Source organism: Nocardioides lentus (assembly GCF_039529515.1).
Lineage (GTDB): Bacteria > Actinomycetota > Actinomycetes > Propionibacteriales > Nocardioidaceae > Nocardioides > Nocardioides lentus.
The window spans coordinates 363319-420644 of sequence record NZ_BAAAMY010000001.1 but is presented as its reverse complement, the minus strand read 5'-3'; the positions used below and the strand labels follow the sequence as shown (position 1 = coordinate 420644).

General features: G+C 74.6%; 53 protein-coding genes and 1 pseudogene (1 of these 54 running past the window's edge). 23 read left to right on the top strand and 31 right to left on the bottom strand.

Annotation, left to right across the window (positions count from 1 at the left end):
* Both ABD158_RS01985 and ABD158_RS01980 read right to left on the bottom strand, forming a co-directional pair.
* Positions 1-405, bottom strand: the start of a protein-coding gene (locus ABD158_RS01985) for a glycoside hydrolase family 3 C-terminal domain-containing protein (RefSeq protein ID WP_344002934.1). Its footprint begins 1908 nt before the window's first position; 405 of the gene's 2313 nt are visible here — the first part of the coding sequence; the start codon lies at positions 403-405; the stop codon falls past the left edge of the window.
* A 5-nt stretch (positions 406-410) separates the two neighbouring features.
* Positions 411-614, bottom strand: a complete 204-nt coding sequence (locus ABD158_RS01980) for a zinc-ribbon domain-containing protein (RefSeq protein ID WP_344002931.1) — start codon at positions 612-614, stop codon at positions 411-413.
* A gap of 64 nt (positions 615-678) precedes the next feature.
* Between ABD158_RS01980 and ABD158_RS01975 the strand changes: the two genes are divergently transcribed.
* Positions 679-1719, top strand: a complete 1041-nt coding sequence (locus tag ABD158_RS01975) for a hypothetical protein (protein WP_344002928.1) — start codon at positions 679-681, stop codon at positions 1717-1719.
* The gene (locus ABD158_RS01970) at positions 1716-3395 is read left to right on the top strand and encodes a hypothetical protein (RefSeq protein ID WP_344002925.1); all 1680 of its coding nucleotides are present in this window, start codon (positions 1716-1718) and stop codon (positions 3393-3395) included. Before ABD158_RS01975 ends, ABD158_RS01970 begins: the two co-directional genes overlap by 4 nt.
* A 29-nt stretch (positions 3396-3424) precedes the next feature.
* Here ABD158_RS01970 and ABD158_RS01965 read toward each other — a convergent pair whose 3' ends face one another.
* Positions 3425-4039: a hypothetical protein gene (locus ABD158_RS01965; protein ID WP_344002922.1), complete on the bottom strand. Its 615-nt coding sequence runs from the start codon at positions 4037-4039 to the stop codon at positions 3425-3427.
* On the opposite strand from ABD158_RS01965, the pseudogene ABD158_RS19240 reads away from it, so the two are divergent.
* A pseudogene (locus ABD158_RS19240) lies at positions 4021-4443 on the top strand (LysE family translocator); the annotation flags it as partial. The gene ABD158_RS01965 and the pseudogene ABD158_RS19240 overlap by 19 nt on opposite strands.
* Before the next feature lie 165 nt (positions 4444-4608).
* Here ABD158_RS19240 and dnaB read toward each other — a convergent pair.
* Entirely contained in the window at positions 4609-7356 is a 2748-nt protein-coding gene (gene dnaB / locus ABD158_RS01960) for a replicative DNA helicase (protein ID WP_344003720.1), read from the bottom strand.
* A 595-nt stretch (positions 7357-7951) separates the two neighbouring features.
* On the opposite strand from dnaB, the gene ABD158_RS01955 reads away from it, so the two are divergent.
* A complete protein-coding gene (locus ABD158_RS01955) occupies positions 7952-9322 on the top strand; it encodes an MATE family efflux transporter (RefSeq protein ID WP_344002921.1) in 1371 nt (456 codons plus the stop codon).
* 354 nt (positions 9323-9676) lie between these two features.
* Positions 9677-10207, top strand: coding sequence for a hypothetical protein (locus ABD158_RS01950; RefSeq protein ID WP_344002918.1), 531 nt, complete (start codon positions 9677-9679; stop codon positions 10205-10207).
* Positions 10208-10237: 30 nt separating this feature from the next.
* Here the strand turns inward: ABD158_RS01950 and rplI are convergent, their stop codons facing one another.
* From rplI to rpsF, 4 genes are all read right to left on the bottom strand, one after another.
* On the bottom strand, positions 10238-10684 hold the full coding sequence (gene rplI / locus ABD158_RS01945; RefSeq protein ID WP_344002915.1) for a 50S ribosomal protein L9: 447 nt from the start codon (positions 10682-10684) through the stop codon (positions 10238-10240).
* Positions 10685-10706: 22 nt separating this feature from the next.
* A complete protein-coding gene (rpsR, locus tag ABD158_RS01940; RefSeq protein WP_240234826.1) occupies positions 10707-10943 on the bottom strand; it encodes a 30S ribosomal protein S18 in 237 nt (78 codons plus the stop codon).
* Between the two features lie 131 nt (positions 10944-11074).
* Positions 11075-11689, bottom strand: a complete 615-nt coding sequence (locus ABD158_RS01935) for a single-stranded DNA-binding protein (protein ID WP_344002909.1) — start codon at positions 11687-11689, stop codon at positions 11075-11077.
* A 108-nt stretch (positions 11690-11797) separates the two neighbouring features.
* On the bottom strand, positions 11798-12088 hold the full coding sequence (rpsF, locus tag ABD158_RS01930) for a 30S ribosomal protein S6 (protein ID WP_344002906.1): 291 nt from the start codon (positions 12086-12088) through the stop codon (positions 11798-11800).
* A 248-nt stretch (positions 12089-12336) separates the two neighbouring features.
* Between rpsF and ABD158_RS01925 the strand changes: the two genes are divergently transcribed.
* Positions 12337-13371, top strand: coding sequence for a serine/threonine-protein kinase (locus ABD158_RS01925; RefSeq protein WP_344002903.1), 1035 nt, complete (start codon positions 12337-12339; stop codon positions 13369-13371).
* Positions 13372-13525: 154 nt separating this feature from the next.
* Here the strand turns inward: ABD158_RS01925 and ABD158_RS01920 are convergent, their stop codons facing one another.
* From ABD158_RS01920 to ABD158_RS01900, 5 genes are all read right to left on the bottom strand, one after another.
* Entirely contained in the window at positions 13526-15430 is a 1905-nt protein-coding gene (locus tag ABD158_RS01920; protein ID WP_344002900.1) for a hypothetical protein, read from the bottom strand.
* Positions 15427-15579, bottom strand: coding sequence for a hypothetical protein (locus ABD158_RS01915; protein ID WP_344002897.1), 153 nt, complete (start codon positions 15577-15579; stop codon positions 15427-15429). Before ABD158_RS01915 ends, ABD158_RS01920 begins: the two co-directional genes overlap by 4 nt.
* A complete protein-coding gene (locus ABD158_RS01910; RefSeq protein ID WP_344002894.1) occupies positions 15576-16961 on the bottom strand; it encodes a hypothetical protein in 1386 nt (461 codons plus the stop codon). Before ABD158_RS01910 ends, ABD158_RS01915 begins: the two co-directional genes overlap by 4 nt.
* Before the next feature lie 207 nt (positions 16962-17168).
* Positions 17169-18923: a hypothetical protein gene (locus ABD158_RS01905; protein WP_344002891.1), complete on the bottom strand. Its 1755-nt coding sequence runs from the start codon at positions 18921-18923 to the stop codon at positions 17169-17171.
* Positions 18920-20281 carry a hypothetical protein gene (locus ABD158_RS01900; protein WP_344002889.1) on the bottom strand — a complete coding sequence of 454 codons (1362 nt, stop codon included), beginning with the start codon at positions 20279-20281 and terminating at the stop codon, positions 18920-18922. Before ABD158_RS01900 ends, ABD158_RS01905 begins: the two co-directional genes overlap by 4 nt.
* Before the next feature lie 132 nt (positions 20282-20413).
* Here ABD158_RS01900 and ABD158_RS01895 point away from each other — a divergent pair, with 132 nt between their 5' ends.
* Positions 20414-21832, top strand: a complete 1419-nt coding sequence (locus tag ABD158_RS01895) for a threonine dehydratase (RefSeq protein ID WP_344002887.1) — start codon at positions 20414-20416, stop codon at positions 21830-21832.
* 10 nt (positions 21833-21842) lie between these two features.
* Positions 21843-22643: a deoxyribonuclease IV gene (locus tag ABD158_RS01890; RefSeq protein WP_344002884.1), complete on the top strand. Its 801-nt coding sequence runs from the start codon at positions 21843-21845 to the stop codon at positions 22641-22643.
* A 31-nt stretch (positions 22644-22674) separates the two neighbouring features.
* Here ABD158_RS01890 and ABD158_RS01885 read toward each other — a convergent pair whose 3' ends face one another.
* From ABD158_RS01885 to ABD158_RS01870, 4 genes are read right to left on the bottom strand one after another with little or no spacing between them, the layout of a single operon-like run.
* A complete protein-coding gene (locus tag ABD158_RS01885; RefSeq protein WP_344002881.1) occupies positions 22675-23361 on the bottom strand; it encodes a hypothetical protein in 687 nt (228 codons plus the stop codon).
* The gene (locus tag ABD158_RS01880; RefSeq protein ID WP_344002878.1) at positions 23352-24542 is read right to left on the bottom strand and encodes a hypothetical protein; all 1191 of its coding nucleotides are present in this window, start codon (positions 24540-24542) and stop codon (positions 23352-23354) included. The genes ABD158_RS01885 and ABD158_RS01880 overlap by 10 nt, the downstream gene beginning before the upstream one ends.
* The gene (locus ABD158_RS01875; RefSeq protein WP_344002875.1) at positions 24539-24847 is read right to left on the bottom strand and encodes a hypothetical protein; all 309 of its coding nucleotides are present in this window, start codon (positions 24845-24847) and stop codon (positions 24539-24541) included. Before ABD158_RS01875 ends, ABD158_RS01880 begins: the two co-directional genes overlap by 4 nt.
* Entirely contained in the window at positions 24844-25194 is a 351-nt protein-coding gene (locus ABD158_RS01870) for an SAV_915 family protein (protein ID WP_344002872.1), read from the bottom strand. Before ABD158_RS01870 ends, ABD158_RS01875 begins: the two co-directional genes overlap by 4 nt.
* Before the next feature lie 113 nt (positions 25195-25307).
* On the opposite strand from ABD158_RS01870, the gene ABD158_RS01865 reads away from it, so the two are divergent.
* Both ABD158_RS01865 and ABD158_RS01860 read left to right on the top strand, forming a co-directional pair.
* Entirely contained in the window at positions 25308-26453 is a 1146-nt protein-coding gene (locus ABD158_RS01865) for a lipid II:glycine glycyltransferase FemX (protein ID WP_344002870.1), read from the top strand.
* Positions 26454-26457: 4 nt separating this feature from the next.
* Positions 26458-27543 (top strand): alanine racemase, encoded by a 1086-nt coding sequence (locus tag ABD158_RS01860; protein ID WP_344002868.1) that lies wholly within the window; start codon positions 26458-26460, stop codon positions 27541-27543.
* Here the strand turns inward: ABD158_RS01860 and ABD158_RS01855 are convergent.
* Together ABD158_RS01855 and ABD158_RS01850 are read right to left on the bottom strand one after the other, a co-directional pair.
* Positions 27504-28868 (bottom strand): glycosyltransferase family 87 protein, encoded by a 1365-nt coding sequence (locus ABD158_RS01855; protein WP_344002865.1) that lies wholly within the window; start codon positions 28866-28868, stop codon positions 27504-27506. The genes ABD158_RS01860 and ABD158_RS01855 overlap by 40 nt on opposite strands.
* Positions 28869-28919: 51 nt before the next feature.
* On the bottom strand, positions 28920-31178 hold the full coding sequence (locus ABD158_RS01850; protein WP_344002862.1) for a transglycosylase domain-containing protein: 2259 nt from the start codon (positions 31176-31178) through the stop codon (positions 28920-28922).
* A gap of 338 nt (positions 31179-31516) precedes the next feature.
* On the opposite strand from ABD158_RS01850, the gene ABD158_RS01845 reads away from it, so the two are divergent.
* Together ABD158_RS01845 and ABD158_RS01840 are read left to right on the top strand one after the other, a co-directional pair.
* Positions 31517-32185, top strand: a complete 669-nt coding sequence (locus ABD158_RS01845; protein WP_344002859.1) for a PadR family transcriptional regulator — start codon at positions 31517-31519, stop codon at positions 32183-32185.
* Between the two features lie 4 nt (positions 32186-32189).
* Positions 32190-33281 (top strand): inositol-3-phosphate synthase, encoded by a 1092-nt coding sequence (locus ABD158_RS01840; RefSeq protein WP_344002857.1) that lies wholly within the window; start codon positions 32190-32192, stop codon positions 33279-33281.
* Between the two features lie 67 nt (positions 33282-33348).
* On the opposite strand, the gene ABD158_RS01835 is transcribed toward ABD158_RS01840, so the two are convergent.
* From ABD158_RS01835 to ABD158_RS01820, 4 genes are all read right to left on the bottom strand, one after another.
* The gene (locus ABD158_RS01835) at positions 33349-34077 is read right to left on the bottom strand and encodes a tyrosine-protein phosphatase (RefSeq protein ID WP_344002854.1); all 729 of its coding nucleotides are present in this window, start codon (positions 34075-34077) and stop codon (positions 33349-33351) included.
* Between the two features lie 115 nt (positions 34078-34192).
* Positions 34193-34861 carry an AIM24 family protein gene (locus ABD158_RS01830; protein WP_344002851.1) on the bottom strand — a complete coding sequence of 223 codons (669 nt, stop codon included), beginning with the start codon at positions 34859-34861 and terminating at the stop codon, positions 34193-34195.
* A gap of 42 nt (positions 34862-34903) precedes the next feature.
* Positions 34904-35383: an SRPBCC family protein gene (locus tag ABD158_RS01825; RefSeq protein WP_344002848.1), complete on the bottom strand. Its 480-nt coding sequence runs from the start codon at positions 35381-35383 to the stop codon at positions 34904-34906.
* Positions 35384-35446: 63 nt separating this feature from the next.
* Positions 35447-36865: a CCA tRNA nucleotidyltransferase gene (locus ABD158_RS01820; protein ID WP_344003717.1), complete on the bottom strand. Its 1419-nt coding sequence runs from the start codon at positions 36863-36865 to the stop codon at positions 35447-35449.
* 188 nt (positions 36866-37053) lie between these two features.
* Here ABD158_RS01820 and ABD158_RS01815 point away from each other — a divergent pair, with 188 nt between their 5' ends.
* The 10 genes from ABD158_RS01815 (at position 37054) to ABD158_RS01770 (ending at position 49816) form a co-directional block, all read left to right on the top strand.
* Positions 37054-39450, top strand: a complete 2397-nt coding sequence (locus tag ABD158_RS01815) for a DUF6049 family protein (RefSeq protein ID WP_344002845.1) — start codon at positions 37054-37056, stop codon at positions 39448-39450.
* Complete coding sequence (gene murJ / locus ABD158_RS01810; protein ID WP_344002842.1) at positions 39447-41291, top strand: murein biosynthesis integral membrane protein MurJ; 1845 nt, start codon at positions 39447-39449, stop codon at positions 41289-41291. Before ABD158_RS01815 ends, murJ begins: the two co-directional genes overlap by 4 nt.
* 102 nt (positions 41292-41393) lie before the next feature.
* Positions 41394-43538 carry a protein kinase family protein gene (locus ABD158_RS01805; protein ID WP_344002839.1) on the top strand — a complete coding sequence of 715 codons (2145 nt, stop codon included), beginning with the start codon at positions 41394-41396 and terminating at the stop codon, positions 43536-43538.
* A complete protein-coding gene (gene sigM, locus ABD158_RS01800) occupies positions 43535-44239 on the top strand; it encodes an RNA polymerase sigma factor SigM (RefSeq protein ID WP_344002837.1) in 705 nt (234 codons plus the stop codon). The genes ABD158_RS01805 and sigM overlap by 4 nt, the downstream gene beginning before the upstream one ends.
* Positions 44236-44973, top strand: a complete 738-nt coding sequence (locus ABD158_RS01795; RefSeq protein ID WP_344002834.1) for a hypothetical protein — start codon at positions 44236-44238, stop codon at positions 44971-44973. The genes sigM and ABD158_RS01795 overlap by 4 nt, the downstream gene beginning before the upstream one ends.
* Positions 44974-45096: 123 nt before the next feature.
* Complete coding sequence (trxB, locus tag ABD158_RS01790; protein WP_344002831.1) at positions 45097-46092, top strand: thioredoxin-disulfide reductase; 996 nt, start codon at positions 45097-45099, stop codon at positions 46090-46092.
* 99 nt (positions 46093-46191) lie between these two features.
* Complete coding sequence (trxA, locus tag ABD158_RS01785) at positions 46192-46518, top strand: thioredoxin (RefSeq protein WP_344002828.1); 327 nt, start codon at positions 46192-46194, stop codon at positions 46516-46518.
* A 185-nt stretch (positions 46519-46703) separates the two neighbouring features.
* The gene (locus ABD158_RS01780; RefSeq protein WP_344002825.1) at positions 46704-48026 is read left to right on the top strand and encodes an aminotransferase-like domain-containing protein; all 1323 of its coding nucleotides are present in this window, start codon (positions 46704-46706) and stop codon (positions 48024-48026) included.
* Between the two features lie 16 nt (positions 48027-48042).
* Positions 48043-49053 (top strand): D-alanine--D-alanine ligase family protein, encoded by a 1011-nt coding sequence (locus ABD158_RS01775; RefSeq protein WP_344002822.1) that lies wholly within the window; start codon positions 48043-48045, stop codon positions 49051-49053.
* The gene (locus ABD158_RS01770) at positions 49046-49816 is read left to right on the top strand and encodes a lysophospholipid acyltransferase family protein (protein WP_344002820.1); all 771 of its coding nucleotides are present in this window, start codon (positions 49046-49048) and stop codon (positions 49814-49816) included. The genes ABD158_RS01775 and ABD158_RS01770 overlap by 8 nt, the downstream gene beginning before the upstream one ends.
* Before the next feature lie 240 nt (positions 49817-50056).
* Here ABD158_RS01770 and ABD158_RS01765 read toward each other — a convergent pair whose 3' ends face one another.
* The 8 genes from ABD158_RS01765 to rpmH all read right to left on the bottom strand — a co-directional run bounded on the left by ABD158_RS01765 (position 50057) and on the right by rpmH (position 55345).
* Entirely contained in the window at positions 50057-51106 is a 1050-nt protein-coding gene (locus ABD158_RS01765) for a ParB/RepB/Spo0J family partition protein (RefSeq protein ID WP_425573121.1), read from the bottom strand.
* Positions 51103-52041: a ParA family protein gene (locus ABD158_RS01760; protein WP_344002816.1), complete on the bottom strand. Its 939-nt coding sequence runs from the start codon at positions 52039-52041 to the stop codon at positions 51103-51105. The genes ABD158_RS01765 and ABD158_RS01760 overlap by 4 nt, the downstream gene beginning before the upstream one ends.
* Before the next feature lie 77 nt (positions 52042-52118).
* Positions 52119-52856, bottom strand: coding sequence for a 16S rRNA (guanine(527)-N(7))-methyltransferase RsmG (gene rsmG / locus ABD158_RS01755; RefSeq protein ID WP_344002813.1), 738 nt, complete (start codon positions 52854-52856; stop codon positions 52119-52121).
* Positions 52857-52888: 32 nt separating this feature from the next.
* Positions 52889-53440, bottom strand: coding sequence for a Jag family protein (locus ABD158_RS01750; RefSeq protein WP_344002810.1), 552 nt, complete (start codon positions 53438-53440; stop codon positions 52889-52891).
* Between the two features lie 90 nt (positions 53441-53530).
* Positions 53531-54592: a membrane protein insertase YidC gene (gene yidC / locus ABD158_RS01745; protein WP_344002808.1), complete on the bottom strand. Its 1062-nt coding sequence runs from the start codon at positions 54590-54592 to the stop codon at positions 53531-53533.
* 1 nt (position 54593) lies between these two features.
* On the bottom strand, positions 54594-54845 hold the full coding sequence (gene yidD, locus ABD158_RS01740) for a membrane protein insertion efficiency factor YidD (protein ID WP_344002806.1): 252 nt from the start codon (positions 54843-54845) through the stop codon (positions 54594-54596).
* Positions 54842-55207 (bottom strand): ribonuclease P protein component, encoded by a 366-nt coding sequence (rnpA, locus tag ABD158_RS01735; protein WP_344002803.1) that lies wholly within the window; start codon positions 55205-55207, stop codon positions 54842-54844. The genes yidD and rnpA overlap by 4 nt, the downstream gene beginning before the upstream one ends.
* Complete coding sequence (gene rpmH / locus ABD158_RS01730) at positions 55208-55345, bottom strand: 50S ribosomal protein L34 (RefSeq protein ID WP_299053066.1); 138 nt, start codon at positions 55343-55345, stop codon at positions 55208-55210.
* A gap of 424 nt (positions 55346-55769) precedes the next feature.
* On the opposite strand from rpmH, the gene dnaA reads away from it, so the two are divergent.
* Positions 55770-57326 (top strand): chromosomal replication initiator protein DnaA (gene dnaA, locus ABD158_RS01725; protein WP_425573120.1); only part of this gene is annotated, 1557 nt, incomplete at its 3' end.

Sequence of the window (57326 nt, the reverse complement as noted above, 5' to 3'; positions counted from 1 at the left end):
CCAGGCGGCGCCCAGGACCCCGGCGAGGAGCGGGTCCTCGGAGAGGTACTCGAAGTTGCGACCGCACAGCGGCGAGCGCTTGATGTTGATGCCCGGGCCGAGCAGGACGTCGACCCCGAGGGCCCGCGCCTCACGGCCGAGGGCCTCGCCGACCTCGCGGAGCAGGTCCGGGTCCCACGTGGACCCCGTGGCCGACGCGGTGGGGAAGGCCGTGGCCGGCTCGCTGTCGTGGAGCCCGAGGTGGTCGCCGGCGCCCGTCTGCAGCCGTACGCCGTGGGGGCCGTCGGTGAGCACGGCCGCCTCGACGTCGGCGGCCTCGACGGCGCGGGTGCGCCAGAAGGAGGCGCCCGAGAGCAGTCCCGCCTTCTCCTCGAGGGTGAGTCGGGCGACGGCGGGGTGGGCCACGGGGCTCAGAGCTCCACGGCCGCGCTGCAGATGCCGCAGACCTCCAGGTCCCGGCGCTTCCAGCGCAGCACCGGGACGAAGAACAGGGTGAACTGCCGGTACTCCTTCACCCGCGCCCACGTGGTGGAGTTGTGGCAGCGCGGGCAGGTGCGGGTCGACCCGGGCCCGAGCTGCTTCTGCTTGGTGCCGAAGCCGAAGAGGAAGAACACCTCCTCAGCGTAGGCGCCGCCGGGTCGGGGTTTGCCTGCTCACGGTCGGGGCACCATGCCGGGCGTGACCGCTCCGCTCCGCTCCGCGCCCGCCGCGCTGCTGCTCGCCCTGGTGGCGTCGGCGTGCGGCCCGGACGCCGCACCCGGGAGCGACCCGGGCGGGAACGGCGGGGACAGTGCCGGCTGGCGCACGAGCACCGATCCGGTCGACCCCGGCGGCCTGGTCCGGCTGACCGGGACGACGGTGCACCTCGCGGACGACAGCACCGTCGAGCTCGCCGAGCCGACCGAGACCTACGTCGTCGCCGGCGACGGCGTGTTCTCGACCGCCGAGCCCGACGGGGACGACCCCGGCTCGCCGGTGCTGTTCACCGCGCCCGGGGAGTCGTCGGTCGACACCGGGCTCGACGTCCTCCCCGAGTCGCTCCAGGCGTCCCCGGACGGCCGCTACCTGGCCGCGGTCGAGGTCGCCTCGAGCGAGGAGGAGGACGCCTACGGCACCCCGCTCGCCACGGTCGTCGTGCTGGACCTGAGCACCGGGGAGCAGGTCGTCGACTCGACCGACGGCATGGGTGACACCGGCAGCGACGACCTCGCCGACCTCTACAGCGAGTCCGAGATCGGCCCGCTCGCCCTCACCGACGACGCGGTCGTCGCGAGGACCACCGAGGGCGAGCTCGCCTGGGACCTCGCCACCGGCGACTCCCGCGCACCCGCGCCCGACGAGGAGGTCCCGGCCGCGCCGACCGCGGACTCCCCCGAGGCCCTGAGGAGCCCCGACGGCCGCTGGCGGATCGTGCAGGGGCGGCGGCTCACCGACACGATCGAGCCCGTCGAGGGCGGCCGGACCCTCACGCCGGACCCCGGCACCGACCGGTGGACCCTCCGGTTCTGGGTCGACGACACCACGGCCGTCGGCGCGGCGGTCGACGGGCCGGGGAGCCCAACCCGGGTCGGCCCCGACGACAGCCAGACCCTGATGGCGTGCACGGTCCCGTCCGGCGACTGCCGCGTGTACGACGACACCACCGACGCCGAGGTCGTCTTCCCGCAGCGTGCCGGGTCGGCCGCGACGTCCCTCCTGCTGGGCGGGCCGACGTCGTGACCGACCCCGAGGTGACCTACCGCCGCCTGGTGTCGGGCGACGTCGGCGCCGTGCGCGATCGGATCCAGGCCCTGCGGGGCGTCGTCCGGCGCCTCCGCGACGCGCGCGACGACATCGAGGACGCCGCGCGGGTGCCGGTGTGGACCGGGCTGGCCGCGCTGGCGTTCTCGGCGCGCGCCACCGGGCTCACCACCGGCACCGGGACGGCGTCCACGGTCGTCACCCGCGCCCTCGGCGCGCTCGACGTCGCGGCCGACGCGTACGACGACTGCGCGGACCGGGCCGACTACTGCATCGGCTTCTGGCGCGACCGTCCCGACGGCATGCCCGCCTTCGTGGAGGAGGTCTTCGCCCGGGTCGTCGACGCCGCCCTCGTGCAGGCCGGCGACTCCTACGGCACCCAGCTCGCCGGCGTCACCGCCGTGCTGAAGGGCGAGGACCTCGACCTCGACGCGCTGGACTCCGACACCCGCGCGTGGGTCGAGCGCGGCCTGGAGCAGAACGAGGACTGGCTCGAGGGCAACGGCAGCAGCCTCGGCCCGCTGATCCCCAACACCGCGGCCACCGGGGACGACCGGGGCCTGACCCCGCAGGGCCTCGGCTACGACAGGCGGAGCAACCTGCTGCTCCAGGGCTACTACCACGCCGACGAGCAGGGATCCGGTCTCGCGATGATCGACGAGCGCACGGGCGCCGAGCGCGGCGAGGTCACCCTCGGCGGCGGCTACTACGGGCCCCGCGGCTTCGTCAGTGACGCGAGCCCGCACCACGCGGGCGGCGTCACCGTCGCCGGCGACGACGTGCTGGTCAGCGACGACGGTCGGCTCTACACCTACTCGCTGTCCGAGATGCGGCAGAACCCGGGCGGGACGGTCTACCAGAAGGGCCCCTCGCAGGCGATCGACGGCGGCGCCTACTCGACGTACAAGGACGGCAAGCTGTACGTCGGGGAGTGGCAGAAGAACGAGGCTGTCCCCGGGGTGATGAACGTCTACGAGAAGGACGCGACCGGGACGTGGGTCAAGACCGACAGCGTCCCCACCCCGGGCCAGACCCAGGGCGTCGTCGTCCGCGACGACGAGTACGTCTTCAGCTCGTCGTACGGCCGTCACTCCCAAGGCTCGCTCATCGTCCACGACCGTCACACCGGTGAGCCGATCGGCGACCCGAGCGGCTACCCCCTGCCGACCATGTCCCAGGGCGTGGTGGAGACCCGGGGCGGCGACCTGCTGACGTCCTACGAGTCCGGCGCGTCGAAGTTCTCGGACCCCAGTCATGGCGTCGGCGGGTGGTGGTGGGGCGTCCCCGACTCGGTCGGGCTGTGGGCCAACCCGTACATGACCCGGACGCCGCTGGACGAGCTCGGCATCGGCGACGACGTCACGATGGAGCCCGCGACCCTCGACCGGGCGGCGTCCGACCTCGCGCCGTCGGCGTCCGTGCTCTCCGACGCCGCCTCCGAGCTCGACGGCGCGTCCGTGCCCTCCTCGGCGCTCGGACCCGTGCCCGAGGCGGGTGACCTGACGGCGGCCGTGGAGGACCTGCTCACCGGCTGCGCCGACAGCCTCCGCACCGGATCACGCGCGGTGCGCCGCACCGCCGAGGAGCTGCGGGCCGCGCGCGGCGACCTCCAGGACACCGACGGCGACGTCGCGAGGCGGATGGGCCCGCGGTGACCCCGGGCCGGGTCGTGGCGGTCCTCCCGTCAGCCGGCACCCAGCGCCCGCGCGCGGGAGCGCCTGAGCGTCTGCGGCGAGCGGATCGGCTCGGCCGGGTCGAAGCCGTAGGCCCCGCCGTCGACCACGCGGGTCAGGACGAGTCGGTCCGGATCGACCCCGCCGCCGAGGACGACCAGGTCGGCGCCGTCGAGGTCGCGGGCGAAGCCCGCCCACCCGCCCTCGGACTCGAGGACCGGCACCCGCACCTCGGTCCCGGCCACGGTCCACGTCCGCCGGGGCCACTCCGCGTGGCGCGCGCCCTCGCGGTCGGCGAGGTCCACGACGCGGTCCGGCTCGCCGTCGGGCGACGACCCGGTCCGCTCCGCGATCACGTCGAGCAGGCGCAGGACGGCGTCGGCGGCGACGTCCTCCGTGGGGATCGGGACGTCGCCGCGCACGTCGACGGAGCGGTCGCCCCGCAGCGTGCCGACGAGGAGCCAGGGCTCACCGGCCGGGTGCGGCGGGAGCGACCCGTGCCGCAGCCACACCCCGGTAGCCGGGTGGCCCAACCGGCCCTCGACGGCCGCGAGCCACCGCGGACGGACCGCCGGCGTGTCCACTCCGTAGAACGGGAAGTGCAGAGGTGGGTGCCCGAGGTCCATGCCCCATCGTCGCACCGCGGCCGGTCCGGGGGTCGCCGCCAGGGCCGACCGCGGGCCCTGGCGTCGCACGCGGCCGCCGCGGCGCGCTGAGCGCGATCGTGGGCATCGGGACCGGCATGACGGCCCACGCCGCCGCGGTGGTGGTCGGCGGGGGCGCGATCGCCACGTCGTACCCGCTCGTGATCGAGGCGGTGAAGGTCGGCGGGGCGACCTCCCTCCTCTGGCTGGGGTCGCAGACGACCCGTCACGCGCGGAGCCACCCGGGGGGCGGGGGCGACCAGGTGCCGGGCGCACGGCCCTACCGACGCGGCGTGGTGGTGAGCCTGACCGACCCGAAGGTCCTGCTGTTCTTCCTGGCGGTGCTGCCGAAGTTCGTCGGCGACGCCAGGAGCACGGCGGCGCAGCTGGCTCTGCTGGGCTCGGTGAACGTCGCGACCGAGGTCGTGCTCGACGGGCACCGTCCCGAGCCTCGTCTCGGGCGCGGTGTACGTGCTCCTGGCGCTGGTGATCCTGGCGGAGGTCGCGACCGGAGCGATGTCCGCATGAGGCCGTCGCCGCGACGGGGACGCTCAGTGCGCCATGTCCACGAAGCGCGAGTAGTGGCCCTGGAAGGCCACGACGAGGTCGCGGGTCGGGCCGTTGCGGTGCTTCGCGACGATGATGTCGGCCTCGCCGGGGCGGGCCGACTCCTTCTCGTAGACGTCCTCGCGGTGCAGCAGGATGACCATGTCGGCGTCCTGCTCCAGGCTGTTGTGGGCCGAGAGGCCGTTGACGACGAAGTTGTGCAGACCCATCACGGTGGCGTCGTAGACGTCGGCCTCGCCGACCGGCACGACCGAGACGATCTCGTCCCAGCGGACGTCGTTGGTGGCGACGACCTCGAGCTCGTCGGCGTCGAGCAGGTCGACCAGGCGGCCGTGGGTGCCGTCCGGGGCGGGGCCGCCGTCGCCGGCGAGCAGACCGCGGACCCGGTCCCACACCTCGCCGGAGGTGCCGGCGGCGGGCGTGTCGTCGGCGGCCGCGCCGCGCAGCAGCTCGGCGAGACGGTCAGCCTCGTCACCGCGGGGCCCGTCGACACCGACCTTCTCGAGGAAGCGCAGCTGGTCCTCGCCGCCGAGGACCCGCAGGTGCCAGGCGTCGCGCAGCCCGTGGCGGCGCACCCGGACCACCGCCGCCGTGACGTTGAAGCGCAGCAGCAACCGGGCCAGGTCGTCGACGAGCGCGCGGCTCACCGCGCCGTACGACGTGAGCGGGCGCAGCTCGTGGGTGAAGCCGGCCGTGCCGGGGGTCGCCCAGAGCCGGCGCAGGAACAGCGCGAGCTGCTCGGACGGCAGGCCGTGGACCCAGTCCGGGACGCGACGCTGGTGGTTGCGGACGGCCCGGAGACCCCCGGGCAGGCGCGTGCGCTTGCGCAGCGCGCCCTCTCCCAGCACCTGGGCGACCTCCGCGACCTCCGCGTCGGAGCGGGGGGTGACCATCATCGGCGACGGCACGTGCCGCACCACCCCGATGCGGCTGCCGACCGTCAGCTCCGAGAGCGGCACCCAGCCGGCGTCGGAGAGGAACTTGTGGTTGGCCGTCGCCCGGATCGTGCGCCCGGAGCGGGTGGTGAGCTCGTGGACCGGCTTGGTGCCGGACGGGAACGCGTGGGTCAGGGTGCGGGGCACCAGCTTGAGCCGGTCGTCCAGCGCCCACACCGGCACGTCGCGGGCGCCGGTCGCCATCAGCTCGCCGAGGCTGACCTCGGCGCCGGTGTCGGCGCGCAGCAGCCGGGTGTCGGCGGTCAGGCAACCCGACTCGCGCAGGTCGCTCATCATCGGCCGCTTGTCGCTGCGCTGCTCCGCGCCACGGTTGAGCTGGCTCAGCGCGATGATCGGCAGCTCCAGCTCCTTGGCCAGCAGCTTGATCTGGCGGGAGAACTCCGAGACCTCCAGCTGGCGCGACTCGACCTTCTTGCCGGAGCTCATCAGCTGCATGTAGTCGATGACGATCAGCTTGAGGTCGTGGCGCTGCTTCAGCCGTCGGGCCTTCGCGCGGATCTCCATCATCGTCATGTTGGGGCTGTCGTCGATGAAGATCGGCGCCGACGACACCTCGCCCATCTTGCGGGCCAGCTTGGCCCAGTCGTCGTCGGTGAGCTGCCCGGTGCGGATGTGGTTCAGCGGCACCTTCGCCTCGGCCGAGAGCAGGCGCATCGTGATCTCGGAGCGGTTCATCTCGAGGGAGAAGAAGACGCTCGTCATGTTGTTGGCGATCGACGCCGCCCGGCACAGGTCGAGCGCGAGGGTGGAGTTGTGCGTCGGCACCATCGTCGGGCCCGCGAGGTAGAGGCTGTCGGCGGCGTCGACCTGCACGCAGCGCACCGGCACCGACGGCACCCGGTGGATGGCCTCCACCTTCACCTCCGAGCCGTCGGGCAGCTCGATGACGTGCACCATGTCGAGCGTGCGCCGCAGCCGGTCGGTGGTGCGCACCCGCGCCTGCACCGCGCCCTGCGCGGTGGTCACCCACTGGTGCTCGGCGTCGGCCACGACGCGCGCGCCGTCGGAGAAGCGCAGCTCGTAGCAGGGGCGGCGCTCCATCACCTCGGTCGCCGCGACCACCGTGATGGGCTGGCCCGCGGAGCCCACGAGCCGGTCGCCGACGGCGACCTCCCCCATCGTCGTCCAGCCCTCGGGGGTCGGCAGCGGGGTGTCGAGCGCCAGCGCCTTGCCCATCGCGGGACGCGCCGCGACGATGATCATCTGGCCGGAGTGCAGACCGTTGGTCAGCTCGTCGAGCTCGGCGAAGCCGGTCGGCACGCCGTACAGGCCCGCCTCGCGGTTGCCGATCGCCTCGATCTCGTCGAGGACGCCCTCCATGATCGCCGAGAGCGGCGCGTAGTCCTCCGAGGCCCGCTTCTCCGTGACCTGGTAGATCTCGGCCTGCGCCTCGTCGACGACGTCGTCGACCTGACCCTCCCCGGCGTAGCCGATCTGCACGATCTTGGTGCCGGCGGCGACCAGCCGCCGCAGGATCGCCTTCTCGCGGACGATCTCGGCGTAGTAGCCGGCGTTCAGCGCGATCGGCACCTGCGCCGACAGCGTGTGGAGGTACGGCGCACCCCCGACGCGCTGCAGCTCGCCGCGGCGCTGGAGCTCGGCGGCCACCGTGATCGGGTCGGCCGGGTCGCCACGGCCGTAGACGTCGATGATCGCGTCGTGGATGATCTCGTGGCTCGGACGGTAGTAGTCGGTGCCCTTGATCGCCTCGACGACGTCGGCGATCGCGTCCTTGCTCAGCAGCATCGAGCCGAGCACGCTCTGCTCGGCCGCCATGTCCTGCGGCGGGGTGCGGTCGCCGCTGCCGCCCCCGGGGCCCTCGCCCGGCGCGTACGGCGCGGGACCGTCGCCCCAGGCGTCCTCCGGCGGGCCGTAGCTCGGGTGGTCCTGATCGGTGAGGCTCATGCTGCGCGTCTCCACCCTTCACCCGTCTGCTGCGGCCACCGCACGGCCTGCTCCGACCGCGCTCCGGACGCTAGGCCCGGCCACCGACACCGCCGCCGACCGGGGACGTCTGAGACCCGACGGTACGGGTCGGAGCCACCCCCGCGACACGACCTTGTCCACAGGCCCCTGGGGACAACCGGGGTGGCCCGTGGACAACGCGGCGCGTCGGTGTGCGCAGACTGTTGACGACCCTGTGGACAAATCCGACGTTGGCACGTTCCAAACCTCGCTGACCTGCAGGAACGTCGATCCCCAGGTGTGCATCGAAAACAGTTGGCGACGGGTTCCGTTCACGGGTCGTCCACCGGCCCGAAAGTTGTCCGTTCCGCTCTTGCGGTCGCCCGGAACCCTCGGGTAGTGAGGTTTTCCACCGGCTGTCCACCGGCCGCGGGGCACCGGGGGCGACGGCCTAGGGTCGGGGCCCGTGAGCAGCGAGAGCGGTGGCCCCGCGCCCCGCAGCCACGACCGCGAGATCCTCCGGCTGGCCTTCCCCGCGTTCCTCACGCTCGTCGCCGAGCCGCTCTACCTCCTCGCCGACGCGGCCATCGTCGGCAACCTCGGCACCGCCGAGCTCGCCGGACTGGGCCTCGCGGGCGTGGTGCTGCAGACCGCCGTCGGGCTCTGCGTCTTCCTCGCCTACGGCACCACGGCCACCGTCGCCCGCCGCCTCGGCGCCGGCGAGCTCGGGCGCGCCATGGCCGGGGGCATCGACGGCATCTGGCTCGCCGTCGGCCTCGGCGTCCTGCTCACCACCGTCGGGGTGCCGCTGGCCGGACCCCTCATCGGGGTGTTCGGCGCCGACGCCGAGGTGACCGGCTTCGGCGTCGACTACCTCGTCGTCGCCCTGTTCGGCGTGACCCCGCTGCTCGTCATGCTGGCCGCCACCGGTGTCCTGCGCGGACTGCAGGACACCACGACCCCGCTCGTCGTGGCCGTGCTCGGCAACGTGCTCAACGTCGTCCTGAACGTCGTCCTCGTCTACGGCGCCGGCCCGGTGCCGGCCCTCGGCATCGCCGGGTCCGCGCTCGGGTCGGTCGTCGCCCAGCTGCTGAGCGCGGTCGTCCTCCTGGCCGTCGTGGTGCGGGGGGCGCGCCGCCACGGCGCGTCACTGCGACCCCGGCCGACCGGCGTCCGGGCCGCCGCGCGGGCCTCCGTCCCGCTCGTCGTGCGCACCCTGACCCTGCGGGCCTCGCTCCTGGTCACGACGTACGCCGTCGCGGTCGGCGGGACGGTCGGCGCCGCGGGCGGCCGCAGCCAGCAGGTGGACCTGGCCACCCACCAGCTCGCGATGACCTGGTGGAACTTCCTCGCGCTCGCCCTCGACGCCGTCGCCATCGCCGCGCAGGCGATCACCGGGCGCTACCTCGGCGCCGGCGACGTCGCCGGCACGCGCGCGGTCACCCGGCGGATGGTCACCTGGGGCATCTGGTCGGGCGTCGTCACCGGCGTGATGCTCGCGGCGGCCGCGCCCGTGCTGGGCCCCCTGTTCACCGCCGACCCCGAGGTGCGCTCCCTGCTGGTGCCCGTGCTGCTCGTCGCCGCGCTCGCCCAGCCCGTCGCGGGCGTGGTGTTCGTGCTCGACGGCGTCCTGATCGGCGCCGGTGACGGCTCCTACCTCGCCCGCAGCGGCCTGCTCGTGCTGCTCCTCCACGCGCCCGTCACGCTCGCGCTCGCCGCCACCGTCGGCGGCCTGGTGACCGTCTGGGTCGCCTTCGTCGTCGTCTTCATGGGCGGGCGCCTCGTCGTGCTGCTCCACCGCGCCCGCGGCACCGCCTGGATGGTCACCGGCGCCTGATCATCACGCCCGAGCCGCACCCGAGGTGGTCGAGCAGCTCGCGAGCCCCGGCGCGGTGTCCTGAGCCTGTCGACGGGAGCGCGCGGCGTCGAGACCACCGAGATCGGTCCGGTTCGGGGGGTGTGGAGGGTGGTCTCGCTGCTGGGTTCCGGTGTCGGTGGTCGCGTCCAGGTTCGGGCCCATGGGCACCAGTGCGGCAGCCGAGGCGAGGTGGAGCGAGGGACCGGCTGCGCCGCGACGTCGACCAGGACGGTCTCGCGACCACCACCACCGGCGTCGACCTCGGCCACCAGCGGGGTGCGGGCCACCTCGACCTGCGGGGGACCCTTCCCGGGGGTGGCCTAGGGTCGGCGGGTGCCGCTGGTGAGCATCGCGCTGGGTCTGGTCGTCGTGCTGGCCAGCGTGCCGACGGCCGGGGGGTACGACGTGCTCGCCGACCCCCTGGGCTGGGCCCTGGTGGTCGCGGGCGTGGCCGGGCTGACCGGCTCCACGCGGCGCGGCCTGCTGATCGCGCTGGCGGTCGTCGCCGGCGCCGTGTCCGTCGTCCTGTGGCTGCCGGGGCTGCGCGCGCAGGTGGTCTCCGCCGACCCGGCGGTCACCTGGTCGATCAACCTGCCACAGGTCGCATTCATCGCGCTGCTGCTGTGGGACCTGCGCGACCACGCCCGGGCCTCCGACCCGCCGGCCGGGCGCACGCTGACCGGCACCACCGTGCTGGTCGTCGCGGTCGGGCTCGCGCCCGCCGTCGTCCTCGGCGGGGGGCTCGACACCCTCGCCGCCGGGCTCTACGTGCTCGCGGGGTTCGTGCTGCTCACCGTGGTCGTCCTGCTCTTCGCCTACAGCCGCCGCGACTGGGTCCCGGGACGACACCAGCCCACCGCCTAGGCAGGCGATGGGCTGGTGGTGGTGTGCGGCTCAGGCCGGGACGACGTTCACGGTGAGCTTGGCGCTCACCTCGTCGTGCAGCCGCACGGACACCTCGTGGGTGCCGAGCGAGCGGATCGGCTGCTCGACGGCGATCGAGCGCTTGTCGATGGCCTGGCCGGTCGTGGCCTGGACCGCGTCGGCGATCTCGGTCACCGACACGGCGCCGAACAGACGGCCACCCTCGGCGGAGCGGACGGACACGTTGACCGTCTGGCCCTCGAGCTTGGTCCGCACCTCCTCGGCGTGGTCGTGGTCGCGCAGGGCGCGACCCGCACGGGCGGCCTTGATGGACTCGACGGTCTTCTCGCCGCCACGGGTCCAGCGGATGCCGAGGTCGCGCGGGATGAGGTAGTTGCGGCCGTAGCCGTCCTTCACCTCGACGACGTCGCCGGGGCTGCCGAGGCCGGAGACCTCCTGGGTCAGGATGAGCTTCATCGGATGTTCTCCTTCTCCGCGCTCAGCGGCCGGTGGCCGTGTAGGGCAGCAGGGCGACCTCGCGGGCGTTCTTGACCGCGATGGCCACGTCACGCTGGTGCTGGACGCAGTTGCCGGTCACCCGACGCGCGCGGATCTTGCCGCGGTCGGAGATGAACTTGCGCAGCAGGGTGGTGTCCTTGTAGTCGACACCGTCCGCCTTCTCCTTGCAGAACTGGCAGACCTTCTTCTTGGGCTTCCGGACGATTGCCTTCGCCATTGTGGTGCTCCTTCATGCGAGCCCGGCCGCCGCACCCCGAGGGGCGCGCGCACCGGAATGGTGGCTGGATGAGATGGATCTGGTGGCCGTGGAGGCCGGGGTCCGAGGACCTGACGGGTCGGACAAGACGATCAGAACGGCGGGTCGTCGTTGCCACCGACACCCGGGGCGCCCCAGGGGTCGTTGCCGGCCGGCGGGCGTCCGCCGCCCTGCTGGCCGGACGGCGCGGGCGAGGCCCACGGGTCGTTGGCCGGGGCGCCGCCCTGGCCGCCGCCCTGCTGGCCGCCGCCGTAACCGCCGCCACCGCCGCCGCCCTGCTGGCCGCCGTAGCCGCCACCGCCGCCGCCCTGGTCGCCGCCGTACCCGCCGCCACCGCCGGAGCGCTGGGTGCGGGTGACCTTGGCGGTCGAGTAGCGCAGCGCGGGGCCGACCTCCTCGACGTCGAGCTCGTACACGGTGCGCTTCTCACCCTGCTGGGTGTCGTACGAGCGCTGCTTGAGGCGGCCCTGCACGATGACGCGGGCGCCCTTGGTCAGCGACTCCGCGACGTTCTCGGCGTACTGGCGCCAGACGGCGCAGGACAGGAAGAGGGCCTCCCCGTCCTTCCACTCGTTGCTCTGACGGTCGAAGGTCCGCGGCGTCGAGGCGATCCGGAAGTTGGCCACCGCGGCACCCGACGGGGTGAAGCGGAGCTCCGGGTCGTCGACGAGGTTGCCGACCACGGTGATGACGGTGTCGCCTGCCATGTCGTACTCCTAGGTCCTCTGGGTTGGTGGTCCCCATGCTCGTGCCTGGCACCGACGGTGGATACCCGTGTCTCCACAGGCACCGGCCGGCGGCTCAGCGCGCGAGCGTCAGGAGGCCACCGGGCGGATGACCTTGGTCCGCAGGATCGACTCGTTCAGCGTGAGCTGACGGTCGAGCTCGGCGACGGTGGCCGGCTCGGCCTGCAGGGTCAGCACGGCGTAGATGCCCTCGGCGTGCTTGGCGATCTCGTACGCCAGGCGCCGACGGCCCCACACGTCGACCTTCTCCACGGTGCCGCCGTCGTTGCGGACGACGGTCAGGTAGCGGTCCAGCGACGGCTCGATGGTCCGCTCGTCGAGGGACGGGTCGAGGATGATCATGACTTCGTAGGCACGCACGCGGGTCCCCACCTCCTGTGGTCTCGGCGGCCGCGGAACTTCCGCGGCAGGAGGGCGTTGCGTCCGCCGGGGGCCGCGAGGCCCTTCTCCGGCGGTCCGCCGCACACGGACGCCCCTCCTGCGGGGCACGTGCACGGCGACAGGCCACAGTAGCCCAGCCGCGCCCCCGCACCGAAATCGCGCGACGGGCCGGCGCTGGGGACGAAAGGGGGTTCACGGCGCCGGGCGTGGGTAGGGTGTCGCTCGCCATGAGTCTGCCTGCCAACCACCCGCTCGCGGGCCGCTACGTGCTGATCGACCAGATCGGCGCCGGCGGCATGGGCTCCGTCTGGCGTGCGTGGGACCTGCGCACCGAGACCTTCCGGGCCGCGAAGGTCCTCGGCCAGCACGACGGCGGGATGCTGCTGCGCTTCGTGCGCGAGCAGTCGGTGCGGATCCAGCACCCCCACGTGGTCGCGCCCAGCGGCTGGGCGGCCGAGGACAACCTCGTCGTCTTCACCATGGACCTCTGCCACGGCGGCTCGGTGCAGACGCTGGTCGGCGACCACGGCCCGCTGCCCGAGGCCTACGTGACGGTCCTGATGGACCAGCTGCTGCAGGCCCTCGACGCGGTGCACGGCGCCGGCGTCGTGCACCGCGACGTGAAGCCCGCCAACCTGCTCCTCGAGGCGACCGGCACCGGGCGTCCCCACCTGCGGCTGTCCGACTTCGGCATCGCCGCCCTCGTCGAGGACGTGCGCCTGACCCGCTTCCCCGGTGCGATCGGCACCGAGGGCTACATGTCGCCCGAGCAGAACGAGGGCGCCCCGCCCGACCCTCAGCAGGACCTGTACGCCGCGGGGGTCGTCGGTGTCTACATGCTCACCGGCCTCGAGCCCCGCCAGCAGGACGGCGTGCCCGAGAGCCGCCTGAAGCCCCTCCTCGAGGCGATGGTGGCCACCGACCCCGCCCAGCGCCCGCCGTCCGCCGCGGCGGCGCTGGACTACCTGCGCCGCGTCGGCGTGCCGCCCGGCGCCCCCTGGCAGGCCGACCCCGAGCCGCCGGAGGTCTTCGACCAGCTCGGTGACGCCCAGGTGCCCGCCTGGGCCGGCACCCAGGGTCCCGCCTCGGGCGGCTTCGGTGGCGGCACCAACCCCGTCACCCCCGGGCGTGCCGGCACGCCCGCCCTCGGCGCGGGCGCCGTCGACGAGGGCTCCCCCGGCTCGGCGCTGACCATCGCGATCGTCTGCTTCGTGCTCGCGCTCGTCCTCGCCGGCGTCGCGCTCTTCCTCACCCTGGGCTGACCCCCACCGCGACGGCCCCGCACGTCCGGGGCGCTCGGGGTCGCTCGGGGTCGCTCGGGCTCATCGACGCACGACGGGGCGGCGGACTCCTCGTCCGCCGCCCCGTCGAGTGTCGTGGCGCGTCGTGGTGCGTCGTGGTGCGCGCGGTCGCGCCCTAGCGCTGCGGTGGCTCCCACGGGGCCTGCGGAGGCCCCTGCGGCGGAGGCCCCTGCGGCGGAGGCCCCTGCGGCGGAGGCCCCTGCGGGGGGCGACCCGGGCCGGGGCCGCCCTGCCACGGCGTCGGCCCCGGCCCGGACTGGCCCGGGTGCGGACCGGGCCGCACCTGGGTCGGCGGGGTGTCGGGACCTCGGCCGGGCCACGGCTGCTGGGGCCCACCCGGGCCCCACCCCGGACCGCCCGGGCCTCCCGGGCCGCCCGGGCCGTTCCAGCCACCCGGGCCCGGCGGCGTCGAGGACCCACGCCGGCGGCCCGAGCGACGACCGCGGGCGAGGAGGAAGCCGCCCACGCCGATCACGACGACGAGCAGGGCGCCCATCGCGTAGACCCACCACGGCACCGACTCGTCCTCGACGGCCTCGGTCGCGGCCGGGTCCTCCTCCGCGGCGAGCTGCTCGAGCTCCGCCGCCGCCGCGGCCCCGTCGTACGACGAGGGCTCGGCGTCCGTCTCGGGGCCGGGCAGCGGCTGCGGGCCCTCCCCGTCATAGACCGGCGCCGGGTTGAACTCCTCGCTCGGCTCGTTGGCCGCGGTCTGGACGCTCAGCGTCAGGGGGAGCGTCGCGTCCTCCTCCCCCGTGAGGTTCTGGGCCCACACGGCGACGTAGTAGGTGCCCGCCTCCCCGATCGAGGGCAGCGACGGCGGCAGGCCGCCGGAGTAGCTGGACGCGGTGAGGTTGCGGTAGGCGCCGGCGCCCACGCTGTAGGTCTGCGCCTGCACCCGGGAGGTGCCGGTCCCCACCACGCTGGACTGGCCGTAGAGCGGGTCGAAGGCGCCCGCGGGGTCGGTGGTGCCGCGGACGGTCTCGCCGACGAACCCGCCCTCGGGCGCGACCAGGCGCATCTCCAGCGCCCCGCCCTGGTTGACCTCGGCGGCGTCGACCACGGCGGCCTGGACGGCGAGGAGCTGGCCGTACTCCACGGGCACCGCGAACCACGACACGCGCCCGAGCGGGAGGTCGACGTGGGTCCCCCCGGAGGGCTCGACCGGGCTGGCCTCGGGCTTGCTCGGCCCGGGGGCGACCTGCGTCTCGACCTGGTCGAGCGGGGTCTCCTCGAACTCCGAGCCCGGGATCGACTGGGCGGTGAACCCCAGGTCGGCGTCGTTGGTCGGGACCGGCGCCTCCCAGATGCTCAGCTCGTACGGCGTGCCCGGCGGCGGGGCGTTGCTGCCCGGCGCGAGACCGATGCGCAGCACGTCCGCGGCCGCGCAGGCGTCGTTGTTGGGGAAGCTCGTGCCGCCGTAGGTGACCATCGGCATCACGTTGGCGAACTGGTCCCGGTCGCGGACCACCTGGCCGCAGGCCCGGGAGTCGCCGTCGGGCCGCGCCTCGGGCTCGATGACGACGAAGCGCAGGCGGTTGGACGGGTTGACCTCGTCGAGGAAGGTCACGCCGAACCGGACCACGGAGCCGGGGATCGTGCGCCGGTACTCGTAGGCCCGCAGGGTCGGCGCGGCCTCGGGGTCCTCCGGCTGCTCCGGCAGCACGTCGACGTAGCGGCCGGCGGTGACGACGGCCGCCGAGGATCCGTCCGGACCGCCCTCGACGGGCTCGAGGCCAGGGACCTCCGGTCGCTCGGCGCCCTCCTCGCCGGCGTCCGGCGACTGCTCGTCACTCGCCGGCAGGGCCGCGACACGGGCCTGCTCCGCCGCGGTCAGGGACGGCGCCAGCTCTCGCGCCGTCCGGGCGGCCGGGGCGGACGAGGTGGAGGGGGTGGACGCGACGGCCGGGGCGGGCGCGGCGGCAGCGCCCGGGACGGCGCCCGGGACGGCGCCGGCCAGCAGCACCGAGGCGAGGCCGGCGGCCAGCAGGGCGGCCGACCGGGGGCGGGGACGGGTGGTCATCGGTGGCCTCCCGGCGTACGACGGCGTGAGCGGGCGAGCAGGACGAGACCGACGACGGTGAGCAGCGCGGCGACGCCGACGAGTCCGAAGACCAGGGCCCAGGACCCGGTGACCCCGACCGCGACGCCGGGCAGCGGGAGCGCGCTCACGAGCGGCTCCGACGGACCCGGCCGACGGCGACGCCGCCGACGGCGGCGAGGAGCGCGGCGCCGGCGAAGAGGCCCAGCACCAGCAGCCAGGGGGCCTCGTCGGCCGACTGCTCGCGGGCGGCCTGCTCCTCCTCCTCGGTGGCCACGTAGCCCGAGCCGTCGAGCGCCGAGAGCGGTGCGGCGTCGGTGGTGTACTCCGGCGGGCTGGCCGCGTAGTCGGTGATGGTGGCGACCGTCATCTCGATCTCGGTCTCCTCGCGGTAGTTGTCCTGGTCGAACTCCCCGCCGGGGATCTCGAGCGCGAGGAAGTAGGTGCCGGCGAAGGCGGCCGGGGCGGCCGCGGTGGAGCCGAAGCCGCCGCCGCTGAGCCCGCCGACGCCGCCGGTGCGCAGCCGGTTGGTGTAGGTCACGATCGGCGTGGACCAGCCGGCGGGTGCCTCGCCGTTGACGGGCAGCGCCGGACCGGGGCCTCCGCTGGGGTCGACCTCGCGCAGCAGACCGCCGAGCGGGGAGACCCAGGCCGGGGTGATGTCGCTGAAGCCGTTGAAGGTGCTGCCGTCCGCGATGGACGCCTCGACCTGCGCGTGCTGCCCGAAGGTCAGGGGGAAGGCGAAGATCGTCGGCTCGCCGCGCCGGATCGTGGTCCGGTAGGTGCCGTCGGCCAGGGGCTCGGCCTCGGTGAAGCTGGTCGCGCCGTCGACCTCCTGGGGCTCGGCGGGGTTCATCTGCACCCAGGGGCTGTCCTCGTTGGGCGCCGGCAGCGCGCCGGTGTCCTCGACCGCGGGCTCGCGCCAGATCACGAGCTGGTAGAAGGCGTCGGAGGGCAGGGACTCGTCGGCGATCTCCTCGTTGGCGACCGAGATGACGATGGACTCGGCGTCGCGGCAGTCGGGCGATCGGTTCGAGCTGGCCAGCTGGGTCAGGAACGACCGCGAGTCGAGGTCGCTGCCGACGCCGGCGTTGCACTCGCGGGTCGAGTCGCCGTCGGCCACCCCGGTCAGGTTGAGGCCGGCGTAGTCGTAGCCCCGGTCGACCTGCGTCGTCACGCCGTACCAGATGACCTCCTCGGGGTCGCCGCGGCTGACCTCGAAGAAGTGCTCCGCGCCGGCCTCCGGCACGTTCATCGTGTAGGTGCCGGTCGTGACCTCGGCAGCGGCGCCGATCGAGGTGCCCGGCTCGATCCGGTCCCCGAACGGTGCCTCGAACGTCGCGGTGTCGCCCTGGTCGCTCTGGTCGTCCTGGCCGCCCTCCTCGCTCGCCAGCGAGGGCGGGGTCACCGCGAGGGTGGTCGCGGCCAGCACCGCGGCGAGACCGACGCCGGCGGGACGCCGGAGGCGGTGCCGCGGCGGGCGCGGGGGGTACGGCGGGCGGGGCTGTCGCACCTGGGCCTCCGGGGTGGTGGTCCGCGCGGGGTCGGCGGGCGCGGGGTGACGGGTGGTCGACCGGGGTCCTGCCCCGGTGGTGGTCGGATGAAACCACATCCGTCACGTGGGTTCCGCCCGATCACGCCGGCCCGCCGCGGCCGCCGCCCCCCGTCGAGCCCCGTCGAGCCCCCGTCGAGCCACCGTCGAGCCCCCGTCACGCCACCGTCACCCTCCGGGGGGCGGGTCCCAGCGTCCGGGGGCACGGGGCGGGCGGGCCTCGCCCGGGCGGCCGCTCCACGGGGTCGGTCCCTCGCCGGACAGACCGGGGTGCGGTCCCGACCGGATCCGCGTCGGCGGGGTGTCCGGGCCGGGGTGCGGTGGCCGGCCTCCCGGGCCGCCGGGACCGGCGCCGCCGGGACCCCCGGACCAGGGCGGGCCGGGCGGGCCGGGCGGGCCGGGCGGGCGGCCGGGTCCCTGCCCGTCCCACGCCCGTCGGCGGTCGCGGATCCGCCGGGCCCGGGCCAGCGCGAAGCCGCCGACGGCGAGGAGCAGGACCGCCGCAGCCCCGAGGAGGTAGGTCCACCACGGCACGGTCCCGTCCGCGGCGGCCTCGTCGTCACGCTGCTCCCGCGCCGCGACCCGTCGGTCGAGGTCGGCGGTCGCCGCGGCCCCGTCGTACGGCTCGGGCTCGACGTCGCCCGCCGGACCGGGCAGCGGCTCGGGCCCCGCCCCGTCGTACTCGGGCTCGGCGCCGAAGGCGCCCGGCAGGTCCCAGGTCCGCGTGGTCAGCGTCATCGGGAGGGTCGCGCCGTCCTCCCCGACGAGGTCCTGGGCGTGGACGGCGACGTAGTAGACGCCCGCGGTGGCGATCAGGGGGCCGGCGTCGAACGAGGCGCCGTTGGTGAAGTCGGGGGCCGCCAGCAGCCGCAGCGCCCCGGGGCCGGTGGAGTAGGTCTGGAGCTGGGTGCGCGTGGTGCCGGTGCCGACGACGCCGGCGGGGCCGTACGCCGGGTCGAAGACGCCCACGCCCGGGGTGAGCACCTCGCCGGCGAAGCCACCGACCGGCGAGAGGATGCGGGTCTCGAAGGTGGCCCCCTGGTCGACCAGGTCCGCGTCGCGGACCGCCGCGTCGACGGCCAGGATCTCGCCCACCGCGAGCGGGACCGCGAACCACGCCACCTCCCCCAGGGGCAGGTCGACGTGCACGGCGCCGTCCGGCTCGACCGGCGTCGCCTCCGGCTTGCTCGGGCCGGGGTCGACGGCGCTGGTCACCTCGGCCGGGTCCGCCGGCTCGAACGTCTCGGACCCCGGGCTGAACGCCGGCAGGGGCAGCCGGTCGAGGTTGGTCGGGGGCGGTTCCTCCCAGATGCTCAGCTCGTACGGCGTGCCCGGCGGGACGGCGCGCTCGCCGGTCGCGGCGACGCCCACCCGCAGCGTCTCGGCCTCGGCGCAGGCCCGCTTGCGGGGGAAGGAGGAGCCGCCGTAGCTGACGAGCGGCATGCTCGTCGCGCTCGTGCCGGGGACCCGGACGACCGCGCCGCAGACCGTCGAGTCCCGCTCGCCCTCGCTGGGCCGGATCATCGCCAGGCTCGCCCGGCTGGAGGCCGGGACCGGCTCGAGGAACGTGACCCCGAAGTGGACCGTCGAGCCGGGGATCGTGCGGGTGAACTCGTAGCCGCGGAGGTTGGTCTCCTGGTCCTCGGGGTCCTCCGGCAGCACGTCCACGTAGCGCCCGGCCTCGATCGGGGCGACCGGCGTCGCCCCGGCACCGCCCTCCACCGGCCCCAGGCCGGGCAGCTCCGGACGCTCGCCCGCGGCGCCGCCGACCTCGTCGGCGACCCCGACCACGGTGGGCCCGGTGGGGCCGGTGGGGCCGGTGGGCCCGGCGGCCGACGCTCCCGCGGGGCCGGGGGCCGCGAGCAGCAGCCCCAGGGCGAGCAGCACCGCGCGGGGCACGGCCCGCCGGGCCGGCGCCCTCACCGCGGATCCCCCGCCCGCGACCCGAGGACCCGACCGACGGCGATCCCGCCGACGACGGCCAGCAGCGCGGCGAGCGCGAACAGGCCGCCCACGAGCAGCCAGGGCGCGGGCCTGGCCGCGGCCTCCCGGGCCGCCTGCTCCTCGGCCGCGGTCGCGACGTAGCCCGACCCGTCGAGCGTCGGCAGCGGTGGCGGCTCGGCGACGTAGGCGGGCGCGGAGCCCCGGTAGTCCGTGATCGTGGCGACGGTCAGGTCGAGCACCATCTTGTCGGTGTAGGACTCGGCCTTGGCGCCCGCTCCCGGCAGCTCGAGGACCAGGAAGTAGGTGCCGGCGAACGCGGCGGGCGCGGCGGCCTGGGAGTCGCGCCCGTCCAGGTTGCCGACACCGCCGGTGCGCTGCCGGTTGGCGTAGGTGACGATCGGCGTCGACCACCCGGCGGTGCTCGCCCCGTCGAGCCCGAGCAGCGGGTCCGGCCCCCCGGCCGGGGTCACGCGCCGCAGCTGTCCGCCGAGCGGCGAGATCCAGGCGGCGTCGACGTAGTCGAGGCTGTCCTCCGGGCGTGCACCCTCCACGATCCTGGCCTCGACCTGGGCGTGCTGGCCGAAGGTCAGGGGGAAGGCGAAGACGGCGGCGCGGCCCTGGCGGACCGTGGTCCGGTAGGTGCCGTCGGCCAGCGGCTCGGCGTCGACGAACGTCGAGGCCCCCTCCACCGCTCGCGGCGGGTCGGTGGCCTGGACGGGGGTCCAGCGGCTGTTCTCGTTGGCCCCGGGGGCCAGGTCGTCGGGATCGGTCGGCGGCTCGGTCCACACGACGAGCTGGTAGGAGCCGTCGGTCGGGACCACCTCGTCGGCGATCTCGTAGCTCTCGACCACGACGACGACCGACTCGGCGTCGCGGCAGTCGGGCGAGCGGTTGCCGCTCGCGAGCATGGTCAGGTACGACAGCCCGTCGAGGTTGCTGATCTGCCCCTCGTTGCAGGTGCGGGTCTCGTCGCCGTCGGCGATGCCGGTGGCCGCGAGGGTCCCGTAGAAGATCGGCTCCTCGAGGTCCGCGGTGATGCCGTACCAGAGGACCTGGCCGGGCTGGGTGCGCCTGATCTCGAAGAAGTGGTCCTGGCCCGGCTCGGGGACCGGCACGACGTAGGTGCCTGTCGTGACCTCGGTGGCCCCGGCGATCGAGGTGCCCGGCTCCACGGGGTCGCCGAAGGGCTCCTCCACGCCGGCCGGGACGCTCGCCGCGGGGCCCGTGCCCAGCGCCAGCGACGTCGCCGCGAGCAGCGCGGCGAGACCGGCGGCGAGGGAGCGCCGGGCCGACGGGCGGCGCCGGCCGCGGGGCGACGTACGGGTCGGGTGGCGCACCGGGCCTCCAGGCGTGGGGTCCGGGAGGACCGGACGTCGACGGGCTGAGGCCGGGGTCATGCCCGGGGACGGGTCCGGGCAAACCACCGCCGAGCCGTGCGGGGCGCGGCGTCGCGCGGGTACCGTGCGCCGGTGAGCCACCACCAGCCGCCGCCTCCACCCGACGGCCCCGCGGCCGACGGGGCCCAGGCGGCGGACGACGCCGCGCGACGGGCGGAGCAGGCCCGGCTGTACGGCGCGCCCGTCGACGACCTGGCCCGCGAGATGGAGCAGCTGCTCGGCATCGACGCGCGCGAGCTCGCCTCCACCCTGGGGATCTCCGCGCCGATGCTCGCCCGGGTGCGCGAGGGCCGCCGCGCCCGGATCGGCAACCCCACCGCCACCGCGCGGCTGGTGATGCTCCGCGACTTCTGCGGCCACCTGCGCGCCGGTCGGGCGAGCGCCGCCGACGTCCCGCTCACGCTCAGCCAGGTGCGGGCCGCCTCCGGACCCCCGCCGAGTCACTACCCGACCCCGCAGGCCCCCCTCCTCCCCCGCTCCGCCGCGGCGCCGGAGGACCCCTTCGCGCTCACCGACGAGACGCTGCGCGCCGCCACGGCCGTCGTGCGCCGCCACGTGCGCGCCACCCCCACCCGGCGCTGGCCGCTGCTCGAGCAGGTCACGGGCGTCGAGACCTGGGTCAAGCACGAGAACCACTGCCCGACCGGCGCCTTCAAGGTCCGCGGCGGGCTGGTGCTGCTCGACCGGCTGCTCGCCGAGCGCGGTCGCGAGGGTCTCCCGGGCCTGGTCAGCGCCACCCGGGGCAACCACGGCCAGAGCCTCGCGTACGCCGGGGCCGCCGCGGGCGTCCCGGTGACGATCGTCGTGCCGGAGGGCAACAGCCCCGACAAGAACCGCGCGATGGAGGGCTACGGGGCGCGCCTCGTCGTCCACGGCGACGACTTCCAGACGGCCCGCGAGCACGCCGACCACCTCGCCCGGACCGAGGGCCTGGTGGGGGTGTCGGCCTTCCACCCGGCGCTCGTCGCCGGCGTCGCGACGTACGCCGCGGAGCTGCACGCGTCCGTGCCCGACCTCGACGTCGTCTACGTGCCGGTCGGCATGGGCTCGGGCGCCGCGGCCAACGTCGCGGTGCGCGACCTGCTCGGCCTGCGGACCGAGGTGGTGGGCGTCGTCGCCGACCGCGCCCCGGCGTACGCGCTGTCGCACGCGGCGGGCGAGCCGGTGTCCACCGAGACCGCCGACACCGTCGTCGACGGCGTGGCCTGCCGGGTCCCCGACCCGGACGCGGTGCGGATCCTCGCCGCCGGCGTCTCCCGCGTCGTCCGGGTGGGCGACGACGCCGCCCGCGACGCGATGGCCCTCATGTACCGCGCCACCCACAACCTCGCCGAGCCCGCGGGGGCGCTGTCCCTGGCCGGCCTGCTCGCCGACACCGCGCGACCCGCGTCCCACACCCGGGTCGCCGTGGTCCACTGCGGCGGCAACTGCGACGCCGACGTGCTCCTCGCCGCCCTCGCCGGGGCGCCCGGCGTCGGCGACGGTTCCTAGACTCGGGGCCATGACCCTGAGGATCGGTGCCCACGTCGCCCGCGAGGACCCGGTCGCGGAGGCGCAGGCCCGCGACACGACGGTGGTGCAGTTCTTCCTCGCCGACCCGCAGGACTTCAAGGCCTCCCCCGAGGTGCTGCGCGAGGGCGGCGCCGAGCAGCTGCGGGCCGACGCCGAGGCGGCCGGCATCGACCTCTACGTGCACGCGCCGTACGTCATCAACGTGGCGACGCTCAACAACCGGCTGCGGATCCCGTCGCGCAAGCTGCTGCAGAAGCACGTCGACGCCGCGACCGCGATCGGCGCCAAGGGCCTGATCGTGCACGGCGGCCACGTCGGCAAGGACGACGACCCCACCACCGGCTTCGACAACTGGCGCAAGGCCGTCGAGGCCACCGACCTCACCCTGCCGCTGCTGATCGAGAACACCGCGGGGGGCGACAACGCGATGACCCGCTACCTCGACCGGATCGCGCGCGTGTGGGAGGCGGTGTCGGCGGCCGAGGGGTTCGAGCAGGTCGGGTTCTGCCTCGACACCTGCCACGCCCACGCCGGCGGCAACCCGATGGAGACCGTCGTCGAGGACGTCCTGGCCATCACCGGTCGCATCGACCTGGTCCACGCCAACGACAGCCGCGACGACTTCGACTCCGGCGCCGACCGCCACGCCAACTTCGGCTCCGGTCGCATCGACGCCCAGCTGCTGGCGCAGGTCGTCGCCGACGCAGGCGCGCCCGTGATCTGCGAGACCCCCGGTGGCGCCGCCGAGCACCGCGCCGACTTCGCCTGGCTGCGCGAGCGCACGAGCTGAGCGCCGCGTCCCCGGCCACGGCCGCAGCGGTTCAGCGCCAGGGGACGGGCCCGGGGCCGCGCGGTCGGCGTCGGCCCCGCGCCGCCTCGATCCTCTCGACGACACGACCGGCCGGCACGTCGAAGCACAGGGCCGAGAACCTGAGCGGGGGCTCCCCGTCCGCACGGGGACGCACGACGACCTGCGTGCCGACCTCGTTGAGGGCCACGCTGCCGATCGCGTCCCACGCGATCGTCCGGTCGGTCCGGCCCCCGCGGTAGCGCAGCCCGTCGCTGTCGGTGGACACGCACCAGAGGTGGAGCCGACCGGTCCCGGCGCGGACGAGGGTCGGGACGGATGCCAGGACGGCGACCGCCAGCACCAGACCGGCCCCCTGGCCCCGACGCCCGAGGCCCGACGCCGGCTCCGACAGCAGGAACCACGACGTGACCCCGGCGCCGACGAGGCCGAGCACCGTGCCCACCCCCACCAGGACCGCGAGCGTGACGGACCCGCGGAGCGGTTCCGTCTCGGGCGGCATCACGCCGTGGGCGGGCCGGGCCGCCCAGGCGAAGGCCAGACCCAGGATCGCCAGGCCCACCGCCGCGAGGCCGACGCCCGACCCGGTCCAGCCCCCCGCCTCGCGGGCCATCAGCAGGAGCCCCACCGTGCCCACGACCACGATCGCGAGCACCACGAGCACGGACCAGCCCGGCACCCTCAGCCTCGTCACAGCCATGACGTCACCTTGTCCCACCCGTCCGAGACCGCGTCACCGACCGCGTCCGCGGCGTCCGACACCGCGTCGTCGACGCCGTCGGTGAACCCGTCCGGCAGGGCGTCCCAGCCGAACTTGACGGCGGCCCCGACCGCGATCCCTGCGCCGACGGCCAGGGCGGCCGTCCCCCACGCGGGTGCGGTGATGACCCCGGCGGCACCGAGGGCCAGCACACCCGCCGTGGCCGCGGCCCCGCCGAGGGTGCTGAGCACCACCCCGGTGGGCGACTCCCCGTCCTGGATGTCCTGCCAGGCGAAGTAGCCGTCGACCGCCAGGCCGAACGGTCCGAGGAGCTTGGCGCCGCGTCGCAGCCACTTCGCCTGGTCGCCCAGCTGGCGGGCGTCGCGGTGGTGCGCGTCGCGCCGTTCGGTCGCCTCCGGGGTCCTGGCCCGGTCCCTCCGAGCCCCAGCCCGGCGTGAGCGGGCGGCCTCGGCGATCTTGCGCGCCTCGCGTCGATGAGCGGCTGCCTGGTTCACCACGTCCTGCGCGCGGCGGGTCAGGAGGAGCTCACCGATCTCGAACCCGGCCCCCCGCAGGAGCGGACCCCACTGCGAGCTGAGCTCCACCGTCAGGGCACCGACCCCGCCGTCCTCCTCCGCGTCGTCACGGGCGGGCCCGAGGGTTGCCTCGATCCAGTCGCTGTGCCGCTGGTACTCACGTCCGACGTCCTCGCTCAGCCGGTTGTACAGCTCGAGCTTGTCGACTCCGGCGTCGTGCAGGGCCTTGTCCTCCTCCCAGGCGTCGCGGTCCGCCGCGCTGCTCCCCGGGAGCAGGCCCGCGAGGGGAGGGACCGCCGGGGGCTCGGCGATGACCTGCCCGTCCACCTCCAGCCCCCCGGCCCTCGCCGCCCCCCGGACCCTGGCCATCTCGCCCTTGACTCCCCGCAGGTGAGCGGCGTAGTCGTCGAGGGCGTCGGCGGCTCGACCGATGCGTTTCTCGTGGTCGTCGGTGTGCTCGAGCAACGTCCGCGCGAAGGCGGCGTAGGCGTTCCCGGCGTGCCCGTCCCACTCGCTCTCGGCGGTGCGCCGGGCCCGGGCCGTCGAGTCGCCGGCGCCCTCCACCCCGGACCGGAGGGTCTCCCTCAGCCAGGTGGCGGCGGCCCGCACCGCGGGGACCGAACCGCGCACCTCCGTGTCGATCACCGGGACCCGTCGCTCTCGAGGTCGTCGCCCATGTCGCGCATCACCCGCGCGACCTCGGCCTCCGTCTCGCCGAACTCGCCGTCGGTGTCCCTCACCACGACAGCCGTCGCGGAGCCGATGTCGGCGAGACCGGCCGCCGTCTCCGCCACGCCCGCGATGATCCGTCCGACGTGCACCGACCCGAGACCGGCATCTACGCCCTCCGGCATCGAGCGGGCCGTGTCGGCGATCTCGCGGGCCCCATCGTCGTGCTGACGAGCGATGTCCTCCCCCGTCGTGGCGCCGAGCCTGATGTCGCGGGTCACGAGGTGCTCAACCGCATCGCCCTCGGGAGCGCGACGTCGAGGTAGGCCGCGTCGAAGTGCTTCAGGTCCTTGATCTCGTCGAGGCGCTCGGTCTCCCACAGCACCCACGGGTGCGCGTCACCGCACGCCCGGCCCAGGCGGTCGAGGGCGGAGTAGGCCATGAGGGCAGCTCGCCCGTCGTCGAGCCTGACCATCATGATCTCGCTCAGCGCGCCGTCCGCGTCCAGCCGGCAGGGCAGGTAGACGACGGGCGGGGACACCACCCGGACCGACCCGTCCGGCAGGGTGTCGCCGACCGCGGGCGTGGGGGACGGCCGGTCCGGCGCAGGAGGGACGTCGTCGGTCACCGTGGGATCCTCTCGTGGCGGTGGGCCGCTCCGTCCCGGACCCGTGGCCACCTCCGCCTACCCGGCTGCCGTCGCCGCAAACCCGGGCACCGGCGACCGATACCGTGGGGACGATGAGCACCAGCGACCTGACCGTGCGGACGGCGAGCCCCGCCGAGCACCTGGCCTTCCTCGCGTCGCGGCGCTCCGCGAGCTTCCTGCAGACCCCCGCGTGGGCGGCGGTGAAGAATGAGTGGCGCCACGAGTCGCTGCTGTGGGAGCGCGACGGCGAGCCGGTCGGTGCGGGGCTCGTGCTGTACCGCGACCTGCCGAGGCTCCGGCGCTCCCTGGCCTACCTGCCCGAGGGTCCGGTGCTCGACTGGGGCGGCGACCTGCGCGCGCACCTCGACCCGATGGTGGCCCACCTGCGGCGGAAGGGCGCCTTCGGCATCCGCATCGGCCCGCCCGTCGTCGTCCGCCGCTGGGACGCGGCGACGGTCAAGGCCGGCGTGGCGGATCCCGAGGTGCACCGCCTCGGCGACCTGGCCCCCACCGCCCGCGAGACCACCGGCGCCCGCGTCGTCTCGGGCCTGCACGAGCTGGGCTGGCGACCGCAGGGCACCGACGGCGGGTTCGCCGCGGGCCAGCCGCGTCACGTCTTCTGGATCCCCCTCACCGACGCCGCCGGCGAGCAGCGCACGCCCGAGGACGTCCTGAAGGGGATGAACCAGCTCTGGCGCCGCAACATCAAGAAGGCCGACAAGGCCGGCGTCGTGGTGACCAAGGCCCCCGCCGGCGACGTGTCCGACCTGGCCGCGTTCCACGAGCTGTACGTGCACACCGCGGAGCGGGACGGCTTCACCCCGCGCCCCGCGTCGTACTTCACCCGGATGTTCGCCGCGCTCGGCGCCGAGGACCCGGACCGCATCTCGCTGTGGACCGCGCACCACGAGGGCGACCTGGTGGCCGCGACGATCGCGGTGCGGGTCGGCGAGCACGCCTGGTACTCCTACGGCGCGTCGTCGACCGAGAAGCGCGAGGTCCGCGGCTCCAACGCGGTGCAGTGGGCGATGGTGCAGGACGCCCTCGCGGCCGGCGCCGCGGTCTACGACCTGCGCGGCATCACCGAGACCCTCGACGCCGACGACCCCCACGTGGGGCTGATCCAGTTCAAGGCGGGCACCGGGGGTGAGGCCGTCGAGTACGCCGGCGAGTGGGACCTGCCGGTCAACCGGGTGCTCTACTCGGCCTTCCAGACCTACCTGAAGCGACGGAGGTGACCCCGTGAGCCTCTCCCTCGTCGTCGACGGCGAGCGCTGGCGCAGCCACCTGCGCGCCTGCGCCGACGCCAACCCCGGCCTCGTGCCGGTCCTGAAGGGCAACGGCTACGGCTTCGGCCTGGGTCGCCTGGCCCGCAAGAGCGACTGGCTCGGTGTGGACACCGTCGCGGTCGGCACGTACGCCGAGCTCGGCGAGGTCGAGAAGCGCTTCGGCGGGTCGCTGCTCGTGCTGACGCCGTGGCGGCCCTTCGGCCACTCGCTGGCCGCGGTGGCCGATCGCACCCCCGACCCCCGCCTGATCCACACCGTGAGCCGCGTCGAGGACCTCGTCGCCCTGCTCGGGCATGACCCGTCGGCGCGCTTCGTGCTCGAACGCATGACCAGCATGCTGCGCCACGGGCTCGACGCGAGCGGGCTGCGCGAGGCGGTCGAGCTGCTGCGCGAGCACCCCCGGGCCCGCCTGGAGGGCGTCGCGCTGCACCTCCCCCTGGCGCAGGGCTCGCACATCGGGCAGTTCGAGCGGCTCATGAACGACGTCGTCGCGGCCGGCCTCGCTCCCCAGGGCGCGAGCGACCCCGCCCGTCGCACGGTCTGGGTCAGCCACCTGACCCCCGAGGAGCTCACGACGCTGCGCGCCCGGTACGCCGACTTCCGGATCCGGCCCCGCGTCGGCACCGCGCTGTGGCTCGGTGACCGCGGCGCGCTCCGGGTCGAGGCCACCGTCCTCGACGCCCACCCCGTCGAGCGCGGCACGCTGTTCGGCTACCGCGGTCGCTCCACCCCGCGCGCCGGCACGCTGCTGGTCGTCAGCGGCGGCACCGCCCACGGCATCGGCCTCGAGGCGCCCCCCGGCGACCAGTCGCTGAAGGCCCGCGCGGTCACCGTCGCCCGCGGCGGTCTCGACGCGGCCGGCCTGACGCGCTCGCCGTTCTCGATCGACGGCAAGCAGCGGCTGTTCGCCGAGCCGCCCCACATGCAGGCGTCGATGCTCTTCCTGCCGTCGGGATCCCGCGTCCCCGCCGTGGGCGAGCGCGTCTCGGTGCGGGTCCGCTACACGACGACGTCGTTCGACGACGTCACCCTCGACTGACCCGGGCGCCCCACCGGGTCGCGCTCCGGGCGCAGGACGTCGCGGACCACGACCGCGACCAGCCACAGCTCCGCGGCCACCCGCAGCACGATCGCCACCCAGTAGAACGGGCTGTCGCCGCCGCTGCCCGCCTCGAGCGTGCCCGCGAGGTACCACCAGACGCAGGCGAAGTAGAGGACCTCCCCCGCCTGCCACACCAGCAGGTCGCGCCAGCGCGGGCGCGCGATGACGGCCAGCGGCAGCAGCCACAGCACGTACTGCGGTGAGTAGACCTTGTTGACGAGCAGGAACCCGGCGACGACGAGGAACGCCAGCTGGGCCAGCCGCGGCTCGGACGGTCCCCGCAGGCCCACCACGAGCACGCCCACGCACCACAGCGCGAAGAGCACCAGCGAGACCCGGTTGACCACGTCGGCCGAGGTCGCCGACCCGGTCACCTGGTCCCACACCAGCCACAGCGAGCCCAGGTCCGGGCCACGCTCGGAGTTGAACGACCAGAACACCTCCCACGAGCTCCGGGAGGACCACACCGCGGGCAGGTTGAGCGCGAGCCACGCGACCAGGGCGGCCAGCGAGGCGCCCGCCAGGTCCGACCACGCCCGCCGCCGCAGGCAGACCACGAGGACGGCCCCCAGCAGGAACAGCGGGTACAGCTTGGCGGCGACCCCCAGGCCGATCAGGGCCCCCGTCAGGAGGGGCCGCTCGCGCGCCCAGGCCCACAGCGCGCCGGCGACGAGCAGCACGGCCAGGAGGTCCCAGTTGACCAGGCCGGTGAGGGCCAGCGCCGGGGAGACCGCGAAGGCCACCGCGTCCCAGGGCCGCCCCGGGTTGACCCGGACCAGCAGCGCCGCGGCCCCGAGCGTCATCGCCGCCAGGGCGAGGGCGCTCAGGATCACGAACCAGCGGACCTCGGCGTCGAGCCGCTCCGGGTCCGCGAGCGCGTCGACGGGGCGCTGCGACCGCTCGGCGAGGTCGTCGGTGCCGAGCAGGAGGTGGGTGGCGGCCGCGGTGCCGTAGGCCAGGTAGGAGATCGCGACCGGGTACTCCATGACCTGGTAGCGCTCGGCCGTCGCCTCGGCGTACGGCCAGGCGAGCTCGGCGAACCCCCGCCCCGTGTACAGGTAGGGCAGGTCGGAGTAGCACATCGCGGCGTAGCGCTGGTCGGCGTCGTTCCAGGTGTCGTCGAAGCACGGCGCCTTCTGCACCATGCCGAGCGCGAAGCAGACCGCGGTGAGCAGCAGCACCACGCGCATCGGCGTGAACCAGCGGTGCCGGCCGGCGCGCGAGCCGAGCGGGCCGCCCACCGCCTCCGCGAGGCCCGCCACCACCGTGTCGTCGCGGGTCGGGTGGACCCGCTGCTCGCTCGTCAGGGTCCGCTACCGCTCGCGCCCGGGCCCGCGGCCCGACCCACCGCCCGACCCACCGCCCGCAGCGCCGCCCGCGCCGGCGCCGGTGCCGCCGCCACCGCCGCCACCGCCCGTGCCACCCGTGCCGCCGCCGGTGCCACCGCCGGCCGGCGGTGTGGTGCCCGGGTCGTCGGGCGTGGGCTCGGGCACCACGGGCGGGGTCGTCGGGTCCTCGGTCGGCTCGTCCGGGGTCGGCGGCGGCTCGGGGTCGGGCTGCTCGCTGACGCTCGGCTCATCCGAGGGCTGCGGCTGCGGCTGCGGCTCGGGCTGGGGCTCCTGGGACGGCGGCGGCGCGGGCGCCTCGGTCTCCGGCGGCGCGGTCGGCGCCGGCACGGAGCCGTCGGGGGCCTCGCCGTCGAGGAAGACCGGCTCGGGGAACTCGAGCACGTCCGTGCCCTCCAGGGCCCGGCCCATCACGTCGGTCCAGGTGCGGGCCGGGTAGGAGCCGCCGAAGAACTCCGGCAGCCAGCCGTCGAGCTGCTCGTTGCCCTGGCCGCGGACGTACATCACCGCGGTCGAGAGCTGCGGGGTGTAGCCCACGAACCAGGACGAGGACACCTCGTCGTCGCCGTTGGTCGCCGTGCCGGTCTTGCCCGCGGCGGGGCGGCCCAGGTCCAGGGCGGCCGAGCCGGACCCGGAGGTCACGACCTGCTGCAGGGCGTAGCTCACGTCGGCGGCCACGTCCTCGCTGATCGCCTGCTCGGTACCGCCGTCCTCGCCGGCGTCCCGGGCGTACAGCTCGTTGCCCTCGCGGTCCGTCACGCGCTCGACGACGTGGACCTCCGCGGCGCGACCCTCCGCGGCGATGGTCGCGTAGCCGTTGGCCATGTTGATCGGGCTGACCGTCGCGTTGCCGAGGGCGACGCCGAGCACCGGCTCCAGCCCGGGGCTGTCGGTCGGGATGCCGTACGGGTCGCGCTCGGGGGTCTGCGCCGGGGGGACGCCCATCGCGTTGGCCCGGTCGATGATCGACTCCGGGCCGTCGCTCATCCGCTCCGTCATGTCGATGAACGCCGTGTTGACCGAGTTCTCGGCGGCGGTCAGCATCGTGATCGCCGAGCCGTAGTCGGTGTCGCCCTGGTTGCCGATCTCCGAGCCGTCGGGCAGCACGAGGGGCGAGTTGCCCTCGAAGGTGTCGTTGAGCGAGAAGCCCTGCTCGATGGCCTCGGCCATCGCGTACGCCTTCATCGTCGAGCCGGCCTGCCCGCCCTCGCGCGCCCAGTTGAGCTGGGAGTCGAGGTAGTCCTGCCCGCCGTAGAACCCCCGCAGGGCACCGGTGCCGGGCTCGACGCTCGCGACGCCGATGTGGAGGTCGGCGCCGAAGCCCTCGGGCCGCTGGGCCGCGACCCCGGCCTCCGCGGCCTCCATCACCTGCTGGTCGAAGGTCGTGGTGACCCGCAGGCCGCCGCCGTCGACGTCGGCGTCGCTGAAGCCGAGCTCGTTGAGCTCCGAGCGCACCATCTCCAGCGCGTGGCCGCGCTGGCCGGCGTACCGGCTCTCGGCCTCGATCTCGGGGAACCTCGGCAGGGCGCGGGAGGCACGCTCGACCTCGGCCTCGGAGGCGGTGCCCATCTCGGCCATGCCGGACAGGGTGTAGGCGTAGCGCTCCTTGAGCGCGGCGCGGTCGCCGCCGTCGGGGTCGTAGCGGCCCGGGTTGTTGAGCACGCTGGCCAGGAACGCCGACTGCCGCAGCGTCAGCTCGGCGGCGGGGGTGGCGAAGTAGGCCTGCGCGGCCGCCTCGACGCCGTACGCGCCGCGGCCGAAGTAGATGGTGTTGAGGTAGCCCTCGAGGATCTCCTCCTTGGACTGCTGACGCTGGATCTTCAGCGACAGCAGCGCCTCCTTCGCCTTGCGGCTGAGGGTCTGCTCCTGGCTGAGGTAGAGGATCTTCACGTACTGCTGGGTGATCGTCGAGGCGCCCTGCGTGCTGTTGCCGCGGGCGTTGGAGAACGCCGCGCGCACGATGCCGCGGGGGTCGATGCCCTGGTCGGTCCAGAAGGTCCGGTTCTCCGCGGCGATCACCGCGTCCTTCAGGTCCGCCGGCATCTGCTCGAGGTCGATGGAGACGCGGTTCTGGGTGGCGAACTCGCCGAGCTCGGTGTCGCCGTTGCGGTAGTAGACGAAGCTGGTCTGCGTCTGGAAGTCCGCGTTGGGGTCGGGCACGTCGGTGGTCTGGTAGAGCACCACGAACGCGACGGCCCCCGCGATCAGCGCGAGGACCACGGTCACCCCGGTCCACACGACGAGGCGACGGAGGAGACCTCCGCGACGGCCCCTGGCGGACCGGCCCGCGCGGCCCGTGGCCCGCCCGGTGGTCCCGGGCGCGGCCGCCCTGCGTTTCCCGCTCACTGGCTCTCCGACTGCTCGGCGACATGACGATCCCGGGTCGACCCGGGGGCAGCGCCCGCTCGTCCGGCCCCGGTGACGGGGTGGTTCAGGCGCGAAGCAGTCCCCCAGCGTAGCGACGCGCGGGGAGGACGCCATTCGACGCGGTCCCGCGTGAGTCGCGCCACACGCGATACAACGCGGTGTCACGTCGCGTGGATATATCGCTACGATAGGTCGCGATGGTCAGACGCGGAGAGACGACGGAGCTGGCAGTCCTCGGACTGCTGGACGAGTCACCCATGCACGGCTACGAGCTGCGCAAGCGCCTGAACCTCATGCTGGGCTGGGGGCGCGTGCTGTCGTACGGCTCCCTGTACCCCACGCTGAAGAAGATGCTGCGGGCCTCGCTCATCGAGGAGGAGGTCGTCACGCCGCCCCCGGCGACGCGACGCCAGCGCATCGTCTACCGGCTCACCGACACCGGCCGCGAGGAGTTCGCCCGCCTGATGGCGGAGGTCGGCCCCCACGCGTGGGAGGACGACAGCTTCGGCGTCCGGTTCGCGTTCTTCTCGCGCACTGACCTCGAGAGCCGGCTCCGCGTGCTCGAGGGGCGTCGGACGCGGCTCGAGGAGCGCCTCGCCCGCGTGCAGAGCGACCTCGACCGCACCCGCGCCGAGGCCGACCGCTACGCCTCCGAGCTCCAGCGCCACGGCGTCGAGTCCGTGGAGCGGGAGGTGCGCTGGCTCTCCGACCTCATCACCGCGGAGCGCAACGGCACGGCTCCCGGTGACCGGGCGGGCCCGTCCGGCCCCCAGGACCCGCAGGACCCGCAGGACCAGAACGAGCCCGACCAGATCCAGCCAGACCACCCGATGCCCGTCTCCGGGCGCCGAGAAGGAAGTGAGTGAACCGATGGGTTCCGTACGAGTAGCCATCGTGGGGGTCGGCAACTGCGCGACCTCCCTCGTGCAGGGCGTGCACTACTACCGCGACGCGGACGCGTCCGCCACGGTGCCCGGCCTCATGCACGTCGAGTTCGGCGACTACCACGTCCGCGACGTCGAGTTCGTCGCCGCGTTCGACGTCGACGACAAGAAGGTCGGCAAGGACCTCTCCGAGGCGATCAACGCCTCCGAGAACAACACGATCAAGATCGCCGACGTGCCCACCCTGGGCCTGGACGTCCTGCGCGGCCCGACCCTGGACGGCCTCGGCAAGTACTACCGCGAGACCATCGAGGAGTCCGCCGCCGAGCCGGTCGACGTCGTCGCCGTGCTCCGCGAGGCGCAGGCCGACGTGATGGTCTGCTACCTGCCCGTCGGCTCCGAGGACGCCGCCAAGTTCTACGCGCAGTGCGCGATCGACGCGGGCGTCGCCTTCGTCAACGCCCTGCCCGTCTTCATCGCCTCCGACCCCGAGTGGGCCGCGAAGTTCGAGGCCGCCGGCGTGCCGATCGTCGGCGACGACATCAAGTCGCAGGTCGGCGCCACGATCACCCACCGCGTGATGGCGAAGCTCTTCGAGGACCGCGGCGTCGCGCTGGACCGCACCTACCAGCTCAACGTCGGCGGCAACATGGACTTCAAGAACATGCTCGAGCGCGACCGCCTGGAGTCCAAGAAGGTCTCCAAGACCCAGGCCGTCACCTCCAACCTGCAGGGCGAGCTGGCCAACAAGATCAGCGACCGCAACGTGCACATCGGCCCCTCGGACTACGTCCAGTGGCTCGACGACCGCAAGTGGGCCTACGTCCGCCTCGAGGGTCGTGCGTTCGGCGACGCCCCGCTGAACCTCGAGTACAAGCTCGAGGTCTGGGACTCCCCCAACTCGGCCGGCATCATCATCGACGCCATCCGCGCGGCGAAGATCGCCAAGGACCGCGGCCTCGGTGGCCCCGTCCACGCCGCGGCGACCTACCTGATGAAGTCCCCGCCGATCCAGCGCCCGGACGACGAGGGTCGCGCCGGCGTGGAGGCGTTCATCAAGGGCGACGCGACCGTCTGATCCCGATCCACCTCGAGACCCCCGGACCGACCGGTCCGGGGGTCTCGTGCGTCCGGCGCCGGCCCGGTCAGCCGGTCAGCCGGTCGCGCAGGCTCCGCCGGTCCCGGGCCGCGATGCCCACCGTCGCGAGCAGCGCGTCGACGTCGCGGTCGACGAGGGCGACGACCTCGCGCCGCCCCCGCGCGACCCAGGCCTCGAGCGCGTCCGGGGCGAGCGTCGTCAGGTGGTCCTCCGCGCCGCTCCACGGCGGACGGCGGAGCATCGCGCGCACCGACAGCTCCCAGTCGTCGGCGACCACCTCCGGCGCCACCCCGGCGTGAGCGAGCAGCAGCGCGCTGAGCATCCCCGTGCGGTCGCGGCCCGCGGAGCAGTGCAGCAGCACCGCCCCCTCGGACCGGGCGACCGCGCTCAGCGCGTCGGCCACGAGGTGGGGCAGCAGACGCAGGTTGTGCCCCCAGTACGCCGGCCGGTCGAGGATGGGCCCGCAGACGCGGACGAACTCCGCGTGGGCCGGGTCCTCGGTCGGGCGGTGCCGGACCGTCACCCCCGCGCCGGGCCGCGACGGCGGGTCGGGGTCACCCGGCCGCGGCCCGCGCTCGTCGTCGTTGCGGAGGTCGACGACCGCGCGGACGCCGTATGCCCGCAGCTGCTCCCACCCCCGCGCGGTGAGCAGCTCCCGGCGCGGCGCGCGCACCACCACGCCGTACGACGTGAGGCCGGCGGCCGCCCGTGCCGTGGGCAGGCCCCCGAGGTCGCGGACGTTGTGCAGCCCGTCGGCCGCCACCTCGCGGCTCATCGGGCCGTCGGTCGCTGCGCCGTCACCGGGACCACGGCCGGCCCGTCGCCGACGGGCCTCACGAGAACGGCGCCGACACCACGTCGACCGCGCGTCCCGCGACCCGCCCCGGCCTTCAGGCGTTCGGCGGCGGGGGCTTCCACTCGAAGGCCTGCACCACGACGAAGCCGGGCCCGTGGAAGACGTACTGGATCGCCTCGCCGGAGCCGCCGCGCAGCGCGGAGCCGACGTTCATGGAGTTGTGCACGCCGGGGCTCAGGTTGGCCGACCAGCAGACCGCGGCCTGCGGGTCGACGAAGGTCGGCTGCTGGGAGCAGTCGAGGACCACGGGGTTGCCGACGACGTTGATCGCGACCGTGCCGGTGCCGCCGACGGTGGTGTTGAACAGCCCGCCGGTCATCATCCCCGCGCCCTTGGTGCGGTTGATGTCCCAGGTCAGCTCCTGGTCGAAGGCCAGGATGTTGCGGCTGTTGATGCTGATGCCCTCACCCTCGAGGTGCATCAGGTGCACGTAGCCGGCCTCCTCCGCGAAGAAGACCTCGCCCTGGCCCGAGACCCGCATCAGGCTGACGTTCTCCGACGTCAGGACCTTCTTGGCGAGCTTGCCGAGGCTGCCCGACTTCTCGTGGTGGAACTGCACCTGGCCCTGGTAGGCCACCATCGTGCCCTTGGTGGCGAGCACGTCGGGGCCGAGGCCGACCCGCAGCATCTGCGGGTTCTGCAGGGCCCACCGCTCCTGGCTCTGGACCTCGAGGTTCTCCTGGGCGAACAGATCGCTTCTCATGACCCCGCATCCTGCCCTGTCCGGGCCGGTGGCGGGGAGACTTCAGCGCTCGGCCTCGGCCTTGACCCGCGCCAGCGTCTGCCGCATGCCGGCGCGCAGGTCGGCGGTGAACGTCTCCTGCCCGCCGAGCACGGCGTCGACGAGACGGTTCGACAGCGCCGACACGCCCTGCGGGGTCTCGCGGCGGTGCACCACGCGGGTGCCCGGCACGCCGGCGACCGTGGTGGGCTCCAGCTCGAAGGACCACACCGTGCGGTTCTCGGTGATGCGGAACGCCACGCGCCGGTGGGGCTCGAGGGCGACGACCTTCGCCGTCGTCGGCCACACCTTCCAGCCCTGGTGGTTGACGTTGAGCATCCGGCTGCCCACCGTGAGCGGGCGCCGTACGAGGGTGCGGACGACCTGCGGGCTCCACTCGGCGAGGCGCGGCAGGTCCGAGACCAGCTTCCACACCGCGGCGGGCTCCGCGGCGATCTCGATGGAGGCCTCGAGCTCGGTGGGGGTCTGCGTCGTGTCGCTCATGGGCCGCGATGCTACTGGTCGGTAACCGCCCGTGTCTGTACCCGGGGTCTCACCGCGTGACGGCTACGAGCGGGCGGCCCACCACGCGAGCAGGCGCTCGCGGGCGTCGTCCTCGGAGAGCGGGCCCTCGTCGATGCGGAGCTCGAGGAGCCAGCGGTAGGCGGTGCCGACGTCGCGGCCGGCGGGGATGCCGAGCGCCTCCATGATCTGGTTGCCGTCGAGGGCGGGGCGCAGGGAGGCGAGCTCCTCCTCGGCCTCGAGCCGCTCGATGCGCTGCTCGAGGTCGTCGTACGTCGCCCGCAGCCGCGCGGCCTTGCGGCGGTTGCGGGTGGTGCAGTCGGCGCGGGTCAGCACGTGGAGTCGGGCGAGCTGGTCGCCGGCGTCGCGCACGTAGCGGCGCACGGCCGCGTCGGTCCACTCGCCCGTGCCGTAGCCGTGGAAGCGCAGGTGCAGCTCGACCAGGCGGCAGACGGCGTCCGTGGTCTCGGTCGAGAAGCGCAGCGCCTTCATCCGCTTGCGGGTCATCTTGGCGCCCACCACGTCGTGGTGGTGGAAGGTGACCGTGCCGTCGTCGAGGAAGCGGCGCGTGCGCGGCTTGCCGACGTCGTGCATCAGCGCCGCGAAGCGCGACACGAAGTCGGGCGCGCCCCCGAGACGGTGCTCCAGCTCGATCGACTGCTCGAGCACGGTGAGGGTGTGCTCGTAGACGTCCTTGTGGGCGTGGTGCTCGTCGCGCTCCAGCCGCAGCGCCGGCAGCTCGGGCAGCACCCGCTCGGCGAGCCCGGTGTCGACCAGCAGGGTCAGCCCCAGCCGCGGGTACGGCGCGCAGACGAGCTTGACGAGCTCCTCGCGGACCCGCTCGGCCGAGACGATCTCGAGCCGGTCCGCCATCGCGGTCATCGCGGCGGCGACGTCGTCGTCGACGGTGAAGCCCAGCTGGGCCGCGAACCGCGCCGCCCGCAGCATCCGCAGCGGGTCGTCGGAGAAGGAGTCCTCGGGGGTCCCCGGGGTGCGCAGCCGGCGGTGCGCCAGGTCGACCACGCCGCCGTACGGGTCCTCGAGCGCGCGACCCGGCAGCGTCACCGCCATGGCGTTGACGGTGAAGTCGCGCCGGCCGAGGTCGCCGGCCAGGCTGTCGCCGAAGTCGACCTCCGGCTTGCGCGAGGCGCGGTCGTAGACGTCCGAGCGGTAGGTGGTGACCTCCACCTGCCAGTCACCCTTGCGCGCGCCGATGGTCCCGAAGCTGCGACCCATGTCCCAGGTCGCGTCGCCCCAGTCCTTGAGCAGGCGCTCGGTGGTGTCGGGGTGCGCCGAGGTCGCGAAGTCGAGGTCCGTGTGGCGCCGCCCGAGCATCGCGTCCCGGACCGGCCCGCCGACCAGCGAGAGCTGCTCGCCGGCGTCGGCGAAGACCCGGCCCAGCGGCTCCAGCAGCGGCGCCAGCCGGTCGAGCTCCGCGGTCACCGAGTCCTGCGCGGCGCGCATGTCGAGCGGCTGCGCCGAGGGGTCCGTCGGACGGTCCGTCGAGGCCGACGCCCCCGGCGGGGCCGCGGACGGGGTCGCGGACGCGCTCGCGGGCGCGGAGGAGGGCTCGGACACGACCGCTCACTGTAGTGGCGCCGACGCGGCCCGTGGGCACGGGCCCGCTGGCCCGCACGGCCTAGGCTGCGGGCGTGCCAGCAGCCCCCGACCAGCCGCCCGGCCGCCGGGCCGGCGGTCGGGCAGGGCCCCTCGCCGCGGCCGCGGCGCTGCTCGCGAGCGCCCTGGGCGCGACCCCCGCGACCGCCGCGAGCGCCGCCGAGGCCGCACCCGCGGCGTCGGCCCCCACGTCGACAGCAGCGCCGGCAGCCGCCGCTGCGCCCGGGGACGACCCCCTCGACGTCGTCATCGACACCGTCGGGCCCGCGGAGCTGCCGGAGCGCGGACCGCTGACCCTCACCGGCAGCGTCACCAACGACAGCATCGAGACCTGGGAGGACGTCAACGTCTACGCCCTGTTCTCGGCCAGCCCCCTCACGACCGCAGCCGAGCTGGCGGACGCCTCGGCGCTGCCCGCCGACGCCCTGATCGGCGAGCGGATCACCGAGACCGGCGCCTTCGCCGACGTCGGCGACCTCGAGCCTGGCACCACCCGCAGCTTCTCGCTGCGGCTGCCCGGCGACCTGCTGCCGGACGCCGGCGACGGGGTGTACTGGACCGGCGTGCAGGCCCTGGGAGCCGACAGCTCGGGCCGCGACGAGATCGCCGACGGCCGCGCCCGCACCTTCGTCCCCCGCGTCACGGCGTCCACCCGGGACGACGACGTCGGCGAGGTCGACACCGCCTTCGTGGTCCCCGTGCGCCACCCCGTACGGCGTGACGCCGACGGCCGCGTCCGCAACCTCGCCGCCTGGTCGAACGACCTCGCGCCCGGAGGCCGGCTGGACCGGCTGCTCGATTTCGGCGCCGAGGCCTCCGGCACCGGGTCCAGCACGGTCACCTGGCTGCTCGACCCCGCGGTGCCGGACACGGTCGCCGAGCTCGTCGCCGGCAACGACGGCCTGTCCATCGCGCCCAGCGTGCAGCCCGGTCCCGACGACACGGACGGGCAGGGCGGCGGGCAGGACGGCGGGCAGGAGGGGGAGGAGCCCGACGCGGAGCCCTCGTCCTCGGCCCCCACCGACGACGACACCGACGACGACACCGACGACGGCACGGGCGACGGGGCCTCCCCGTCCCCGTCCGAGGCCGAGACCGACCCCGCCGTCCTCGCCGCGCAGGAGCGCGCCGCCCGTGGCGGACGCGTCTGGCTCGAGCAGCTGCGCGAGGTCCTCGGGGACGGCACCGTGCTGGCGCTCCCCTACGGCGACATCGACGTCGACGCGGTCGCCCGCGCCGACCCCGACCTCTACGACCGGGCGCGCGTGCGCTCCGAGCAGGTCACCGCCGCCCAGGGCATCGACGACGCGGAGCCCGTGGTGCTGCCGCCCAGCGGCTACCTCGACCCGGCGACGCTCGAGGCGATCCCGACCACCGACACCGTGGTCGTGGCGGACACCGCGCTGCCCGAGCCTCCCGAGGGCTCCCGGGTGCGGGTGGCCGGGCGCGACCTGGCGGTGACCGCGGCGGCGCCCGCGACCGGCGGACCGGACCCCGGCGACCGGCTCTCGCCCGTCGCGGTGCGCCAGCGGCTGGTCAGCGAGGCGGCCCTCCGGCTGCTCGCGGCCGACCCCGAGGACGCCGCCCGCAGCGACCCCTCGCTCGTGGTGACGATGCCCAGCTCCTGGGACCCGACCCCGGGCACCGGGTTCTTCCGCGCCCTCGACGAGGTCGACTGGCTCAACCTCACCTCGCTCGACGACGCCCTCGGGGGCGCGGGCGGCGACATCGAGAGCTCCGTGATCCCCCGCGAGCCCGCGGCGGGACTCGACGCCGAGGCCCTCGCCTACCCCGACGCCGTGCGGGCCCGCGAGGTCCCCGAGGCCGCGGTCGAGGGGGCCGGACCGATGATCGACTCCGCGATCAGCCTGCAGGACGTCCTGCCGCTCAACGACACCGTCGCCGAGCAGGCCGCCGACGAGGCCCTGGTCGCGCTCTCCTACGCCAACCGCGGCTCGACGGAGCTGTCGCGCCGCGCGATCACCCTGGCCCGCCGTCACGTCGAGGGCATGCTGGGCGAGATCACGGTCGAGGCCCCCACCTCGCTGACCCTCTCCAGCGACAGCGGCGACTTCTCCGTCCAGCTCTCCAACGGGCTCGACCAGCCCGTGGTCGTCCGGCTGCGGGCCGTGACCGACGGGCCCCTCGAGATCCGGGCGCCGGCCGAGGTGGAGGTGCCGCCGCAGGCGGGCACCACGATCCGGATGCCGGTGGCGACGAGCCGCGTCGGGCTGACCACCGTCGAGGTGGAGCTGACCGACAGCGCGGGCAACGCGATCGGCGCCTCCGACTCGCTGCCGGTGCGGTCCGTGCAGATCGGGGTCGTCATCTGGTGGATCCTGGGCGTCGGCACGGCCCTGCTCTTCAGCGCGATCCTGGTGCGGCTGGTCCGCCGGATCCGCGCGGCCCGTCGCTCGGGCGCCACCGCATGACGCGCTCGCGCACGAGCGGTCGCCACCGCCGGGGCCGCCCGCAGGACCCGCCTGCACCCACCGCCGCACCCACCGCCACGCCCACCGCCACGCCCACCGCCACGCCCGCCCCCACGGAGGCCGACGTCCACGCGGGCCCCGCCGTCGAGCACGACGCGGGCCGGCAGACCGGCCCGGGTCCCAGCCGGGAGACCCGGTCGCTGCTCGCGTCCAGCGCGGTGATGGCGGCCGGCACCGTGTTCTCCCGCGCCAGCGGGCTGATCCGCTCGCTGCTGCTCGCCGCGGCGCTGGGCGGCGAGCTGCTCGCGGACCAGTTCGCGATCGGCAACACGATCCCCAACATGGTCTACATCCTGCTGGCGGGCGGGGTCTTCAACGCCGTGCTCGTCCCCCAGCTGGTCCGCGCCATGCGTGACCACCCCGACGCCGGGGAGGCCTACACCAACCGGGTCGTGACGCTCGCCGCGCTGTTCCTGGGCGTGGTCACCGTGCTGCTGGTCGTCGCCGCGCCCTGGCTGATGGGGATCTACCTCACCGACGAGTACTCCAGCCCCGAGCTCGCGGCCCAGCGGGCCTCGGTGATCGCGGTCGCGCAGTACTGCCTGCCGCAGGTGTTCTTCTACGGCATGTTCGTGCTCGTCGGACAGATCCTGAACTCACGCGGCCGCTTCGGCCCGATGATGTGGGCCCCGATCGCCAACAACGCGATCGCCGTCGCGGTGCTCGTCGCGTTCCTCGCCACGTACGGCGCCGCGGGGCCCGACGAGGTCAACGGCGCGCTGACCGGCACCCAGCAGGCGGTGCTCGGGATCGGGTCGACCGTCGGGATCGCGGCGCAGTTCCTGATCCTGCTGCCCTACCTGCGCTCGGCCGGCTACCGCTTCCGCCCGCGCTTCGACTTCCGCGACTCCGGGCTGGGCCACACCCTGCGCCTCGGGGTGTGGACGGTGCTGTTCGTCATCGTCAACCAGGTGACGGCCACGGTGGTCGTCCGTCTCGCCTCGAGCGGCCCCGCGACCGCCGCCGGGGAGGGCGGGTCTGGCACGGGCTACTTCGTCTACTCCACGGTCTTCCTCGTCGCGATGGTGCCGCACTCGGTGATCACCGTCTCGCTGGCCACCGCGGCGCTGCCCCGGCTCTCGGCGTACGCCGCGGACGGCGACCTGTCCTCCCTCGCCGGCACGCTCGCCTCCGTCGTGCGCCGCACCCTCGCGCTGATGGTGCCGATCGCGGTGCTGCTGCCGGTGATCGCCGACGACGCCGCCCGCGCCGCGGCGTTCGGCGCGGTCGCCGGCAGCTCGGACCTGTTCGTGCCGACGCTCGCCCTCTTCGGGCCGGCGGTGCTGCTGTTCACCGTCCACTACCTGATGCTGCGCGGCTTCTACGCCCTGGAGCGGACCCGCACCGTGCTGTGGATCCAGTGCTTCGTGGCCGCGACCAACATCGGGGTGGCGCTCAGCCTGGTCCCGATGGTCAGCGCCCGGTCGACCTCGCCCGCGCTGGTCGTCGCCTACGCCGCGTCGTACGCCGTGGGCTCCGCGATCTCCTACCTCACGCTGCGCCACGTGCTCGGGGGCCTCCGGACGGGCCGGCTGCTGCGGTTCCTGGTCCGGCTGGCGGTCGTGGTCGCGCTGGCGACCGCGGCCACCGCGGCGGCGTCGTGGGGCCTGCGCACCTGGGAGCCCGAGCCGGGCCAGCTGCAGGCCGCGCTGCAGGCGGGCGGCCTCACCGTGCTCCACCTCGGACTCGTGCTCGTCCTGGGCACCGTGATGCGGGTCTCGGAGCTCTCCGACGTCCTCGCCGTCCTCGGACGGCGGCTGCCCGGCCTGCGGAGGCGCTGACTCGCGCCTACGATGGGGCCGGGTTTCCGGCGCGCCGGGGCGGTGGAGCCCGGTCAGACGACCGACACGCAGCGTGACCAGCAGGCGGGAGAGGCAGACCAGGTGCAGCACGGGGTCCGGCCCGGGGACGTCCTGGCCGATCGCTACCTCCTCGTCGACCTGCTCACCGAGAGCGGCGGCGGCCGGTTCTGGCGCGCCCACGACCGCGTCCTGTCGCGCCACGTCGCCCTGCACGTGCTGGCCGAGGACGACCCCCGCGCCGACGACCTCCTCGACGCGGCGCGCCGGTCGGCGACCGTCTCGGACCGGCGGCTGCTGCGGGTGCTGGACGCCGAGCGCCGCGACGGCCTGTGCTTCGTCGTCAACGAGTGGGGCACCGGGCGGTCGCTGGACATCATCCTCGGGACCGAGGGACCGCTGTCGCCGCGCCGGGCGGCCTGGATCGTCCGCGAGGCGGCCGAGGGGCTCGCGGTCACGCACGCCGCCGGGGTGTCGCACGGCCACCTCGTCCCCGAGAACCTCCTCGTCGACCGCAGCGGCGCCGTCCGCCTGATCGGCTTCGCCGTCGACGCCGCGCTGCGGGGCCTCGACCCGTCCCCGGCCGGCGACGTCCGCGGCCTCGCCGGGCTGCTGTACGCCGCGCTCACCGGCCGGTGGCCGGGGCCCCCGCCGTCCCAGGTGCCCGAGGCGCCGCGCGAGGGCGTCCACGTGCTCCGGCCCCGGCAGGTCCGCGCGGGCATCCCCCGGGCCCTCGACGTCGTCTGCGACGAGCTCCTCAACCCCGCCGGCACCCACCTCGGCGGCGTCGACGACGCCGCCCGCCTCGCCGCCGCCCTCGACGAGGTCGTCGGCGACGACAACGGGATGGTCGCCGCCGAGGCGGCGCGCCACCGCACCGCGACCGACGCCCGCGGCCCCTGGCCCCCCACCCCCACCTGGCCGGCGCCGACCACGACGCCCGCTCCCGTCGCCGACCCCGCCCCCGGCGACCCGGCGACGGCCCCCCTCACGACCACACCGCCGACCACGACGCCGACCACACCGCCCACCACACCAACGACCACGCCGCCGACCCCCTCGGACGACGACCTCCGCTCCGGTCCCGCCACGACGGTCGTGCCCCGCGTCGGGGCCGCCGCCCGCGCCGCCACGCTGCCCGCGGCCGGAGCGGCCGGAGCAGCGGGTGCGACCCGTCCGGTGCCGGCCCCCGCGGACGCACCGGACCACGCGGACCGCCCGCACGAGGAGGTCCCGGCGCAGGAGGGGACCGATCCCGGCGACCCTCACGACGAGGCCGACGCCGTCACGACGCCGGTGCCCGCGGCGGGGGCCGCGGGCCGCGCCGACCAGCCGGGTCCGCCCACCGAGGCCGGCATGCCGATCTTCGACGACGACGCCGACGAGGTGGAGTGGCTGCGCGCCCGCGCGGAGGCCCCGGCGCCGCCCCCGCCGTTCGAGGAGCCGCCGGAGCGGCCGCTGTTCGCCCCCGGCCCGCCCGACGACGCGCGCACCCGGCGGGGTCGCGTCGACGACTCCTCCCGCGCCGGCGGGTCCGGCACGTTCTGGCCCTGGGACGACGGCCACGGCGGGCACGGCCCGGGGTCCCCCGTCCCCGGCAGCGACGAGCCCGAGGAGGACGGTCCGGTCCCCGGCCGCCGCTCGCTGGCGCTCGGGGTGACCCTGATCGTGCTGATCCTCGTCGCCGTGGCCGGGGTCGTGGTGTGGAACGCCCGCCAGGACGGCTCCCTGCTCGGGAGCGAGGACACCCCCGGCCGGAGCGCGAGCCCCCGTGACGAGGCCACGCCGCCGGAGCCGCTGCCCGTCGCCGCGGTCACCGACCTCGACCCGCAGGGCGACCCGCCCGAGGAGTACCCCGAGCTCGCGCCGCTGGCCGCGGACGGCGACCCCGCGACGGCCTGGAACACCAACACCTACGCGCAGCAGTTCGGACCCGACGGGCTCAAGACGGGCCTCGGCCTGGTCGTCGACCTCGGCGAGTTCCGCGACGTGGCACAGGTCCGGGTCCAGGTCGTCGGCCAGACCGCCCTCGCGGCGTACGTCGCCGACACCGAGCCCACGGGGGTGGCCGACCTGCCCCGCCTCGCCGAGGGCTCCGGCGACGGCGAGGTCACGCTGACGCTCGACAGTCCCGACACCGGACGCTTCGTCGTGGTCTGGATCGACCAGCTGCCCGCGGTCTCCGACGGGTTCCGCGCCGAGGTCGCGGAGATCACGGTCCTCGGATGAGCCCCGAGCAGGACCCCGCGGACGACCGCGACCTGCTCGCGGCGCACGTCGCGGGCGACCCCGACGCGTTCGGCGTCCTCGTCGCCCGTCACCGCGACCGGCTCTGGGCCGTCGCGCTGCGCACCACGGGCGACCGGGAGGAGGCCGCGGACGGGCTGCAGGACGGCCTCGTCGCGGCGTACCGCCGGGCGGCCTCCTTCCGGGGCGACGCCGCGGTCACGACCTGGCTGCACCGCGTGGTGGTCAACGCCTGCCTGGACCGGATGCGGGCCTCCCGGGTGCGCCGCGCCGACCCGCTGCCCGAGCAGGACGACCGGGTCGTCCCCCGCGAGGGGCCGTCCGGCTCCGGGCTCGCCGCCACGCGCGCCGACGGCGACCCCGAGGCCGGCGCCGTGCGCGCCGACGAGCAGCGTCGGGTGCTCGCCGCGCTGGCCACCCTGCCGGCCGAGCAGCGCGCCGCCCTCGTGCTGGTCGACATGGAGGGCCACCCGGTCGCCGAGGCGGCCGTGATGCTCGACTGCGCCGTCGGCACGGTGAAGTCCCGCTGCTCGCGGGGCCGCGCCCGCCTCGCCGTGCTGCTGGGCGACCTCCTCGACCCGGACGACGGGGCCGCACCTCGCGGGAACCACCCGCCGTCCCGCGCCGTCCCACCCGAGCAGCGTCCGTCCGATCCGCACCGTCCCCAGGGGGCCCCACCGTGAGCGAGGAGCAGGTGCGTCGGCTGCTGGCCCGCGCCCGCCACACCGCGCCCGTCCCCGACGACGTCGCCGCCCGACTGGACGCGGCGCTCCGCGACGCGGCGCACGCCGACGGCCGGGAGCCCGCCGACACCGGCCTCGACGAGCTCGCCGCCCGCCGTCGCCGGCGCCGCTGGACCGGGGCGCTCGCCGCCGCGGCGGTGGTCGTCGTCGCCGGGGTCGGCCTCGGCGCGACCGGGGGGCTGGACCTCTCCGGCGCCGGCGGCGAGGGCTCCGGGTCGGACAGCGCGGGTGGGGCCCTCGAGGCCCCCGGCCCCGAGGGCACGCGACCCGGGAGCACGCCACCCGGGAGCGAGGGCCCCGACGTCGCCGAGCGCGACGAGGGCGCACCCTCCGGGTCCGACGACCCCGGGTTCTCCGCCGAGTCCGACCCGCGCGCCACCGCCCGCGGCCTCCCCGTGGTCCGGGACGGCTCCACGCTGGTCGCCGACCTCGTCGACGCCGCCCGCACCGCACGGCCCGACCTGCGGGTGGTGGCGCCCTGCGCCCCGCGCACGGTCGAGGGCGAGCGGGTCCGCGTGCGCTTCGCCGCCGGGTCGCGCGCCACCGAGGTCCCCGCCGAGGTCGTCCTCGTCCCCGCGGGCGACGGGGCGCGGCGCGCCGAGGTGTGGTCCTGCGTCCCGGACGCCGCGGACGCCGCGGGGCCCCTGCGCTCGGCCGTGCTGCCGCGCCGCTGAGCGGCGCGGCGGGCCGGAACAACGCTGCCCTAGCATCGGTTGACCCCCACGTCGCCCCGTGATCAGCGCGGTCGCGACGTCCACGACGCAGCACCCACACGCGACACCGAGGAGTGGCTCCGCATGAGCGACCAGGAGCAGACCGACCAGATCCGCGAGCTCATCGTCATCGGCTCCGGACCGGCGGGCTACACCGCGGCGGTCTACGCCGCCCGCGCCAACCTCTCACCGCTCGTCTTCGAGGGGTCGGTCACCGCCGGCGGCGCCCTGATGAACACCACCGAGGTCGAGAACTTCCCGGGCTTCCGCGACGGCATCATGGGCCCCGCGCTGATGGACGAGATGCGCGCCCAGGCGGAGCGCTTCGGCGCCGAGCTGGTCCCCGACGACGTCGTCGAGGTCGACCTGACCGGTGACGTGAAGACCGTGCGCACCGCCACCGGCACCCACCGTGCGAAGTCCGTCGTGCTGGCCACCGGCTCGGCGTACAAGAAGCTGGGCCTGCCCCAGGAGGACGAGTTCTCCGGCCGCGGGGTGTCGTGGTGCGCCACCTGCGACGGCTTCTTCTTCCGCGACCAGGAGATCGCCGTCGTCGGCGGTGGCGACTCCGCCATCGAGGAGGCCACCTTCCTCACCCGCTTCGCGAAGAAGGTCTACCTGCTGCACCGCCGCGACGAGCTGCGGGCGTCGAAGATCATGCAGGAACGCGCCTTCGCGGACCCCAAGCTCGAGGTCGTTTGGGACACCGAGGTCGCCGCGATCAACGGCTCCGACCGGCTCGAGGGCCTCACGCTGCGCGACACCCGCTCCGGGGAGACCCGCGAGCTCGCCGTCACCGGCCTGTTCATCGCGATCGGCCACGACCCGCGCTCGGAGCTGCTCACGGGCCAGATCGACCTCGACGACGAGGGCTACGTGCTCGTCGACCGCGAGTCGACGGCCACCAACCAGCCCGGCGTCTTCGCCTCCGGCGACCTGGTCGACCACCGCTACCGGCAGGCCATCACCGCCGCCGGCACCGGCTGCGCGGCCGCGCTCGACGCCGAGAAGTACCTCGCCGACCACGCCCAGGCCGCCGCGCCGAGCCCCGACTCCGCGCAGATCGACGCCCGCGCCTGAGCCGCCACGGCGCCGGACGCGCCGCGTGGAAGAAACGCGACACGCCCGGCGTTCTGATGACCACAACCGGTACCCACATCCAGTCCTGAGGAGCACACGATGGCCAACATCTCCGCCGTCACCGACGCCGAGTTCGAGAACCAGGTCCTGCAGTCCGACAAGCCCGTGCTGGTCGACTTCTGGGCCGAGTGGTGCGGCCCGTGCCGCCAGGTCGCCCCGATCCTGGACGAGCTGGCCGCCGAGCACGGCGACAAGATCACGTTCCTGAAGATGAACGTCGACGAGAACCCCGTCACCCCGGCCTCGTACCGGGTCACCGGCATCCCGACGATCAACGTCTACTCGGGCGGCGAGGTCGTCAACACCATCGTCGGCGCCCGCCCCAAGGCCGCGCTGCTGAAGGAGCTCGACTCCTACATCGCGTGAGTCCCGGCCGGACACGCTCCGGCCCCGACGCGTCGACGAGACCCCGGCCCCCTGGTGGGAGCCGGGGTCTCGTGCGTGCAGGGTGGCCGCGCGGTCGGCGACCGGTGGTGCGGTGGCACGCGAGCGGGCGGTGTGAGGAACCTGCTGGTGCGCTGCTGGGCCGGATCAGCCATGCTGGGGGGGCCATGGACCACTCCCCCGCCACCCCCGGCCGCACCCGGCTCGACTCCTACGTCGACCGCTACGCCACCCGCACGGCCGGCATGACCGCCTCGGAGATCCGCGCCCTGTTCTCCGTCGCCTCGCGTCCGGAGGTCGTCTCGCTCGCGGGCGGCATGCCCAACATCTCCGGACTCCCCCTGGACGTGGTCGGCGGGGCCGTCGGGGAGCTCGTCGCCGAGCACGGCGCCACGGCGCTGCAGTACGGCTCCGGCCAGGGCGTCCCCGAGCTGCGGGAGCAGATCTGCGAGGTGATGGCGCTGGAGGGCATCACCGCGCACCCCGACGACGTCGTGGTGACCGTCGGCTCCCAGCAGGCCGTCGACCTGGTCACCCGGATCTTCTGCGACCCCGGCGACGTCGTGATCTGCGAGGCCCCGTCGTACGTCGGGGCGCTGGGCGTCTTCAAGTCGTTCGAGTGCGACGTCGTGCACGCCGAGATGGACGCCGACGGGCTCCGGCCCGACGCGCTGCGGGCGGCGATCGCCTCCGTGCAGGCCTCCGGCCGGCGCATCAAGTTCCTGTACACGATCCCCAACTTCCACAACCCCGCCGGCGTGACGATGTCCGCCGAGCGCCGTCCGGAGATCCTGGCGATCTGCCGGGAGGCGGGCGTGCTGGTGCTGGAGGACAACCCCTACGGCCTCCTCGGCTTCGACGAGCCGCCGATGCGCGCGCTGCGCGCCGACGAGGCCGAGGGCGTCATCTATCTCGGCTCGTTCTCCAAGACCTTCGCCCCGGGCTTCCGGGTCGGCTGGGCGCTGGCCCCGCACGCCGTGCGGGAGAAGCTGGTGCTCGCCCAGGAGTCGGCCACCCTGTGCCCCCCGTCGTTCTCGCAGATGGCGGTGTCGTCCTACCTCCGCGGCCACGACTGGCAGGGCCAGGTGAAGTCGTTCCGCGAGATGTACCGCGAGCGGCGCGACGCCATGGTCGACGCCCTCGAGGACCTGATGCCCCCCGGCTGCTCCTGGAACGTCCCCGCGGGCGGGTTCTACGTCTGGCTGACGGTGCCCCCCGGCATCGACACCAAGGCGATGCTGCCCCGCGCCGTGACGGCGCGGGTCGCCTACGTGCCCGGCACGGCGTTCTTCGCCGACGGGTTCGGCACCACGGCCATGCGCCTGAGCTTCTGCTACCCCACCCCCGAGCGGATCCGTGAGGGCGTCCGGCGCCTCGCGGGCGTGCTCGAGGAGGAGATGGAGCTGCGGGCGACGTTCGGCGCCGCCGGCACCCACGAGACCAGCCTGCCGCGGAGCCGGTACGACGCCCCCGGCAGCGACCTGACCTGAGAGGTCCGAGCGCCCCATGACGAGCACCACCGAGAGCCCTGCCACCCCTCCGGGGGGCGCCGAGGCCGCCGTCCCCGGCCGCGTCGTCGTCCTCGCCGGCGGGCTGTCCCACGAGCGTGACGTGTCGCTGCGCTCCGGGCGCCGCGTCGCCGAGGCGCTGCGGGGGGCCGGCACCGAGACCGAGGTCCTGGACGTCGACTCCCGCCTGCTCGAGCGCCTCGCGGCCGACCGTCCCGCCTGCGTGGTACCCATGCTCCACGGGGAGACCGGCGAGGACGGCGCCGTGCGCGAGGTCCTCGAGCTCCTCGACCTGCCCTATGTCGGCGCGGCGCCGGTGGCGTGCCGGACGGCCTTCGACAAGCCGACCGCCAAGGCGGTCGTCGCCCGGGCCGGGGTCCACACCCCCGCCTCGGTGTGCCTGCCCCACGAGACGTTCCGCGAGCTCGGCGCCGGCAAGGTGATGTCCGCGATCGTGGACCGCCTCGGCCTGCCGCTCATGGTCAAGCCGGCGCGCAGCGGCTCCGCGCTGGGCTGCAGCGTCGTCCGCTCCCCCGCCGACCTCCCCCACGCGATGGTCGACGCCTTCGCGTACGGAGCGCTCACCCTCGTCGAGCGTTTCGTGGCGGGCACCGAGGTCGCGGTGGGCGTCGTCGACGACGGCTCGGGCCCCCGGGCCCTGTCGCCGGTCTCGATCCACCCCGACGGCGGCGTCTACGACTACACGGCCCGCTACACGGCAGGGTCGACCGAGTTCCGGGTGCCCGCGACCCTCTCCGAGGAGCTCGCCGCCGAGTGCGCCCGGGTGGCCGTCCTGGTGCACGAGACCCTCGGGCTGCGCGACCTGTCGCGCTCCGACCTGATCGTCGACGCCGACGGCGTCGTCTGGTTCCTGGAGGCCAACGTGGCGCCCGGCTTCACCGAGACCTCCACCGTGCCCCTCGCCGTCCAGGCCGACGGGCTCGACCTGGGCCGCCTCTGCGCCTCCCTGGTCGCCGGCGCCACCGCCCGGGGGGCCCACCGTGCGTGACCTGACCTACCCCGCGGTGATCGTGACCGCGAAGATGCTGTTCAAGGTCCTCGGGCAGAGGTTCGTCATCACCGGCGCCGAGCACGTCCCCACCTCCGGCGGCGCGCTGATGGCGTTCAACCACATCGGCTACGTCGACTTCGTCTACGGCGGCCTCGCCGCCCAGCCGTCGGACCGCCTCGTGCGCTTCATGGCGAAGCGGGAGATCTTCGACCACCCGGTCGGTGGCCCCGTGATGCGCTCGTTCCACCACATCGAGGTCGACCGCGCGGACGGCATCGCGTCGTACCGCAACGCGGTGGACTTCCTGCGGCGGGGCGAGGTCGTCGGGATCTTCCCCGAGGCCACCATCTCCCGCTCCATGGAGATCAAGGAGCTCAAGACGGGCGCCGCCCGCATCGCCGCCGAGGCCGGGGTGCCGCTGATCCCCGTGGTCATGTGGGGCACCCAGCACATCTGGACCAAGGACCGTCCCCGCGACTTCAGTCGCGGCACGACCATCTCGCTCACCGTCGGCGCCCCCCTGCACCCGACGGGCGACGACCCGGTCGGCGACACCGCCGCCCTGCGCACGCAGATGCAGCGACTCCTGGCGGAGACCATCGAGGCCTACCCCGGTGGTCGCCCCCCGGGCGCCTGGTGGCTCCCCGCCTCCCACGGCGGCGGCGCCCCGACGCCCGAGGAGGCGGAGCGCCTCGACGCCGAGGAGAAGCGCGCCCGCGCCAAGCGCCGCGCCGAGAAGGCCCGCAAGCGCTCCTCCTGAGCGCTCCGGGCCCGCTTCGCGGCCCGTCGCAGCGCTCTGACCTGCGACGACGCCGATATGTCGACAAGGCGACCAATCGTCATGCCGACACGTCGACGGATCGATGTGTCGCCGAGTCGGCCCGGATGCGCGGCCCTAGACTGCCGAGTCGGCCCGGATGCGCAGCCTCCCGGTGCCGAGTCGGCCCGGATGCGCGCTCCCACGGCCGCTAGTCGGGTCGGATCGCCCGGGGGACGTCGGTCAGATCGGGCGGTCGTGGCGATTGCGGGGGTCGATGACGTCGGTGATGCGTCCGAGGTCCTCGAGCGAGGCGAACTCGATCGTCACCCGGCCCCTGCTGCGGCCGAGATCGACGGAGACGCGGGTGTCGAGGCGGTCGGACAGCCGCTCGGCCACCTCGGCGAGGGCCGGGTCTGGCTCTGCCGTGCGGCGGGTGCGACGGCCGGGACCCGAGCCGGGGTCCCCCACCGCCACGATCTCCTCGAGACCGCGGACACTGATGCCCTCGGCGACGACGCGCTGCGCGAGACGGTCCTGGAGCGACGCGTCGTCCACCGCGAGAAGCGACCGTGCATGGCCGGCCGACAGCACCCCGGCCGCGACCCGTCGCTGGACGGCGGGGCTCAGCCGGAGCAGGCGCAGCGTGTTGCTGATCTGCGGGCGCGAACGGCCGATGCGCTGCGCCAGCTCCTCGTGGGTGCAGCCGAAGTCCTCCAGCAGCTGGCCGTACGCCGCCGCCTCCTCCAGCGGGTTGAGCTGCGAGCGGTGGAGGTTCTCCAGCAGGGCGTCACGGAGCATGTCGTCGTCGCCGGTCTCGCGCACGATCGCCGGGATGTGGTCCAGGCCGGCGGCCTGCGAGGCGCGCCAGCGCCGCTCCCCCATCACGAGCTCGTACGACTCGTCCCCCGTCGGGCGCACGACGACGGGCTGCAACAGCCCGATCTCACGGATCGAGTGCACGAGCTCCGCCATCGCCTCCTCGTGGAAGACGTCCCTGGGCTGCCGGGGGTTCGGCACGACCTGGTGGATCGGCAGCTCCGCGAAGAACGCCCCGCTGTCGACCGTGAGGTCGTCGGCGGTGGTGGTCGGGTGCGCCGACTCGGACACCGTCGCTGGATCGCTCGCTGTTTCACGTGAAACGGCGCTGTCGTCCCGTGGTGGCGTTTCACGTGAAACCGGGGCGGCGGTCTCGGCCGCGGGGTCAGGCGGCGCCGGCGCCGGCGCGGTGGGGATCAGCGACCCGAGCCCGCGTCCCAGCCCTCGGCGCTGGGGCGGCTTGGGGGTGCTCACGCCATCACCCCACGGGTGGCCAGCTCGCGAGCCGCCTCCAGGTAGCTCAGCGCGCCGGGGGACCCCGGGTCGTACGTCATCACCGACTGCCCGTACGACGGGGCCTCCGACACCCGGACCGAGCGCGGGATGGTGGTCCGCAGCACACGGGCGCCGAAGTGCTCGCGCACCTCGCCGGCCACACCGGCGGAGAGCCGGGTGCGGGCGTCGTACATCGTGATCAGCAGCGCGGAGACCACCAGGTCACTGTTGAGGTGCTCGTGCACCATCCGGACCGTCTCCAGGAGCTGCCCGAGACCCTCCAGCGCGTAGTACTCCGCCTGGATGGGGATCAGCATCTCCACCCCGGAGACCAGGGCGTTCAGGGTCAGCAGGCCCAAGGACGGCGGACAGTCGACGACGACGTAGTCGAACCGGTCCGTGCCTGCGTCCTCGACGCCGCCGACGAGCGGGTGGGCGTCGATCGCCTCGCGCAGCCGGGTCTCGCGCCGGTCCTCGGCCACGAGCTCGATCTCGGCCCCGGCAAGGTCGATCGTCGCCGGCACCACCGTGACGAACGCCAGGTCCGGGCAGGGCTGCGCCACCTCCGCGAGCGGGGTGCCGTCGACCAGCACCTCGTAGCTCGACGGCGTGCCCCGCGGGTGGTCGATGTTGAGCGCGGTCGAGGCGTTGCCCTGCGGGTCGAGGTCGATCAGCAGGACCCGCTGACCCAGCTGGGCCAGGGCACAGGCGATGTTGACCGACGTGGTCGTCTTGCCGACGCCACCCTTCTGGTTGGCCACCACGAGGCGTCGGGTCCGCTCGGGACGCTCGACGGCGGGCCGCTGGGTGGCGTCGTGGCGCGCGCGGACGAGGGTCTCGGCCGCGCGAGCCAGGGGAGTGGTCTCGTCGTGGAGGCTGGGGAGGCCCTCGGCGATCTCGGCGGCGGTACGCACGCCACTGCTGGACTGGGGTGTTTCACGTGAAACCACGTGTCATCGCCTCCGGGGACGGATCGGGGGAGCGGACGGTGCTAACGGGGGCGGCGGCGCGCCGACGACGACGACCGACGACGCGGACGGCCCGACGGAGGACCGTCGTGACCGACCAAACGTACTGGTGCCTCACGCTCGCGGACCACCCGGACCACCGTGACGGGGGGATCGACGACCCCGACTCCGACGGTGAGCACCTCGGGCTGCGCGGCACCGGACGCCGTCCACGACGCCGGCGGCAGCTCCGCCACCTCCGTCGCGGCGCGGTCTCCCTTGAGCGCCACCATCGCGCCACCGACCTCGGTCATCGGTAGGCACCAGTCGGCCAACCGGGGGAGGGGCGCGACCGCTCGGGAGACCGTGACCGCGAACCGACGCTCCCTGACGTCCTCCGCGCGAGCCCGCACGACCTCGACCGCGCCGAGGTCCAGGTCGTCGACCACCTCCTGCAGGAAGGTGGCGCGACGGAGCAGCGGCTCCACCAGAGTGACCCGGAGGTCCGGGCGCGCGATGGCGAGCGCCAGACCGGGGAGGCCGGCCCCCGAGCCGATGTCGGCGACCGACGATCCCGCCGGCAGGACCTCGGTGAGAACGGCGCAGTTCAGCAGGTGTCGGTCCCACAGCCGGGGTGCCTCCCGGGGCCCGATCAGACCGCGCACCACTCCGGCGTCCGCCAGCCACGCCGCGTAGGCCTGCGCCAGGACCAGCCGGTCGCCGAAGACGTCGGAGGCGGCCGGCGGGGGAAGGGCGGCCGTCGCGGCCGGACCGTCCGTCACCGACTCGCCTCCGTCGCGACCGTCGTCGACGCTCAGGAGGGGAGGATCACGACGTGCCGGCGGGGCTCCGCACCCTCGGACTCCGAGACGAGACCGGCCGCGGCGACGGCGTCGTGCACCACCTTGCGCTCGAAGGCCGACATCGGCTCGAGGGAGGACGGCGTGCCCGAGGCGCGGACGGCCTCGATCTCCTTCTCGGCCAGCGCCACGAGGGCCGAGCGACGCTCCGCCCGGTAGTCCGCGACGTCGAGCATCAGACGCGACCGCTCGCCGGTCTCCCGGTGCACCGCCAGCCGGGTCAGCTCCTGCAGGGCCTCGAGGACCTCGCCGTCGCGACCGGCGAGGTGGTCGAGACCCTCACCCACGAGGTTGACGACCGCCCGGTCACCCTCCACACCGATCACGAGGTCACCGTCGAGGTCGACGATGTCGAGCAGCTCCTCGAGGTAGTCCGCTGCGACGTCACCCTCGTGCTCGAGGCGCTGGGCGCGGGACGGGCGCGGGGTCCCGTCCGCGTTCTCGCCCGCCACGTCGTCCGACACCTCGCCGGGCTCCACGGTGGTCTCCTGCGGCTCGCTGGTCATGTGTGTGCTCCTGGAGTGACGGCCGGTACGACGGACGCGGCCGGGGGTGGATCGGTGGGGCCGAGGGCGCCCCTCGCGGGGCGTCGGGCGTCAGCGACGCTTCTTGGACTTCTGGGGGTGCTTCCGCGGGGGCGAGCCCGGGCGGGCCGCCGCAGCAGTCGGCTTGCCGCCGTTAGCGGCCGTTCGCGTCCGTTCGCTGCGGGTCTGGCGCTTCGGCTGCTGGCGCTCGCGGGGCGCCGGCTCGGTCTCGGTCGCGGTCGCGACACCGCCGGGGGTGCCGGAGGTGCCGGCCGGGGTGGCGTCCTCGAGGCCCTTGCGGACCCGCTTCTCGCGGTCCCGCTCCTCCTTCGCCTGCGCCGCGGGCGTGCCCGGGGCGGGGTTGCGCCGGATGATGTAGAACTGCTGGCCCATGGTCCACAGGTTCGTCGTGGTCCAGTAGACGAGGACGCCGATCGGGAACGCCACGCCACCGATGGCGAAGACGGGCGGCAGCACGTAGAGCAGCATCTTCTGCTGTTTGGCGTAGGGGCCGTTGAGCGCCTCCGGCGGCATGTTCTTGCTCATCAGCTGTCGCTGCGTGAGGAACGTGGTGGCGGTCATCGCCAGCACGAGCACCACCGCCAGGATCCGCACCTCGATCCCGCCGGGCTCGGGGTTGATCAGCGTGCCCGCGATCGGGATCGACCCGAAGAGGTCCGCGTTGCCGAACTGCCGGGCCTGCAGGTCGCTCAGGAACCCCCGCGGGTTCCCGTTGGACGCCTGGTCGATCATCCGGAACAGCGCGAAGAAGATCGGCATCTGCACCAGCAGGGGCAGGCAGGAGGCGAAGGGGTTGGTGCCCGTCTCCTTGTACAGCTTCATCGACTCCTGCGCGAAGCGCTCCCGGTCGTGGCCGTACTTCTTCTGCAGCTCCCGGATCTGGGGCTGGATCAGCGCCATGTTGCGGCTCGACTTGATCTGCTTGACGAACAGCGGGATCAGGAGCGCGCGGATGACGACGGTGAGGCCGACGATCGACAGCAGCCAGGACGCACCGCCCTCGGGGTCCATGAAGGTGCTGAGCACCTCGTGGAAGCCGATCATGATGCCGGAGACGACGTAGTACAGCGGCGTCATGATGAAGCCGCCGATGGAAGAGAAGAAGTCGATCACGTCAGGCTCCTCGGGTCTCGGCGACCAGCGACGGGGTGCTGGTCCCGGGGACGGGGTCGTAGCCGCCGGCGGCCCACGGGTGGCAGCGCAGGAGACGGCGGGCGGCGAGCCAGCTGCCGCGCAAGCTGCCGTGACGGGTCACGGCCTCCAGCGCGTAGGCCGAGCAGGAGGGGTGGTAGCGGCACACCTGGCCGTAGAGCGGACTGATGAGGGCGCGGTAGGCGCGCAGCAGCCCGATCAGCAGCAGCCTCACGCCGACGCTCCGGCGGGCGCGGGCCGCGCGACGCGGCCCAGGGCGGTGTCGAGGTCGCGGCCGAGCCCGTCGTACGACGCCGCCGCCGACGCCGGCAGGGCGCGGACGACCAGCACCGCACCGGCGGGCAGGCCGGCGCACCGCTCACGAAGCAGGTGACGCAGACGCCGCTTCACCCGGTTGCGCACGACGGCACCGCCGACGGCGCGGCTCACCACGAGCCCGATCTCCGCCGGAGCGGCCGAGGGGCCCTCGGGAGCGGCCAGGTGGACGACCACGGTGCGGGTCCCGCTGCGGCGACCGCCACGGACCGCACGGGTGAACCCCGCCGGGCGCGTGAGGCGGTGCGCAGCGGGGAGCACTCAGACCGACAGGCTCTTGCGGCCCTTGCGGCGACGCGAGGACAGGATCGAGCGGCCGGCGCGGGTGCGCATGCGCAGGCGGAAGCCGTGCACACGGTGGCGGCGGCGGTTGTTCGGCTGGTAGGTGCGCTTGCTCACGTCGAGTCACTCCGGATCGTGCGTAGTCGGTGCGGGGGAAGGCGGGCGCCGGCCGTGGGTGGGCGAGGTGCTCGGTGCACCGGGGCGGCGTCGCGGGCCGGGTGGGCCCGGGCGGACGACACCCCTGACACGGGGCGACCGCACCACGGTACGCGGCCCGTTCACAGGGGGTCAAACCACGCGCAAGGCCTCGTCCCCGCGTCCGGGCCGCAGCCGGGACGAGCCTGTGGATGACGCCTTGCTCGTGCTCTCGTCGCCTTGTTAGGTTCCAGGTCCCCGAGCATCCCCGGCCCGTCGCCGTCACGCGTCATCCACCGCGTCGCGACGGGCAGTCCCGGGGCCCGACCCCCGTGGCCGGCGTGATGCACAGCCTGTGGACAAACGTGTGCACGACCCTCGGACGACCGGGGCGGACGGGAGACCAGTGGACGACCAGACCGATCTCGACACCGCGTGGGCCGGCATCCTGGCCTCGCTGGAGCCGAAGCAGCGGGCGTGGCTCCACGCGAGTGCGCCGGTGACCCTGCAGAAGAACACCGCGGTCGTCGCCGTGCCCAACGACTTCACGAGGGTCCAGCTCGAGGGGCGACTCCGCCCCCGGCTGGAGGACCGGCTCTCGGAGGAGTTCGGTCGCGAGATCCGCCTGGCGGTGACGGTCGACCCCGACCTCGAGCAGGACGACGACCCCGTGGTCCCCGGCGTGCCCGGTCTCGACGGCGCGGCCGGCGCCGCGACTCCTGCTCCCGGCCACCCGACCGTCCCCTCCGCCTCCGGTCCCGCCGCCCGCGGTCCTCGGGTCGACGAGTCGACGGGTCGAGATGTCGACATGTCGCTCCCTCGACAGGTCGACGAGCGCGACGAGGTGCGCGACGACCCGCGCGGGGACGACCGGGAGCCCCGCCCGGCCCTGGGCCTGGCGCCCGACGCGACGGCCGAGCCCGGCACCCCCGCGTCCGACCCCGCGGCGTACGCGCCCTCGCGGGGGGCCCAGATCTCGGCGGTCCCCGACCACGGCGACGAGGCGGCGTCCCTGCGGGAGCGCAACGCCGCCCAGGAGACGCGCCTCAACCCCAAGTACACGTTCGAGACCTTCGTCATCGGCTCGTCCAACCGGTTCCCGCACGCCGCGGCGATCGCGGTCGCCGAGGCCCCGGGACGCGCGTACAACCCGCTGCTCGTCTACGGCGACTCCGGGCTCGGCAAGACCCACCTGCTCCACGCGATCGGCCACTACGTCCGCAACCTCTACCCGCGGATCCGGGCGCGCTACGTGTCGAGCGAGGAGTTCACCAACGAGTTCATCAACTCGATCCGCGAGAACCGGCAGGACCGCTTCCAGCGCCGCTACCGCGAGGTCGACGTCCTGCTGATCGACGACATCCAGTTCCTGGAGGGGAAGACCCAGACCCAGGAGGAGTTCTTCCACACCTTCAACACGCTCCACAACGCCAACAAGCAGATCGTGCTGACCTCCGACCGACCGCCGAAGCGGCTCGAGGCGCTCGAGGACCGGCTGCGCAACCGGTTCGAGTGGGGCCTGATCACCGACGTGCAGGCGCCCGACCTCGAGACGCGCATCGCGATCCTGCGCAAGAAGGGCGCGATGGACGGTCTCGCAGCGCCCGCCGACGTGCTCGAGTTCATCGCCAGCAAGATCCAGACCAACATCCGCGAGCTCGAGGGCGCCCTGATCCGCGTCACGGCGTTCGCCAACCTCAACCGGCAGCCGGTCGACCTGACCCTCGCCGAGATCGTGCTCAAGGACCTGATCCCCGAGGGCGGCGAGCCGGAGATCACGGCCGGCACGATCATCGCGCAGACGTGCAGCTACTTCGGGGTCTCCATCGAGGACCTCACCGGCCCCAGCCGAGGACGCCACCTCGTGCAGGGCCGTCAGATCGCCATGTACCTGTGCCGTGAGCTCACCCCCATGTCACTGCCGCAGATCGGGCGCGAGTTCGGCAAGCGCGACCACACCACG

Coding starts and splice junctions, on each gene's coding strand:
- ABD158_RS01965 (WP_344002922.1), bottom strand. CDS start 4,039: ATGGACCTCGGGCACCCACCTCTGCACTTCCCGTTCTACGGAGTGGAC.
- dnaB (WP_344003720.1), bottom strand. CDS start 7,356: ATGGCGGCCGAGCAGAGCGTGCTCGGCTCGATGCTGCTGAGCAAGGAC.
- rplI (WP_344002915.1), bottom strand. CDS start 10,684: ATGAAGCTCATCCTGACCCAGGAGGTCTCCGGCCTCGGCAGCCCCGGC.
- rpsR (WP_240234826.1), bottom strand. CDS start 10,943: ATGGCGAAGGCAATCGTCCGGAAGCCCAAGAAGAAGGTCTGCCAGTTC.
- ABD158_RS01935 (WP_344002909.1), bottom strand. CDS start 11,689: ATGGCAGGCGACACCGTCATCACCGTGGTCGGCAACCTCGTCGACGAC.
- ABD158_RS01925 (WP_344002903.1), top strand. CDS start 12,337: ATGAGTCTGCCTGCCAACCACCCGCTCGCGGGCCGCTACGTGCTGATC.
- ABD158_RS01920 (WP_344002900.1), bottom strand. CDS start 15,430: ATGACCACCCGTCCCCGCCCCCGGTCGGCCGCCCTGCTGGCCGCCGGC.
- ABD158_RS01890 (WP_344002884.1), top strand. CDS start 21,843: ATGACCCTGAGGATCGGTGCCCACGTCGCCCGCGAGGACCCGGTCGCG.
- ABD158_RS01885 (WP_344002881.1), bottom strand. CDS start 23,361: ATGGCTGTGACGAGGCTGAGGGTGCCGGGCTGGTCCGTGCTCGTGGTG.
- ABD158_RS01865 (WP_344002870.1), top strand. CDS start 25,308: ATGAGCACCAGCGACCTGACCGTGCGGACGGCGAGCCCCGCCGAGCAC.
- ABD158_RS01845 (WP_344002859.1), top strand. CDS start 31,517: ATGGTCAGACGCGGAGAGACGACGGAGCTGGCAGTCCTCGGACTGCTG.
- ABD158_RS01840 (WP_344002857.1), top strand. CDS start 32,190: ATGGGTTCCGTACGAGTAGCCATCGTGGGGGTCGGCAACTGCGCGACC.
- ABD158_RS01835 (WP_344002854.1), bottom strand. CDS start 34,077: ATGAGCCGCGAGGTGGCGGCCGACGGGCTGCACAACGTCCGCGACCTC.
- ABD158_RS01830 (WP_344002851.1), bottom strand. CDS start 34,861: ATGAGAAGCGATCTGTTCGCCCAGGAGAACCTCGAGGTCCAGAGCCAG.
- ABD158_RS01825 (WP_344002848.1), bottom strand. CDS start 35,383: ATGAGCGACACGACGCAGACCCCCACCGAGCTCGAGGCCTCCATCGAG.
- ABD158_RS01820 (WP_344003717.1), bottom strand. CDS start 36,865: ATGCGCGCCGCGCAGGACTCGGTGACCGCGGAGCTCGACCGGCTGGCG.
- murJ (WP_344002842.1), top strand. CDS start 39,447: ATGACGCGCTCGCGCACGAGCGGTCGCCACCGCCGGGGCCGCCCGCAG.
- sigM (WP_344002837.1), top strand. CDS start 43,535: ATGAGCCCCGAGCAGGACCCCGCGGACGACCGCGACCTGCTCGCGGCG.
- trxB (WP_344002831.1), top strand. CDS start 45,097: ATGAGCGACCAGGAGCAGACCGACCAGATCCGCGAGCTCATCGTCATC.
- trxA (WP_344002828.1), top strand. CDS start 46,192: ATGGCCAACATCTCCGCCGTCACCGACGCCGAGTTCGAGAACCAGGTC.
- ABD158_RS01780 (WP_344002825.1), top strand. CDS start 46,704: ATGGACCACTCCCCCGCCACCCCCGGCCGCACCCGGCTCGACTCCTAC.
- ABD158_RS01775 (WP_344002822.1), top strand. CDS start 48,043: ATGACGAGCACCACCGAGAGCCCTGCCACCCCTCCGGGGGGCGCCGAG.
- ABD158_RS01750 (WP_344002810.1), bottom strand. CDS start 53,440: ATGACCAGCGAGCCGCAGGAGACCACCGTGGAGCCCGGCGAGGTGTCG.